The 40,404-nt window shown below is 64.1% G+C and carries 38 protein-coding genes (1 of these 38 running past the window's edge); 13 read left to right on the forward strand and 25 right to left on the reverse strand.

Translation table 11 applies throughout. The annotated features are described in order from the left end of the window. The 9 genes from ACIP1G_RS19800 to ACIP1G_RS19840 all read right to left on the reverse strand — a co-directional run. On the reverse strand, nucleotides 1-485 hold the 5' portion of the coding sequence (locus ACIP1G_RS19800) for a GntR family transcriptional regulator (protein WP_400740171.1). The gene continues 223 nt to the left of window position 1, outside the view; only the first 485 of its 708 coding nucleotides appear in the window; the start codon lies at nucleotides 483-485; its stop codon lies beyond the left edge, outside the window. A gap of 201 nt (nucleotides 486-686) precedes the next feature. Further along, a complete protein-coding gene (locus ACIP1G_RS19805; RefSeq protein ID WP_400740173.1) occupies nucleotides 687-1,712 on the reverse strand; it encodes a proline racemase family protein in 1,026 nt (341 codons plus the stop codon). Nucleotides 1,713-1,721: 9 nt separating this feature from the next. Further along, nucleotides 1,722-3,203, reverse strand: a complete 1,482-nt coding sequence (locus ACIP1G_RS19810) for an aldehyde dehydrogenase family protein (RefSeq protein ID WP_400740176.1) — start codon at nucleotides 3,201-3,203, stop codon at nucleotides 1,722-1,724. Beyond that, on the reverse strand, nucleotides 3,200-4,480 hold the full coding sequence (locus ACIP1G_RS19815; RefSeq protein ID WP_400740178.1) for an NAD(P)/FAD-dependent oxidoreductase: 1,281 nt from the start codon (nucleotides 4,478-4,480) through the stop codon (nucleotides 3,200-3,202). Before ACIP1G_RS19815 ends, ACIP1G_RS19810 begins: the two co-directional genes overlap by 4 nt. Nucleotides 4,481-4,618: 138 nt before the next feature. After that, nucleotides 4,619-5,494 (reverse strand): dihydrodipicolinate synthase family protein, encoded by an 876-nt coding sequence (locus ACIP1G_RS19820; protein ID WP_400740180.1) that lies wholly within the window; start codon nucleotides 5,492-5,494, stop codon nucleotides 4,619-4,621. Between the two features lie 25 nt (nucleotides 5,495-5,519). Continuing rightward, the gene (locus tag ACIP1G_RS19825; RefSeq protein ID WP_133971182.1) at nucleotides 5,520-6,185 is read right to left on the reverse strand and encodes an amino acid ABC transporter permease; all 666 of its coding nucleotides are present in this window, start codon (nucleotides 6,183-6,185) and stop codon (nucleotides 5,520-5,522) included. A 10-nt stretch (nucleotides 6,186-6,195) separates the two neighbouring features. Continuing rightward, entirely contained in the window at nucleotides 6,196-6,867 is a 672-nt protein-coding gene (locus ACIP1G_RS19830) for an amino acid ABC transporter permease (RefSeq protein ID WP_400740183.1), read from the reverse strand. Nucleotides 6,868-6,877: 10 nt separating this feature from the next. Further along, entirely contained in the window at nucleotides 6,878-7,699 is an 822-nt protein-coding gene (locus ACIP1G_RS19835; protein WP_400740186.1) for an amino acid ABC transporter ATP-binding protein, read from the reverse strand. Between the two features lie 56 nt (nucleotides 7,700-7,755). Then, entirely contained in the window at nucleotides 7,756-8,592 is an 837-nt protein-coding gene (locus ACIP1G_RS19840; RefSeq protein WP_400740188.1) for a transporter substrate-binding domain-containing protein, read from the reverse strand. A gap of 335 nt (nucleotides 8,593-8,927) precedes the next feature. On the opposite strand from ACIP1G_RS19840, the gene ACIP1G_RS19845 reads away from it, so the two are divergent. The 5 genes from ACIP1G_RS19845 to ACIP1G_RS19865 all read left to right on the forward strand — a co-directional run bounded on the left by ACIP1G_RS19845 (nucleotide 8,928) and on the right by ACIP1G_RS19865 (nucleotide 14,269). Continuing rightward, the gene (locus ACIP1G_RS19845) at nucleotides 8,928-9,761 is read left to right on the forward strand and encodes a transporter substrate-binding domain-containing protein (protein ID WP_400740190.1); all 834 of its coding nucleotides are present in this window, start codon (nucleotides 8,928-8,930) and stop codon (nucleotides 9,759-9,761) included. Continuing rightward, nucleotides 9,754-10,524, forward strand: a complete 771-nt coding sequence (locus ACIP1G_RS19850; protein ID WP_400740193.1) for an SDR family NAD(P)-dependent oxidoreductase — start codon at nucleotides 9,754-9,756, stop codon at nucleotides 10,522-10,524. Before ACIP1G_RS19845 ends, ACIP1G_RS19850 begins: the two co-directional genes overlap by 8 nt. Before the next feature lie 312 nt (nucleotides 10,525-10,836). Next, nucleotides 10,837-12,219 (forward strand): NAD(P)/FAD-dependent oxidoreductase, encoded by a 1,383-nt coding sequence (locus ACIP1G_RS19855; protein ID WP_400740195.1) that lies wholly within the window; start codon nucleotides 10,837-10,839, stop codon nucleotides 12,217-12,219. 15 nt (nucleotides 12,220-12,234) lie between these two features. Beyond that, nucleotides 12,235-12,585, forward strand: coding sequence for a cupin domain-containing protein (locus ACIP1G_RS19860; protein ID WP_400740198.1), 351 nt, complete (start codon nucleotides 12,235-12,237; stop codon nucleotides 12,583-12,585). A gap of 172 nt (nucleotides 12,586-12,757) precedes the next feature. Then, nucleotides 12,758-14,269 (forward strand): CoA-acylating methylmalonate-semialdehyde dehydrogenase, encoded by a 1,512-nt coding sequence (locus ACIP1G_RS19865; RefSeq protein WP_400740201.1) that lies wholly within the window; start codon nucleotides 12,758-12,760, stop codon nucleotides 14,267-14,269. Nucleotides 14,270-14,455: 186 nt separating this feature from the next. Here ACIP1G_RS19865 and ACIP1G_RS19870 read toward each other — a convergent pair whose 3' ends face one another. The 6 genes from ACIP1G_RS19870 to ACIP1G_RS19895 form a co-directional block, all read right to left on the reverse strand. Next, on the reverse strand, nucleotides 14,456-15,751 hold the full coding sequence (locus ACIP1G_RS19870; RefSeq protein ID WP_400740204.1) for an NAD(P)/FAD-dependent oxidoreductase: 1,296 nt from the start codon (nucleotides 15,749-15,751) through the stop codon (nucleotides 14,456-14,458). Nucleotides 15,752-15,805: 54 nt separating this feature from the next. Then, nucleotides 15,806-16,228 carry a RidA family protein gene (locus tag ACIP1G_RS19875; RefSeq protein ID WP_400740207.1) on the reverse strand — a complete coding sequence of 141 codons (423 nt, stop codon included), beginning with the start codon at nucleotides 16,226-16,228 and terminating at the stop codon, nucleotides 15,806-15,808. 31 nt (nucleotides 16,229-16,259) lie between these two features. Further along, a complete protein-coding gene (locus ACIP1G_RS19880) occupies nucleotides 16,260-17,399 on the reverse strand; it encodes a tyramine oxidase subunit B (RefSeq protein ID WP_400740210.1) in 1,140 nt (379 codons plus the stop codon). Nucleotides 17,400-17,524: 125 nt separating this feature from the next. Continuing rightward, the gene (locus tag ACIP1G_RS19885) at nucleotides 17,525-18,742 is read right to left on the reverse strand and encodes a multidrug effflux MFS transporter (RefSeq protein WP_400740211.1); all 1,218 of its coding nucleotides are present in this window, start codon (nucleotides 18,740-18,742) and stop codon (nucleotides 17,525-17,527) included. Between the two features lie 237 nt (nucleotides 18,743-18,979). Then, nucleotides 18,980-20,290 carry a hypothetical protein gene (locus ACIP1G_RS19890; protein WP_400740214.1) on the reverse strand — a complete coding sequence of 437 codons (1,311 nt, stop codon included), beginning with the start codon at nucleotides 20,288-20,290 and terminating at the stop codon, nucleotides 18,980-18,982. A 177-nt stretch (nucleotides 20,291-20,467) separates the two neighbouring features. Further along, entirely contained in the window at nucleotides 20,468-21,955 is a 1,488-nt protein-coding gene (locus tag ACIP1G_RS19895; RefSeq protein WP_400740216.1) for an aldehyde dehydrogenase family protein, read from the reverse strand. 372 nt (nucleotides 21,956-22,327) lie between these two features. On the opposite strand from ACIP1G_RS19895, the gene ACIP1G_RS19900 reads away from it, so the two are divergent. The 3 genes from ACIP1G_RS19900 (at nucleotide 22,328) to feaR (ending at nucleotide 25,432) form a co-directional block, all read left to right on the forward strand. Continuing rightward, nucleotides 22,328-23,824 (forward strand): APC family permease, encoded by a 1,497-nt coding sequence (locus ACIP1G_RS19900; RefSeq protein ID WP_400740218.1) that lies wholly within the window; start codon nucleotides 22,328-22,330, stop codon nucleotides 23,822-23,824. Next, nucleotides 23,805-24,377 (forward strand): DUF3156 family protein, encoded by a 573-nt coding sequence (locus ACIP1G_RS19905; RefSeq protein WP_400740220.1) that lies wholly within the window; start codon nucleotides 23,805-23,807, stop codon nucleotides 24,375-24,377. Before ACIP1G_RS19900 ends, ACIP1G_RS19905 begins: the two co-directional genes overlap by 20 nt. Nucleotides 24,378-24,490: 113 nt before the next feature. Continuing rightward, nucleotides 24,491-25,432 carry a transcriptional regulator FeaR gene (feaR, locus tag ACIP1G_RS19910; RefSeq protein WP_400740223.1) on the forward strand — a complete coding sequence of 314 codons (942 nt, stop codon included), beginning with the start codon at nucleotides 24,491-24,493 and terminating at the stop codon, nucleotides 25,430-25,432. A gap of 195 nt (nucleotides 25,433-25,627) precedes the next feature. On the opposite strand, the gene ACIP1G_RS19915 is transcribed toward feaR, so the two are convergent. Next, nucleotides 25,628-26,926, reverse strand: a complete 1,299-nt coding sequence (locus ACIP1G_RS19915) for an NAD(P)/FAD-dependent oxidoreductase (protein ID WP_400740226.1) — start codon at nucleotides 26,924-26,926, stop codon at nucleotides 25,628-25,630. Nucleotides 26,927-27,028: 102 nt separating this feature from the next. On the opposite strand from ACIP1G_RS19915, the gene hpaR (ACIP1G_RS19920) reads away from it, so the two are divergent. Continuing rightward, entirely contained in the window at nucleotides 27,029-27,451 is a 423-nt protein-coding gene (gene hpaR, locus ACIP1G_RS19920) for a homoprotocatechuate degradation operon regulator HpaR (protein ID WP_400740229.1), read from the forward strand. Between the two features lie 11 nt (nucleotides 27,452-27,462). Here the strand turns inward: hpaR (ACIP1G_RS19920) and ACIP1G_RS19925 are convergent, their stop codons facing one another. Continuing rightward, nucleotides 27,463-28,053, reverse strand: coding sequence for a TetR/AcrR family transcriptional regulator (locus ACIP1G_RS19925; protein ID WP_400740232.1), 591 nt, complete (start codon nucleotides 28,051-28,053; stop codon nucleotides 27,463-27,465). Nucleotides 28,054-28,255: 202 nt separating this feature from the next. Here ACIP1G_RS19925 and ACIP1G_RS19930 point away from each other — a divergent pair, with 202 nt between their 5' ends. Then, nucleotides 28,256-29,425, forward strand: a complete 1,170-nt coding sequence (locus ACIP1G_RS19930) for a p-hydroxyphenylacetate 3-hydroxylase oxygenase component (protein ID WP_400740234.1) — start codon at nucleotides 28,256-28,258, stop codon at nucleotides 29,423-29,425. Nucleotides 29,426-29,503: 78 nt separating this feature from the next. Continuing rightward, nucleotides 29,504-30,433: a p-hydroxyphenylacetate 3-hydroxylase reductase component gene (locus tag ACIP1G_RS19935; RefSeq protein ID WP_400740236.1), complete on the forward strand. Its 930-nt coding sequence runs from the start codon at nucleotides 29,504-29,506 to the stop codon at nucleotides 30,431-30,433. Nucleotides 30,434-30,978: 545 nt separating this feature from the next. Here the strand turns inward: ACIP1G_RS19935 and hpaI are convergent. From hpaI to ACIP1G_RS19975, 8 genes are all read right to left on the reverse strand, one after another. Then, nucleotides 30,979-31,782 carry a 4-hydroxy-2-oxoheptanedioate aldolase gene (gene hpaI, locus ACIP1G_RS19940; protein ID WP_400740239.1) on the reverse strand — a complete coding sequence of 268 codons (804 nt, stop codon included), beginning with the start codon at nucleotides 31,780-31,782 and terminating at the stop codon, nucleotides 30,979-30,981. Nucleotides 31,783-31,792: 10 nt separating this feature from the next. Then, the gene (gene hpaH, locus ACIP1G_RS19945; RefSeq protein ID WP_400740241.1) at nucleotides 31,793-32,596 is read right to left on the reverse strand and encodes a 2-oxo-hept-4-ene-1,7-dioate hydratase; all 804 of its coding nucleotides are present in this window, start codon (nucleotides 32,594-32,596) and stop codon (nucleotides 31,793-31,795) included. 17 nt (nucleotides 32,597-32,613) lie between these two features. Then, complete coding sequence (locus ACIP1G_RS19950) at nucleotides 32,614-33,921, reverse strand: MFS transporter (protein WP_400740248.1); 1,308 nt, start codon at nucleotides 33,919-33,921, stop codon at nucleotides 32,614-32,616. 42 nt (nucleotides 33,922-33,963) lie between these two features. Beyond that, nucleotides 33,964-34,368: a 5-carboxymethyl-2-hydroxymuconate isomerase gene (locus ACIP1G_RS19955; protein ID WP_400740250.1), complete on the reverse strand. Its 405-nt coding sequence runs from the start codon at nucleotides 34,366-34,368 to the stop codon at nucleotides 33,964-33,966. A gap of 63 nt (nucleotides 34,369-34,431) precedes the next feature. Next, nucleotides 34,432-35,355, reverse strand: coding sequence for a 3,4-dihydroxyphenylacetate 2,3-dioxygenase (gene hpaD / locus ACIP1G_RS19960; protein WP_346644035.1), 924 nt, complete (start codon nucleotides 35,353-35,355; stop codon nucleotides 34,432-34,434). Nucleotides 35,356-35,551: 196 nt separating this feature from the next. Next, nucleotides 35,552-37,012 (reverse strand): 5-carboxymethyl-2-hydroxymuconate semialdehyde dehydrogenase, encoded by a 1,461-nt coding sequence (hpaE, locus tag ACIP1G_RS19965; RefSeq protein WP_400740254.1) that lies wholly within the window; start codon nucleotides 37,010-37,012, stop codon nucleotides 35,552-35,554. A gap of 5 nt (nucleotides 37,013-37,017) precedes the next feature. Then, the gene (locus ACIP1G_RS19970; protein WP_400740256.1) at nucleotides 37,018-37,782 is read right to left on the reverse strand and encodes a fumarylacetoacetate hydrolase family protein; all 765 of its coding nucleotides are present in this window, start codon (nucleotides 37,780-37,782) and stop codon (nucleotides 37,018-37,020) included. 10 nt (nucleotides 37,783-37,792) lie between these two features. Next, nucleotides 37,793-38,452 carry a fumarylacetoacetate hydrolase family protein gene (locus tag ACIP1G_RS19975; protein ID WP_400740259.1) on the reverse strand — a complete coding sequence of 220 codons (660 nt, stop codon included), beginning with the start codon at nucleotides 38,450-38,452 and terminating at the stop codon, nucleotides 37,793-37,795. A gap of 171 nt (nucleotides 38,453-38,623) precedes the next feature. Between ACIP1G_RS19975 and hpaA the strand changes: the two genes are divergently transcribed. After that, on the forward strand, nucleotides 38,624-39,529 hold the full coding sequence (hpaA, locus tag ACIP1G_RS19980; protein WP_400740262.1) for a 4-hydroxyphenylacetate catabolism regulatory protein HpaA: 906 nt from the start codon (nucleotides 38,624-38,626) through the stop codon (nucleotides 39,527-39,529). Between the two features lie 155 nt (nucleotides 39,530-39,684). After that, nucleotides 39,685-40,107, forward strand: coding sequence for a homoprotocatechuate degradation operon regulator HpaR (gene hpaR / locus ACIP1G_RS19985; protein ID WP_400740265.1), 423 nt, complete (start codon nucleotides 39,685-39,687; stop codon nucleotides 40,105-40,107). The last annotated feature ends 297 nt before the right edge of the window (nucleotides 40,108-40,404 follow it).

Raw genomic sequence — 40,404 nt, forward strand, 5'->3', positions numbered from 1 at the left:
AGGCGTTCGTAGTAGTTGATGAAATAGGGGTTGCGCCCGGCGTGGGCAATGGCCATGTGGAAGGCCTTGTTCAGTTCGGACATGGCCTGGAAGTCACCGCTGGTCACGGCCTTGAGGTAGGCGGCGTCGGCCTTGCGGATGGCTGCCAGGTCTTCTTCGCGGTGCTGGGTGGCGGCCAGGCGGGTGACGGCGCGCTGGATCAGGTCCAGGGCGGAAATGTAGTTGGGGAATTCCTCGATCTCGAACGGCGTCACCAGTGTGGTGCGGTTCGGCAGGATCACCACCAGGCCTTCGGTGATCAGGCGGGCGAGGGCATCGCGTACCGGCGAGCGCGACAAGCCAAACTGCGCGGCCAGCGACACTTCGTCCAGCTGCACCCCGGGCTTGAGCTTGAGGGTGAGGATCTGTTTGCGCAGTTCTTCGTATATGTAGCGGCCGCTATGGCGTCGTGGTGCGCCTTCGGTGTCGGTATCTTTGGCCATCATCAGGTCTCGGTTGGGCTCGCCCGTATCATACAGGCGGGCCCTTGTAATTATCATCCCGGGTTGACTGGGCCCTGTGTAGGAGCGGGCTTGCCCGCGAAGAACCCCACGCGGTGCATGGCACCGGCTGCGCCGGTGTTCGCGGCTAAAGCCGCTCCTACAGGGATTTGCGCAAGCCCCAGGTTTTGCGCAAGCCTTTAGCGGTCAGGAAATACCGGCCCCCCAGGTGTCGCTCAGCATGAACCCGGCAGCCAGGGGGTCATCCGGGTCCACGCCCAGCTGTTGCAAGCCATACAGCCAGGCCCGCCCGGTCACCCGTGGCAGCACTGCCGGCCGCCCGCCGACTTCGCTGTGGCCGAGCAACTCGACCTGGAACTGCCCGCCAATGGTCGAGCGCGACACCAGCTGGTCACCGGCCTGAACCAACCCGCGTGCCGCCAAGGTGGCCAGGTTAGCCGAACTGCCGGTGCCACACGGCGAGCGGTCGACCCGCCCCGGCGGCAGGGTGGTGCAGGTCTGATAGGTGCGATAGTCCAGGCGGTTGCGGAACATCACGTAAGCCACTTCGTTGACTGACGGCAGCAGCGGGTGCTGGATGTTCAGCTGGCGGTTGATCACGTCTTTCAGGGCCACGCCGGCATCGGCCAGGACGCGGGCATGTTCCGGGGCGATCGACAGGCCGGTCTGTTCCACGTCGATCAGGGCGTAGTACACGCCGCCAAACGCCACATCAACCTTGAGGGTGCCGAACTGCTCGGTCTCGATGGCCAGGTCCAGGTGCTCGACGAAGGCGGGCACCATGTCCAGCGACACGCTCAGGCAGCGGCCGTCCGCGCACTGGGCACGGGCGGTGACCAGGCCGGCCGGGGTATCCAGCACCACGGTGGTTTGTGGTTCCTGCATCGGCAGCATGCCCAGCTCCAGCAGGGCGGTGACCACGCAGATGCAGTTGCTGCCAGACATGGGGTGGGCCTTGTCGGCCTGCAGTACGATAAAGCCCGCGTGGGCCTCCGGCCGGGTCGGCGGCAGCAGCAGGTTGACCGACATCTGCAGGCAGCCGCGCGGCTCCAGCGTCACCAGGCGGCGCAGGCTGTCGTCCACCTCGTTGATGTAGTTCATCTTGTCCAGCAGGGTGGCGCCGGGGATGCCCAGCACGCCGCCGGTGATGACCTTGCCGATTTCACCTTCGCAGTGCACTTCGGCCAACTGCAGAGTCTGTTTCCAACGCATGGTGTTACCTCACTTGATGTACCAGCCCCAAGGCTGCTCGCTGTCGTAGCGGGTGATCTGCTTGGTTTCCAGGTAGTTGTTCAGGCCCCATTCGCCCAGTTCGCGGCCAATGCCGCTCTGTTTGTAACCGCCCCACGGTGCTTCGGTGAAGGTTGGCTGCGAGCAGTTGATCCAGACGATGCCCGCCCGGAACTTGCGTGCCACGCGCTCGCAACGCTGCAGGTCCTTGGACATGACGGCGGCACCCAGGCCGAAGCGCGAGTTGTTGGCCGATCTTACCGCTTCGTCCTCGCTGTCGAACGGGCGGATGCACACCACCGGCCCGAAGATTTCCTCGTTCCACACCCAGCTGTCTTCCGGCACATCGGCGAACACCGTAGGTTGCAGGTAGAAGCCTTTGTCCAGGTGCGCCGGGCGTTCGCCGCCGCATACCAGCCGCGCGCCTTCCTCCAGGCCGCGGGCAATGGCTTGCAGGGTACCTTCGTACTGGCTGCGGTTGACCAGCGGGCCTAGCAGCACGCCTGCTTCCATGCCGTTGCCGATCTTGATCTTGCGCGTCTCTTGCGCCAGGCGTGCCAAAAGCGGTTCGTAGGCGGCGCGTTCGACCAGCACGCGGGAGGTGGCAGAGCAGACTTCGCCCTTGTTCCAGAAAATGCCGAACATGATCCACTCGACGGCCTGTTCGATATCGCTGTCGGCAAAGATCACGAACGGCGACTTGCCGCCCAGCTCCAGGGTGACGTTCTTGATGTCCTGGGCGGCCGCTTGCATGATGCGGCTGCCCACCGGCACGCTGCCGGTGAAGGCCAGCTTGTCGACGCCAGGGTGCGCGGTAATTGCCGCGCCGACCGTGGAGCCCGGGCCGGTGACAATGTTCAGCACGCCGGCCGGCAGGCCGGCTTCATCGGCAATGCGCGCCAGCTCCAGCGCTGTCAGCGAGGTTTGCTCGGCCGGTTTGAGGATGATGCTGCAACCGGCGGCCAGGGCCGGGGCGATCTTCCACGAAGCCATCAGCATCGGGAAGTTCCACGGCACGATGGCACCGGCAACGCCGATCGGCTCCTTGCGTGCCAGCGAGCTGAAGCGGTCGTCGGCCAAGGTCACCGGTTGTTCGCGTCGGGCATCCAGCTCTTCGGCCAGGTTGGCGTAGAAGTCGAAGCAGCCGGCGGTGTCGCCAATGTCCCACATGGCTTCGGGGAACGGCTTGCCGTTGTCGCGCACTTCCAGTTCGGCCAATGCTTCCTGGCGGGCGCGGATGCCGTCGGCGATCTTGCGCAGGTAAGCGCCACGCTCGGCGCCACTCAGGCGCGGCCACGGGCCATTGTCGAAGGCGTCGCGGGCGGCTTTCACCGCCACATCCACGTCCTCGGCAGTGCCGCAGGCAACGCTTGCGATCAGGCTTTCATCGCTTGGGTCATACGAATTGAAGCTGCCGCCCTTGATCGGGCTGACCCACTGGCCATTGATGTAGAACTGATCGTAGCGGTTCATGCGTTTCCTCCAAGGACGGCAAAGCGTCGGGCACTGAATGCAGAAAGATTTTGACTGGGGCTGCGTTGAGCGGCGAGGTCACTCACCAGGCGGCCAGTGGTGGCGCCAAGCGTGAGCCCGAGCTGACCATGACCAAACGCGAGGATGGCGTTTTTCAGGCGCGGCGAACGGTCGATCACGGGTTTGGTGTCGGGCAGGAATGGCCGATAGCCGACACCGAACTCCATGCCTTGGATGTTCAGTTGCGGCAGTACGCGGCGGGCCTTTTCCATGATGATTTCGGCACGCTTGAAATTGGGTTCGGCATTGGCGCCGGCGAACTCGATGGTGCCGCCGATCTGCAGGCCGCGGGTCATCGGGGCGAAGCAGAAACCGCCATCGGCGTAGATCACCGAGTGGCGGATTTCCACGCCTGGCTGCGGCAGCACTGCCTGGTAGCCGGCGATGCCTGCCAACGGGATGTGTACGCCGAGCGAGTCGAAGAAGGCGCGGGCACCGGTGCCGGCAGCGACTACCAGCAGGTCGGCAGGCACGCGTGTGCCGTCTTGCAGGGTGACGCCGGTGGCCTTGTCGTGCAGTTCATCGATCTTCACCACTCGCTGGCGCACGCGCACGCCACCCTGGGCAATGAAGCTTTCGGTGAGGGCGGCGATGAAGCCTTCGGTGTCGTTCACCGCGCGCCAGTCGGGGAACATCAGGCCATGCTGGAACTTGCCGGCCAGGGCCGGTTCCAGGTCGCTGATCTGCCCACCGTTCAGCTCTTCGGAGCGGAAGCCCAATTGCTTGCGCAATTCCAGGTGTGGGCGCTCGTGTTCCAGGCCGGCCGGGGAGTCGAACACTTCCAGGATGGGACGGTCGCCGAGCAGGGTCTTGTCGGGGCAGGCGTCCAGCAGCGGTGCATAGTCTTCGTACACATGCTGGGTCAGGCGCGCCATGTCCTGGGCGATTTCGTTGATTTTTGATGGCCGGGCGCAGGCGAGGAAGCGCATGAACCACGGCAGGATGCCGGGCAGGGCGCTGGGGCGCAGGGCCAGCGGGCCTTTCTGGTCGAGCAGCCAGCCGGGGATTTTCATCAGGATGCCAGGCTTGGACAGCGGGATGACTTCGCTGACCGCCATCTGCCCGCAGCTCCATTTGGCGGTGCTGTCGCCGGGGGCGGCGGGATCGATCAGGGTGACCCGGTGGCCGTCGCGCTGCAGGTACAGCGCGCAGCACACGCCGACAATGCCGCCGCCGATGACTACAGCCTGTTGCGGTAAGGGGTGCGGGTTGTTCATGGATCACATGCTCTAAAGGGTGTGTGAGGTCCTTGTAGGAGCAGCCTTGCGCTGCGAAGAGGCCGGTATGCCCAGTAGAGCTGTAGTGCCTGGACTGGCCTCTTCGCAGCGCAAGGCTGCTCCTACAAAGGGAAAGCATCAGGCCTGAGAGGTCTCGAACACCTTGCGGAACTCGGCCTTCTCGTCCTCGGTCAGCGGCAGCAGTGGCGCACGCGCCGGGCCGACCTTGAAGCCGGCCAGCTCGGTGCCGTACTTGACCTTCTGCACGAACTTGCCGCTTTCCAGGTTGGCCATGGCCGGGAACAGGCTGCGCATGATCTGCTGGGCACCACGGATATCGCCGCCGGTGAACGCGTTGTGGAAAGCCACGACCTTCTCCGGGAAGATGTTGGCCGGGCCGCAGATCCAGCTGTCGGCGCCCCACAGGTAGAAGTCCAGGGCCTGGTCGTCGGAACCGCACGACAGCTGGATGCCCTTGTATTTCTCACCAATCTCGATAGCGCGCAACAGGTTGCCGCTGCTTTCCTTGATACCGATCACCCGCGGGTGCTGGTGCAGCGCGGCGATCACGTCCAGGCCCACTTCGACGTTGGTGCGGATCGGGTAGTTGTAGAGCACCACGTTGATCTCGGGGAAGGTCGAGAGGATGGTGTTGTAGTGGGCCAGCAGCTCCTCCTGGGACGGCAGCGCGTAGTAGGGCGGGGCGATCAGCAGGTTGGTGTAGCCGGCGTCGACGGTCTGTTTGATCTGCTCCAGCACTTCGCGGGTGCAGGAACCGTTGGCGCCGGCAATCAGCGTGCCGCGGTCGCCGACCACTTCCTTGACGGTGGCCAGGATCTGCCGGCGTTCGTCGTTGGCCAGGGCGTAGTATTCACCGGTCGAGCCCAGCGGCACGAAGCCTTTCACACCGGCTGCCAGCTGGTGCTCGAGGATGGCGGCCAGGGTGTCGTGGTCGACTTTGCCAGCGGCGTCGAACGGGGTGACCAGGGCGGGCAGGATGCCGTTGAGTTTCATCGGGTAACTCTCCTTGGGGAAGGTATCAGTAGGCGTAGCGACGAAGCAGGCGCCCCTCGACCACACCGACCAGGCGGGTGAGCGGGAACGCCACCAGGAAATAGATGACGGCCACTGCCGAGAGGAACTCGACCGGGCGGGCGGTGCTGTTGGAAATGTTCTGGCCGACGAACATCAGGTCGGCGACCCCGACCGAGGAGATCAGCGCGCTCTCCTTGAACAGGCTGACCACGTTCGACAGCAGCGGCGGTACCGAGCGCAGCAGGGCCTGGGGGAACACCACGTACAGCACCTTCACCCGTGAAGTCAGGCCGAGTGCGATGCAGGCGTCGTGCTGTTCGCCGGCAATGGACTTGAGCGCCCCGCGGAAGGTCTCGCTGGTGATCGCACCCATGTACAGGGTCAGGGCGATCAGCACCGACACGTACGGCGGGATATCCAGGCCGAACACCACCGGGAAGCAGAAGAACACCCAGAACAGCTGGATCAGCAGTGGTGTGCCGCGAAAGAACTCCACGTACAGGGTCAGTGGCAGGCGCAGCAGCTTCAGCTTTACCTGGCGCAGCAGGCTGACCACGAAGCCCAGCAGGCTGCCCAACAGGGCACACACTGCGGTGAACGCCAGGGTCAGGGCCAGGCCCTTGAGCAGCACCGGCCAGTAGTGCAGGACAACTGAAAAATCGAGTGGCATGACATTCTCCTCAGCGCTGCGCGGCCAGTTCCTGGCGCCGTTCGAACCACTGCACCAGCTGCGCGATCGGCAACGACAGGGCGAAGTAGATCAGCGCGATCAGGGTGTAGGTTTCCAGCGGGCGGTAGGCTTCGGTGGCCAGGCTCTTGCCCACGTACATCAGGTCGGCGACGGCGACGATGGCCACCAGTGCGCTTTGCTGCAGGGTGCCGATGCCGTTGGTGATCAGTACCGGCAGGGCGCTGCGCAGCGCTTGTGGCAGTACCACGTACAGGGTGCGTTGCCAGCCCTTCAGGCCAAGTGCAACCGAGGCGTCCAGGTGTTCGCGCGGCACCGCCTGCACCCCTGCACGGTAGGCCTCGGCGTTGAACGCGGTCAGGTTCAGCCCCAGCGCCAGGAAGCCCATGGCGATCGGGTCGATGAACACGTCGAACAGCATCGGCACGCAGTAGAAGAACCAGACGATCTGCAGCAGCGCCGGGGTGCAGCGGAAAAACTCGATGAACAGCTGCGCCGGCCAGCGCATGAAGAACCAGCGGCTCAGGGTCAGCAGGCACAGCACGAAGCCGAGGACAAGGCCGATCAGGTTCGAGACCAGGGCCAGCTCCAGCGTCACCTTCAGCCCGTCGAGCAGGGCCGGCAGGCTGCCGTTGAGAAAATGGAAGTCGAATTGGTAGTTCATCGCGGCGCCCTCAATCGAACTGCACGACCTTCTCGAGGAACTCGCGTGTGCGTGTTTCCCGAGGCTGGGTAAAGATCTGTTCGGGGTGGCCTTGCTCGACCACCTTGCCGTTGGCGCAGAACACCACGCGGGTGGCGATGTGCCGGGCGAAGTGCATGTCGTGGGTGACGATGATCATCGCCATCTTCTGCTCGGCCAGTTGCATCATCACGTTCTGCACTTCGATGACCATTTCCGGGTCGAGCGCCGAGGTGACTTCGTCGAACAGCATCAGGCGTGGCTCCAGCATCAGGGCCCGGGCAATCGCCACGCGTTGTTTCTGCCCGCCGGACAACTGGCTGGGGTAGGCGTGCAGCTTGCTTTCCAGGCCCAGGCGGGCGAGGTAGGCACGGGCCTTTTCGGTGGCCTCGGCCTTGCCCATGCCGTGCACCTTGACCGGCGCCAGGATCAGGTTGCCGAGCACCGACAGGTGCGGGAACAGGGTGTAGTGCTGGAACACCATGCCAATCTGCTTGTGCAGGGTTTCGTCCAGTGGCTTGCCCTGTTTGCGGCTGCCGTCGATATACGGTTTGCCCTGGAACTGGATGCTGCCGCCCTGGATACCTTCAAGGCCCATCAGCACTCGCAGTAGCGAGCTCTTGCCGCTGCCGGACGGGCCGATGATCACCAGGCGATCGTCGGCGCGCATGTCCAGTTGCATCTGGTCCATCACCACCAGCTGTTCGCTGTAGGCCTTGCGCACGCCGCGCAGCTGGATGAAATCGCCGCCCAGGGCGGAATTTGGGGTGAGCGAAGCCTGTGGCTGGGCAGCCACCAAATGAGGAGTGGTCATTACAGTCGTCTCCGCGAGGGCGCCCTTGGCCGGCACCCTCGGCAAGTCAGCGGGAGTTACTGGGCTTTCTGGCCCGCAATGATCTCGGCCGAGGCCTTGTCCACCAGCTGGTCAATCTCACCGCTGGCGCGGCGCTGGCTGAGGTAGGCATCGAGCTGGGCGAGGTCGGCGGCCGGGGTGCTGCGCGCCAAGGCAAACGACACGCCTTGCCTGGCCAGCGCCGGTACTGGCAACACTTCTTTCACCCAGCTATGGGCCAGGGCGAACAAGTGGTTGGTGTCGTTGGCATCGGCCAGCACATCGGCGCGGCGCGACATCAGCGCCATGCGGGTTTCATCGGAGCCGGGCAGGCGCATCAGCGTGGCGCGCGTGATGGCGGCCGATACGGCCTTGTCGGCGGCGGTGCCGGAGATCACGGCGATGGTCACCCCGGGTTTGTCGTAGTCGGCCAGGTTGCTGCCGGCACTGCTGAACTTGGGGTTTTTCCCGTTGCTGAGGAAGGAGATCTGGTAGTCGGTGGCCGGCACCGAGAAGGCCACGGCCTGGGCGCGTTCCGGGGTCTGGTTCAGGGCCATGGCCATGTCCCACTTGCCGCTTTGCAGGCCGGCCACCTGGTTGTCCCAGCTGGTGTCGACGAACTGCGCTTTTACCTTCAGCACCTGCTCGGCGAAGTCGCGGCACAGGTCGACGAAGTAGCCGCTGTACTGCCCAGAGGCCGGGTCACGCATCACGTAAGGGGCTGCCACTGCCGCGCCGCAGCGCAGGACGCCGGCCTTTTGCACGTTTTGCCAGGTTTGCGTGTCGGCGTGTGCGGCGGGTTGCATCACAAGTGCCAGTGCTGCGGTGAGACAAGCGATGCCGCCACCGACTGTGCGGGAAAGGGACCATGCCATTTTGAATCTCTCCGGTGATTTGTTCTTGTAGGCAGAAGAGCTAGCAAAAAATAGATCGCAGTATGTTTTGTTGAATCCTGCAATGTGTGCAGTGCTGTATTCAGGCTATTCCTGTGTCGGCGAAGCTGTCAACACGTGGCAAGAAATTTTTTGCCAGCAGGCAGGAATGCCGTGGGAGGTGCTTTCTTGCTCATGGTTGAGTCTTCCCATGACCGAACGTTAGTAAATGCTGGTTTAATTTGTGCAGTTCTGGGCGCAGTCTAGGATTCAAGCTTGCATACAGATTTGCCGCCATACCTTCCTGCCAACAACAACGACTATCAGTGAGGTCCACCATGCATCTTCCAACTCCGTCTTCCCTCAAGGCGCTGGTCATCGCTGCCGGCCTGTGTGCGGCCACGCTGGCCCAGGCTGCAGAAACTTCGATCTGGCAGGACGTGCAAAAGGCCGGCGTATTGCGCTGCGGCGCTGCGGTGGCCGCGCCCTATGTGATGCGCGATGCCAAAAGTGGTGACTACAGTGGCTACTTCGTCGACCTGTGCCGCGACTTCGGCGAGAAGGTACTGAAGGTCAAGGTCGCCTTCGTCGATACCAACTGGGACAACCTGGTGGCCGGCTTGCAGAGCAGCAAGTGGGACCTGGCCATGGCCCTGAACCAGACGCCGGAGCGGGCGTTGGCCGTTGGCTTCACCGTGCCGGCCACCGATTACCAGGTGTCGCTGCTGGTGAACAAGGACAACCCCAAGCTGGCCGAGGTGAAGGACGACATCAGCGCGCTCGATAAGCCGGAGGTGACCTTTGCGGTGATGTCCGGTACCGCGCAGGACAAGGCCATTTCCTCGGTGATTCGCAACGGCAAGATCATGCGCCTGCCCGGCATGGACGAAGCGCGCCTGGCGGTGATGTCCAAGCGCGCCGATGTGCTGGTGGACGCCAGTGATACCAACCACCTGTTCGCCCTGGCCAACCCCGGCTGGGCCCGCGAGATCCTGCCCAAACCGGCATTGGCCAAGCAGGGCGTGTCGTTTGGCGTGCGCCGCGATATTTCCCCGGCCGACCTGCAGGTGTTGAACATCTACCTGTCGCAGCGCCGCGAGACCGGTGACATCCAGCGGTTGGTCGACAAGGCCTCGCTCGCCGCCAACGCCGAGGTGAACAAGCATGAGTGATTTCGCACGCCCGTTGGCCGGGCAGATCGTGCTGGTAACCGGAGGCTCTGGCGGCATTGGCGCTGCGATCGTCGAACGGCTGGTGGCCGAAGGCGCCAAGGCGTTGATCCACTTCAGCCGTGATGCCCAAGGTGCCGAGCAATTGCTGGCGCGCATTGGCGGCAACGGCTGGATCGTGCAGGGCGACCTGAGCGAAGACGACGGGCCGGACAAACTCTGGCAGGCCGCGCTGGAATTGGCGGGAGGGCGCATTCATGGGTTGGTCAACAATGCCGGTATCCGTACTGAAATCCCGCTGGACGCACCTTCGGCGCAGTGGCGTGCGGCCTGGCGCCGCGAGTTCCAGGTGAACTTCTTCGCCGCAGCCGATCTGTGCCGCGAGGCCGTGGCGCATTTTCGTGCGCATGGCGGCGGGCGCATCATCAACATGGCCAGCCGCGCCGCCCAGCGTGGTTATGCGGCGGATGCCCTGCCGTACGGCAGCAGCAAGGCAGCGTTGGTCAACCTGACCAAGTCACTGGCGCGCAGCGTGGCCGGGGAGGGCGTGGTGGCATTGGCGATTGCTCCAGGCTGGGTGCGCACCGACATGGCCGAACAGTTCATTGCCCAACATGGCGAGGCGGCGGCGGTGGCGGACATCCCGGTGGGGCGCATGGCCAGCCCGGGCGAGATTGCCGAATTGGTGGCGTTTGCCCTGCGGCCTTCGCAGGTGTCGCTCAACGGGGCGACCTTGGATGTAAATGGCGGCAGTTATATCCGCTGATGCCCCTGGGGGCGCTTTGCGCCCCTTTCGCGACGCAAGGCCGCTCCTACAGGAAATCGCGTTAGGCCCCAGGCGGTTGCGTACCCCTGTAGGAGCGGCCTTGCCGGGGCGCCGGACCGGTCGGATGGGCTGCGAAGCAGCCGCAAAATCTCAGATCTATTTCATACATTTGTACAGTTCACAAATCCAGGTCTTGGAAACTGTCGATATCGCCCCCGGCCAACCCCGCATAACCTCAGGCCAACACGCACTGGTCACAACAAACAAAAGCCCCCTTACACCAGTCGCAAACGCCAACGGGAAGCCACCAGCATGTCAGCGAAATCCGATTTGTCCCTGATACCCAACAAACCGCTCTGGTTTGCCGCGAGCGAGCTACGCGCCCGCCTCGACGGTGCAACCGACGCCGATGTGGTGATTGTCGGTGCCGGGTATACGGGGCTGTGGACCGCCTACTACCTGCTCAAGAGCGACCCGTCGCTGCGCGTGGTGCTCCTGGAAAAGAACGCGGTCGGTTTCGGTGCCTCGGGCCGCAACGGCGGCTGGGCGTCGGCGATCTTCCCGATCTCACTGCACCGGGTGGAGCAGCTGTATTCGCACCACGCGGCCTTGCAGTTGCAAGCGGCCATGAACGATACAGTCGACGAAATTGGCCGGGTGCTGGCGCTGGAAGGGGTTGATGCCGACTACGCCAAGCAGGGCTTCCTGTCCCTGGCCCGCAGCGCCCCGCAACTGGCTCGGGCACGGGCAGCGGTGGAGTCTTCGGCACGCTTCGGCCTGCCCGACCAGTGGCAGGTGCTGGATGCGGCCCAGGCCCATGCCAGGACCGGTGCCGAAGGCACGCTGGGTGGCCTGTACACCGAGCACTGCGCACTCATTCACCCGGGCAAGCTGGTGCGCGGCCTGGCCAGGTTGGTCGAGAGCCTGGGCGCAAAGATCTACGAGCAATCGGCGGTCACCCAGATGGCCCCAGGCGTGGTGCACACCGAGCGCGGCTCGGTACGCGCCGAGATGACCGTGCGCGCCACCGAGGCTTTTACCTCGCAGCAGCCGGGCAAGTCGCGGTTCGTCATACCACTGTACTCGCTGGTGCTCGCTACCGAGCCGTTGCCACGCGAGTTGCTGGCCAGGCTCAACCTCGACCACCGCATGGCCTTCAACGACATGCGCCACCTGCGTGTCTATGGCCAGGTCACCGCCGAAGGCCGGCTGGTGTTCGGCGGCCGTGGCGCCCCCTACAAATGGGGTTCGGTGATGCCCGAGCAGGCCGACCTGGTGGACAGCATCCACGGCAAGATCTACGACACCATGCTGGAGTTCTTCCCGGCCCTGCACGATACCCGCGTCACCCACCGCTGGGGCGGTGCGCTGGGCGTCTCGCGTGACTGGTGCCCGACCGTCAGTATCGACCGCAACAACCGCATGGCCTGGGCCGGGAACTACGTCGGTGACGGCGTGGCCACCAGCAACCTGGCAGGGCGCATCCTGCGCAACCTGATTCTGGGGCGTGTTGAAGGCATCAACACGCTGCCCCTGGTCAACCACCGCTCGCCGTCCTGGGAGCCAGAACCGCTGCGCTGGTTCGGTATCAACAGCGGCCTTGCCGCCGCGTCGCTCAGCGACATGGAAGAGCGCTACACCCACAAACCTTCACGTACCGCGATGCTGCTGGAAAAGCTCACCGGCGCCCATTGATAAGGAGAAACCCTCATGCCTTCGTTCACCATCATCAAGCACGCCGACATCAAGGCCCTGCCACTGACTGCCGCCGGCCAGCGCGCCGGCGCCGACCAAGGTGACCCGCAGGTCGCCATCAGCAAGCAGGCGCCAGAGGCGGTTGGCAACCTCGGTGTGTGGGAGTGCCAGCCAGGCGGCTGGCCGGTGGTCGACCGCCCTGACACCGAGTTCACCTACATCATCTCGGGCAAGGCGCTGCTCACCGACGACAGCACCCAGGATGTGGTGGAAGTGACGGGCGGCGACCTGATCATCCTGCCACCGGGCTGGACTGGCCGCTGGGATGTGCTGGAAACCGTGCGCAAAGTCTACGCCATCTATTGATATCACGCGGTCCCTGTAGGAGCGGCCTTGTGTCGCGATCGGGCCGCAAAGCGGCCCCGGCAACTTTTGCATCAAGGCTGAAATCCTGGGGCTGCTGCGCAGCCCGATCGCGACACAAGGCCGCTCCTACAGGGCCGTAGCCAAATCCATTGAACATGTTCGGAAAACTACAATGACCCAAACCATCATGAACTGGATCTCCGGCGCTCAGGCCGAGACCACCAGCGGCCAGCAACTGCCGGTCTACAACCCGGCCACTGGCGTGGTCACCGGCCAGGTACAGCTTTCTGCACAGAAAGACGTAGACGCCGCCGTCGCCTCGGCCAAGGCTGCCTTCCCGGCCTGGAGCAACCTGTCGCCGCTGCGCCGTTCGCGGGTGCTGAACAAGTTCCTGGCGCTGCTCAACGAGCACCGTGACGACCTGGCCCGCATGATCACCGCCGAGCACGGCAAGGTCTTCACCGACGCCCAGGGCGAGGTGATGCGTGGTATCGAAATCGTCGAGTTCGCGTGCGGCGCGCCGCAGCTGCTGAAAACCGACTTCACCGACCAGGTCAGCACCAACATCGACAACTGGACCCTGCGCCAGCCGCTGGGCGTGGTCACCGGCATCACCCCGTTCAACTTCCCGGTGATGGTACCAATGTGGATGTTCCCGGTCGCCCTGGCCACCGGCAACACCTTCGTGCTCAAGCCGAGCCCGCTGGACCCAAGCCCGAGCCTGTTCATCGCTGAGTTGCTGAAGCAGGCCGGCCTGCCAGATGGCGTATTCAACGTGGTGCAGGGCGACAAGGACGCGGTCAACGCGCTGATCGAACACCCGGATGTGCAAGCCATCTCCTTCGTCGGTTCCACTCCGATTGCCAACCACATCTACGAGACCGGCGCCCGTCACGGCAAGCGCGTGCAGGCCCTGGGTGGCGCGAAGAACCACCTGGTGGTGATGCCTGATGCCGACATCGACCAGGTCGTCGACGCGCTGATCGGCGCGGCCTACGGTTCGGCTGGCGAGCGCTGCATGGCGATCAGTGTGGCGGTGTTCGTTGGTGACGAAACGGCCGAGAAAGTCATGCCCAAGCTGATCGAGCGTACCCGCGAACTGAAAGTGCTGAACGGCACCAATCTTGAGGCCGAGATGGGCCCGATCGTTACCCGTGCGGCGCTGGAGCGCATCACCGGTTACATCGAACAAGGCGTGAAAGAAGGCGCAACCATGCTGGTCGATGGTCGCGGCTTCAATGGCCAGACCGCTGGCGAAGGCTGTGGCGACGGTTTCTGGCTGGGCGGCACGCTGTTCGACAACGTCACCCCGGACATGCGCATCTACAAGGAAGAGATTTTCGGCCCGGTGCTGGCTTGCCTGCGCGTGAAAGACTTTGCCGAAGCGGTCGACCTGATCAACGCCCACGAGTTCGGCAATGGTGTGAGCCTGTACACCCGCGACGGCCACATCGCCCGTGAGTTCGGCCGCCGTATTCAGGTGGGCATGGTCGGCATCAACGTGCCGATTCCGGTGCCGATGGCCTGGCATGGCTTTGGTGGCTGGAAAAAGAGCCTGTTCGGCGACATGCATGCCTACGGCGAGGAAGGGGTGCGCTTCTACACCAGGCAGAAGAGCATCATGCAGCGCTGGCCACAAGCGATTGCCAAAGGCGCGGAGTTTGCGATGCCGACCAGCCACTAAGGCACTCGGCTAGCTGACCACAAACAGCCCCGCCCACGCAGCGGGGCTGTTTGCGTCTTAGCAGGCGAGCGCGACCGCTGTAGGAGCGGCTTTAGCCGCGAACACCGGCGCAGCCGGTGCCATGCACCGCGTGGGATTCTTCGCGGCTAAAGCCGCTCCTACAGGGCCTGCGTGAACCCGAAAGGGTCAGGCGAAGCGTTCGAAGCGGTAGGGCGCCGGGTCGATCAGGGGGGCGGATTGGGACACCAGGTCCGCAGCCAGCTGCCCGGCAGCCGGCGAGGTGCCGAAGCCATGCCCGGAGAAACCGGTGGCCAGGGTCAGGCCCGGGACGCTGGCCACCGGGCCGATCATCGGGTTGGAGTCTGGGGTAACGTCAATCGTGCCGGCCCAGGCGCTGGCGATACGTGCCTGTTCGAACACCGGCCAGGCCGCCTTGAGGTTGCGCATGGCCTCGTCGTTGAGCGCCGGGTTGGCGAGCGGGTCTTGTACCCGCACGCGCTCGAAAGGGGTCACATCACTGGCCTTCCAGCGCCGGGCCAGGGCCAGGTCCTTGAAAAAGTACCTGCCAAAGCTGATGCGCAAAAAGTCCCGCTGGGCACGCAATTGCGGCAGGTAGCGCTTCCCCAGCAGCAGGTGGTCGAGGGTGAGGAAGGCATCCAGCGCGCCGCGCTGGGTGATGATGAAGCCGCCATCCTTGTGCTTGCGGAAGGAAAAGTCCGGGGCACCTACCGCGATGTCGGTCGGCCCGTCCATTGGCTCGGTGCGCAGCACAGAGCAGGTCAGTGGCAAGGTCGGCAGGTTGATGCCCAGGTTGCCGAGGAACTTGCGTGACCACAGGCCACCGGCCAGCAGCACCTGGTCGCAGCGGATCTCGCCTTGCTCGGTGACTACCCCGCTGACACGCCCGGCCGCAGTGACCAGCGTACGCACTGCGCAGTGCTCCACGATAACCGCGCCCTTGGCCATTGCCGCACGGGCGATGGCGCTGGCGGCCAAGGTCGGTTCGGCACGCGCGTCCGAAGGGGTGAAGATGCCACCTGCCCAGTCTGCCTGGCCGCCCGGCACCATCTGGGCGATTTCACGCGCACTCAGCAAGCGCGAATCCAGGCCCAGCGCCTCGACGCTTTTCAGCCAGCCTTCATGCATGCCCATCTGCGTGTCGTTGCGGCCGATGAACATGATGCCGGCCTGGCGATAGCCGACGTCGCTGCCCACCCGCGCCGGCATTTCGGCCCACAGCCGGTCGGCCGCCAGCGCCAGCGGGATATCGTGGGCGTGGCGGTTGGTCTTGCGCACCCAGCCGAGGTTGCGCGAGGACTGCTCGCCAGCGAGGCGCCCCTTTTCCAGCACCACCACCGGTATGTTGCGTTCGGCGAGGGTCAGTGCGGCGGTGAGGCCGATAATGCCGCCACCGATGATCACCACGGTGGTGGCGGCGGGGTGGCGGGCGCTGGTTTGCACTGGGGCGATCGTGGGAGACATGGCGTTACTCGTTGTGGTTCGGGCAGGGAAAGTGCTCAGCGACAGCCAGTGGCATCACTGGCCAAGGCGGATCATGGTCACTTGCGCTTGCGCCGCGCCGCGGTAGGCGGTGACTTCCAGCTCGACCTTGTACACGGTCGAGCCCAGCGGCGGGCAGGTGACCGTGGTGGCTGGGTCGATGCCACGGAACTTCTCGCCGATCACCTCCATGACCCGTGGCACATCGGCCGGGTCCTGGATGAACACCCGCGAGTTGATGACGTCGGCCAGGCTGGCATCGACCGCCGCCAGGGCGCTTTCGATGTTGGCGAACACCTGATGAGTCTGTTCGATGACGTCTTCCGGAATGAGCTGGGTCTGCGGGTTGCGCCCAGCGGTATTGGATACGTGAATCCAGTTGTCCACCGCCACCAGGCGGGAGTAGCTGGCCATGTCTTCGAACTTGGAGCCGGTTTTCAGTTTGGTGATCTGTGTCATGGGCTTTGCCTTGTTGTCTGGTTGTGGGGGATTAGCTGAGAGCGGGGGTTTCCCAGAGGTTGAGCTTCACGCCGATGCCTTGCTCAAGCGCCTTGCGGTACACCACAGTGCCCCAGGCCACGTCTTCGACGGGCATGCCGCCTACCGACATCAGGATGATTTCGTCGTCATGCAGGCGGCCAGGTGCGTCGCCGCTGATGATCTTGCCGATGTCTTCCAGGTGCTCTGCAGCCAGCGTGCCTTCGGCGATCATGTCCATGAAGCGCACGCCTACCAGCGGCACGTGGTTGTGCGCGGGCTTGGGCAGCTCTTCGAACCAGGCTTCGTACAGGCCGGTGTTGTCCACCACCTTGCGTACGTCGTGCTGCTCCATGCCGGCATCGATGCTGCACGGCGCCGGCATGGCCAGGAATGCGCCAGGCTTGACCCACTCGCGGCGCACCAGCGGGTACTGGCTGGGGTCGCCGACTTCGCCGGAGCTGCAGTAGCTGACCAGGTCGGAGCCGCGCACCACCTCTTCCAGTGTTTCCACCACCTGGATGTGGGTGATTTGCGGGAAGCTGGCTTTGACCCAGGCGACGAAGGCATCCAGGTTCTTCTGGCCGCGGCCTTTGATCTTGATGGTGTCGATCAGCGGGCAGACGGCCATGAACGCGGCGACCGTGGTCTTGCCCATCACCCCAGGCCCGGCCAGGCCGATGACCTTGGCGTCCTTGCGCGCCAGGTGGCGGGCGCCGACACCCGGGATGGCGCCGGTGCGGTAGGCCGACAGCAGGTTGGCCGACATGTGCGCCAGTGGTGCGCCGGTGTCGGCGTCGTTGAGGGTGAACATCAGGATCGAGCGGGGCAGGCCCTTCTCGCGGTTGGCGATGTTCGAGCCGTACCACTTGGCGCCTGCGGTCTGGAAGTTGCCACCGAGGTACGCCGGCATCGCCATCATGCGCCGGTCGGCGGTGGGCTTGGGCATATTGGGGAACGGCGAGTGCTCGGGGAAGGTGATCATCGCGCCGTGCGAGTCACTGTTCGGGCCGGCCATGCGGTAGTCGCCCTGGTACAGCAGGCCGAACATTTCTTCCATGGTGTCGACGCAGGCGGGCATGTCGGTGACGCCGGCGCGGATCATGTCCTGCTCGGACAGGTAGATGAAGTCAATTCTGGTATCGAGGGTCATAGCGGGTCTCGCAGGGCTGGCTGCCGTCGGATTTATTGTTGGTATCGAGGCAACCAGTTTCGCTAACGACTGGTAGGTCGTCTTGTGCCTGCCTGCCAGCCGAGTTGACCGTCAGTGCCAAGCCTTCAGTGGCCTGCGAGCGAGAAGCTGGCGGGGGTGTCGCGCAGGCTCAGGGTGCCCAGCAGGCACACCACCAGGGTGCACAGGGCCAGCAGTGCGGCCCACGCGGTCGGGCCGTGGTTGAGCACCACAGCGGCAAGGGGTGCTGCGCCCGCCGACACCGACAGCTGGATGGCACCCAGTAACGCGGCGGTGGAGCCCAGCGCCTTTTCCTGCGAGGCCATGACCAGCGACATCAGCGTCGACTCGGCTATCCCCAGGCCGAACAGTGCCACCACCATGCCGCCGGCCACACCCGGCAGCCCCAGGCCGGTCAGCGCACCCAGCAGGCTGATGCCGGCGCCGCCAGCCATGCACAGCACGCCCAGGCGGGTGAGGGTATTCAGGCCCAGGCGGCTGATCAGGCGGCTGGCGGCCATGGCACCGAACAGGATCGACACCCCGGTGGCGCCGAACAGCAGGCCGAAGGCCTGGGCGCTCAAACCGTAGTGGGCCTGGTACACCAGGGTGGCACCACCGATGTAGGCGAACAGGAAGAAGAACACCGCCGCCACGGCCAGGGTCGGGCGCAGGAAGCGGCGGTCGGCGAGGATGGCCAGGTAGGTGCAGCAGGCGTGGGCCAGGTGCAGGGGTTCGCGTTTGCTCGCTGGCAGGGTTTCCGGCAGGTTCAGCAGGCTGTTGGCCAGCACCGCCAAGCCCATGCCGGCGAGTACCAGCATCACCGCGCGCCAGCCGAAATGTGTGTCGATCATGCCGCCCAGGGCGGGGGCCAGGATCGGCGCCACGCCTTCGATGGTCATCAGCAGGGCGAACAGCTTGGTGGCGGCAACGCCCTGGCTGACATCACGGACCATGCTCATGATCACCACCAGGGTCAGCGCACTGCCCAGGCCCTGGAAGAAGCGCAGCACGATCAAGGTGTCGAGGCTGGGGGCTGCGGCTGCGCCGAGCGAGCACAGGATGAACAGCAGCAGGCCGGCCAGCAGCGGCTTGCACCGGCCATAGGCATCGACGACCGGGCCGAAGATCAACTGGCCGGCACCCATGGCCAGCAGGAAGAAGGTCAGCGTCAGCTGCACGCGGGTGAAGCTTGCCTGATAGTGGCTGGCGATTTCCGGCAGGCTCGACAGGTACATGTCGACGGCGGAAGGGCCCAGGGCGCCGACCAGGCCGAGGCCCAGGGCGAAGCGGAAAGGTACCGGGGGAGAGGGATCTGCTTGCATGGTTTTCTCTGGCTGATTTTTAACCTACCGGTCGGTAGGTTGGCGGATGTTATGCGCCAGGCCACGCAAGGTCAAATCCTTCAGGAAGTTGCGCGGTCCCTTGCAGGAGCGGCCTTGTGTCGCGAAAGGGCCGCAAGGCGGCCCCAGCCATTTATGCCGTGGTGCTGAAATCCTGGGGCCGCTTTGCGGCCCTTTCGCGACACAAGGCCGCTCCTACAAGGACCGCGTTGATGCGGATTAGAACGGCACAGCCACGGTCAGCTGGCTGTAGACGTTGGTGCCATTCCCCCCCACCTGGTTACCGCCATTGCTCTCATCCTTGCGCGGCTGGTACAGCCCCACCAGCGGGCTGATGATCAGATGCTCGTTGACCGCCCATTCCACATACAGGTCCAGCTCCCGCGCATCGAGGTTGAGGCTGTCGCGGGTACGCACGGTGTCGAAGTCGAAATACAGCGCACCGACCGTGAGGTTTTCCAATGGCGTCGCTTTCACACCCACATGGTGGATGCCGGTGTTGCTGTTGAACGGGCCGGCATAGTTGGCGGCGACTTCACCCTGGAACCAGGTGCCGTAACCGCTGGACAGCCCGCTGAACAGGGGGTCCCAGCCCGCCGAGTAGCGGGTATAGCGGTAGGTGACTTGCGGTGCCCATGGCAGTTCGGCAAAGGTGTAGCCAGCCTGCAGGTACCAGGCTTGCTCGGGGCCGTCGGTCTTGTCCTGCGAGGCGTACTCGAAGGCGAAGCTGGCATTGTCGATGCCGGCGTTGCCTTCGCCCCGCGCGCTGTACACGTCCATGCCTTCGCGGGCTTTCTGGAACTCGCTGGCCCACTGGTCGGTGACGTCAATGCCGTGAATCCAGGTCAGCCCCAGAGTGCCCAGGGCGTGGGTATAGTCCAGCGTGCCGGCCGCCAGTTCGGTTTCGGCCTGGGCGCGGTTGTCGGATTTCAGCCACAGCAGGCTGCCATGCAGGCCATCGCTGCCACCCAGGCGCAGCATGGCGGTGCGATCGAATGCATGGCGGGCGGCCAGGTAGTAGGCGCCGCCGCGGTTCAGGGCGCCATCGGCCACGCCATTGCCCAGGTTGGGGCCGTCGTCGTTGATCAGGAAGCCACTGCCCAGGCGAATGGTCTGGCGGCCAGCGGAAACGTCCACGCCATCCTTGCCCAGCACCGGGAACAGGTCGGCCGAGCGCCAACCAAGGTAGGCGTCCTCGATCTTGGTGGTGCGTTCGGAACCGTCGGTGTTGCCAGCCGCATCGCCATCGCCCCAGGTGGCCGAGCTTACCCAATTCAGGCTGCCATACAGCGTGCCGTTGCCCGCCAGGCCCTGGTCACCGCTGAGGCCATACTTGATGAAGCCTTCGCGCCAGGTCGAACCACCCGTGGTGCCGTCGTAGTACTTGCGGCTGTTGAACATGCCCCATACCGCCAGCATGTCGGCGTTCAGGTGGCTGTCATCGTCGGCGTACAGCTCGTAGGCCGGCGCGGCCTGGCTGGCCAGCAATGCAGCCAGGGCCAGGCTGGACAGCGTCTGCGGTTTGACCATTTGCACATCCCTCGTTTGTTCTCGGCCGCCTGAACGGTGGCCTTGTTGTTCGGGGGCACCCTCGGTCTGGCGAGGGGCCATCGCGGTTGGCGGCGATGGCCTATTAGGGCGTGTGCGGCGGGGCGGGGTCTTGTTTGTGGCTGCCAAGGCGTTTGCACGCCTTGGCCAGGGGGCGGGTCAGTAGCGGATCATCACCGACTTGAGCTCGGTGAAGTCATCGATGAAGGCCGAGCCGAACTCGCGGCCAATGCCGGACGCCTTGATGCCGCCAAACGGCACGGCCGGGTCGAGCAAGGTGTGCATGTTCACCCACAGGGTGCCGGCCTGGACCTGCGGAATCATGCGCATGGCCTTGCCCAGGTCGTTGGTCCACAGGCTGGCGCTGAGGCCGTAGGGCGAGGCGTTCACCAGCTGCAGCAGCTCGTCTTCATCGTCGTACGGCAGGAAGGTTGCCACCGGGCCGAAGGTTTCCTGGTTCAGCAGCGTGTCGTTGGCCGACCGGGCGAGAATCACGGTGGGTTCGACGAAGCAGCCCGGGCCATCGCCCAGCTTGCCGCCGTGGATGATCTGGCTGCCTTCGGCGCGGGCGGTGGCGAACAGTTCGGCCAGTTTCTGCTGGTGCGGCTTGTTCGCCACCGGGCCGAACTGGGTGGCCTCGTCCAGCGGCGAGCCGATTTTCAGCTGGCCCAGGCGCTGGGACAAGGCGTCCAGCAGCGGGTCGATGCGCGAGCGGTGCACATAGAAGCGCTCGCCGGCTGCGCAGATTTGCCCCGAGTGCAGGAAGCCGGCCTCGATGATGCCGTCCACTGCCTTGTCGGTTGCCACGTCGGGCAGGAAGGCCACTGCGTTCTTGCCGCCCAGTTCCAGCGTCGCGCGGGTCAGCTTGGCGCCCATGGCGGCCTGGCCGACGGCGATGCCGGTGGGGACGGAGCCGGTGAACGATACTTTGTCGGTGCCTGGGTGCTCGATCAGCGCTTTGCCCACCAGGCCGCCACCGGTCAGCACGTTCAGGGCCCCGGCCGGCAGGCCCGCTTCGGTGGCCAGTTCGGCTATGCGCAGCAGCGTCAGCGGGGTGAACTCGCTGGGTTTGAGGATAATGCTGCAGCCGGTGGTCAGGGCCGAGGCCAGCTTCCAGATGGCGATCATGGTGGCGAAGTTCCACGGCACGATGCCTACCACCACACCGATCGGTTCGCGCAGGGTGAAGGCGCTGTAGCGCTCACCGGCAAACGAGGGCAGTGACGGGGTGATGGTCTGGCCGGTGATCTTGGTTGCCCAGCCGGCGTAGTAGCGCAAAAAATGCGCGGCCTGCTCTACTTCGAAGGCACGGGAAATGCCGATCAGCTTGCCGGACTGCAAGGTCTCCAGCTGCGCCAGTTCCTCGCGGTTGGCTTCCAGCAGGTCGGCCAGCTTGAACAGCACTGCGGCGCGGGCGGCGGGGCTTGTGTGCGACCAGGTGCTGAAGCCTTGGCGCGACGAGCTGACGGCGTGGTCGACATCGGCCTGGTTGGCGTCGGCGATGTGGGCGATGGTCTGCCCGTTGGCCGGGTTGACCACGGCGATTTTTGCCGAGGATTGGCTGGCCAGGGTCTGGCCGTGAATGAACACGCCATGCTCGCGGGCCAGGAAGGCGGTGACGGCGGGGAGGAGGGTGATGTCGCTCATGCGAACTCCGGGGGCAGGTGGAGCATGGAGCATAGAGAGCGGGCAAGGCGGGTTCTTGCGTCTGCGTGACAGCGGCATGACTGTGGCTGCCATGCCTTGGGTCAGCCTTGCGCGGTCCCTTGTAGGAGCGGCCTTGTGTCGCGATCGGGCTGCGCAGCAGCCCCTCGAATTCAGCTTCGCCGCAGATATTGCTGGGGCTGCTGCGCAGCCCTATCGCGACACAAGGCCGCTCCTACAAGGACGGTGTTGTGTTCAGGGCGATGTCTGGCAGCCAGCAACAAACCCGGCGGCAGCCATTGGCAAGACGCCATGCCCCCTGCGGCGCACAGTAATCACTCGTTCAACGCCACAAAAACAAGCCGGGGCATAACGATGTCACTCAATAACAAGCTCACCGAGCACCTCAACCGCGGCACGGTCGGTTTCCCCACCGCACTGGCCAGCACTGTCGGGCTGATCATGGCCAGCCCGGTGATCCTCACCGCAACCATGGGTTTTGGCATTGGCGGTAGCGCCTTTGCCGTGGCCATGGTCATCGCCGCCCTGATGATGCTGGCGCAGTCCACCACCTTTGCCGAGGCGGCGTCGATCCTGCCAACCACAGGCTCGGTATACGACTACATCAACTGCGGCCTGGGCCGCTTCTTCGCCATCACCGGCACGCTGTCGGCCTACCTGATCGTGCATGTGTTCGCCGGTACTGCCGAGACCATCCTGTCAGGGGTGATGGCGCTGGTGAACTTTGAACACCTCAACACCCTGGCCGAATCCGCCGGTGGTTCGTGGCTGTTGGGCGTGTGCTTCGTGCTGGCGTTCGCAGTGCTCAATGCCTTTGGTGTCAGCGCCTTCAGCCGCGCCGAAGTCATCCTCACCTTCGGCATGTGGACCACATTGATGGTGTTCGGTGTGCTTGGCCTGATCGCCGCGCCAGCGGTGGAACTGGACGGCCCGTTTGGCGTATCGCTGGTGGGCACCGACCTGATGACCATCTTGTCGCTGATCGGCATGGCCATGTTCATGTTCGTCGGCTGCGAGTTCGTCACGCCGCTGGCACCCGAACTGCGCCGCTCGGCCTGGGTGTTGCCGCGGGCTATGGCACTGGGCCTGTTCGGCGTGGCCAGTTGCATGTTCATCTACGGCGCGGCAATGAAGCGCCAGGTGGAAAACGTGGTGCTCGATGCCGCCAGCGGCGTGCACCTGCTGGATACGCCCATGGCCATCCCGCGCTTCGCCGAACAGGTGATGGGTGATATCGGCCCGGTGTGGCTGGGCATCGGCTTCCTGTTCGCCGGCGCGGCGACCATCAACACGCTGATGGCCGGTGTGCCGCGCATTCTCTATGGCATGGCGGTCGATGGCGCGCTGCCCAAGGCGTTCACCTATCTGCACCCGCGCTTCAAGACACCGCTGCTGTGCATTGTGGTGGTGGCGCTGATCCCGTGCCTGCATGCCTGGTACCTGGGCGGCAACCCGGACAACATCCTGCACCTGGTGCTGGCTGCCGTGTGCGCCTGGAGCACCGCCTACCTGCTGGTGACGCTGTCGGTGGTAATACTGCGCATCCGCCGCCCAGACCTGCCGCGAGCCTATCGCTCGCCGCTGTTCCCGCTGCCGCAGATCGTCTCCAGCAGCGGTATCCTGATTGGCATGGCGTTCATCACGCCACCGGGCATGAACCCGGCCGATGTCTACGTGCCATTCGCCATCATGCTCGGTGCCACGGCGGCTTATGCGTTGTTCTGGACGCTGTGCGTGCAGAAGGTCAACCCGTTCAAGCCCGCCCGGGTCGAGGATGTGCTGAAGAAGGAATTCGCCGCCGAGCCGGGCCATGTAGTGGAGCCTATGCAGCATGATCAGAAGTTTGCGTGAGCGGCTGCTGGCGCCGCGGGCGCCTGCCGGCTACCGCCCCGGGGCCACGCTGGCGTGCCTGGCGCGCAACCTGGGGCAGCAGAACATTGCAGTTGGCGGGGTGATGCACGACCCGGCGCAGGGCTGGCGGGCCGAGGTGCACGAGCGCGTCGAGGCGCACCTGCTGATGCACATCGTCAGCTGTGAATTCCACCTGCAGCTTCCTGCCCTGCAAGAGGGCGAGGTCAGCCTCGAAATGCGTCATACCGGTGCGCTGCGCCGTACCGGCCTGGCCTGCGTGCATCGCAAGGGCGACCAGGTGCGCTTCGCCCATCTGCGCGACCGCTTGCTGCGGCACGACGCGCTAGTGGCAGCGTTGATGCCGCTGGATTTCAAGCGGCTGAACCTGGCTTGCCGCGACGGCCAATGGCAACTGGTGCTGGAACACATGGGCGGCAGCGAAGTGGTCAACCGCATGCCGGCGTTTCGCCGTTACATCCCGATCAGCCCGCAGCAGCGGGCGTACCTGATGGCCAGCCTGGCCCAGTTCAGCGATTTGCTGCCCGGCCTTTGACGCGGCTTGGCACATGCCTTGCTCTGTCTAACGACAAATGATGACAGTTGTGCGCACATAGATAACATGTTAACAATGTGCGCATAACAACAAATCCTGCGTCGAGGGCAGCCATGCATACTCAACAATCCAACCGTCAGGGGCTGGAACGCTGGACCACGGCCATGCAGCAGGTCTGCGGCCGCTTCGAGACGGAGCTTGCGTCCAATCACTCGCTGTTCATCGGTGAGATCTCCACCTTTTCCCGCGCGGGCTTGCCGCTGGCCAACCTGCGCACCAACGCCGGCAACATCCGCCGGCTGGGTGAAAACCCCTGCCTCGATGACGATCAGCATTGCTTCCTGGTCAGCCAGCGTACGGGGCATTCGACCGTAGCCCAGGGCGGCATGCAGGTGAGCCTGGCGCCGGGTGAGTTGCTGTTGATGGATTCGGTCGGGCGTTGCGAGATCACCCCTAGCGGGTTGATCGAGCATGTCTCGCTGGCCCTGTCGCGCGAGCAGGTGCGCAAGTACGTGCAGGGCAGTGGCCCGATGTTTGGCAAGATCTCCTCCAGCAACGCCTGCGGGCGCATGCTCCATGTGCTGATGGACCAGCTGTGCAAGGACGGTAACGTCAGCGGTGATGGCGCCCAGGGCGACGCGCTGCAGACTGCCTTTATCGCGCTGCTGGAGCCGGGTTTCGAGCGAAATGGTGAGGTGCCAGGCAACCTTGGGGCGTTGGGCGGTGCCAACCTGCGTGGCTATGTGCAGCAGGTGATTGACGAGTCGCTGTCACAGCCTGGGCTTACCCCGGCCAACCTGGCTGGGCGCCTGAACATTTCGGTGCGCCACCTGTACCGATTGTTCGAGGAGCAGGGCGATAGCGTTTGCCGTTACATTCAGCGGGCGCGGTTGAAGCGCAGCGCGGATGACCTGGCCAACCCGTTCTTCAGGGGCGAGTCGATCACCTCGATTGCCTACAAGTGGGGGTTTACCGATTCGGCGCATTTCAGCCGTTCGTTCAAGAAGCAGTTCGAGCGTTCGCCGAAGGATTATCGGGCACAGGCGATGGCTTGAGGGAAAAGCGCGTCCTTGTAGGAGGTCGCCCAGCCCTTTGGGCTGCGCTGCCGCACAGAGAACTGAGTTCGCAAGCAGTCCGCATACCCTGTGGAAGCGGCTTTAGCCGCGAATAATCCAGCGCGGTGCATGGCACCGGCTGCGCCGGTGTTCGCGGCTGAAGCCGCTCCTACAAGGACCGCGCAGGGCTTGGATTCAGCGGCGGCCGTTGAAGTAGCCCGACAGCTGGTGCACGGTCTTGCCGGCGGTGAGCAGCAGCGGGCGGAAGTGGTCCTTGCCGAAGATGCGCGCATGCTTGACCGAACTGACCAGGTCATAGCGCCTGGAGCCTTCGAGCATGCCCTCGGCGAGGATCTTGCAAATGATGTGGCTGGGCGTGACGCCAAAGCCGGAGTAACCCTGCACGTAGAAGGCGTTGGGCCGCTTGCCTAGCGTGCCGAGCTGCGGGAACAGGTTGGCGCTGGTGGCCATCGGGCCGCCCCAGGCCAGGTCGATGCGCACGTCCTTCAGGTAGGGGAAGATCTTCAGCATCAGGGCGCGGTTCCAGGCCTTGAGGTCCAGCGGGATGTGCTCGACGAAGGGCGTGGCGGCGCCGAACAGCAGGCGGTTCTCACGGGTGACGCGGTAGTAGTCGATTACCGGGCGAATGTCGCTGTAGGCGCCACGGATCGGGCTTATCCGCTCGATCAACTGGTCCGAAAGCGGCTCGGTCATCATCTGGAAGGCGTAGGTATTGATGGTGCGCGCGTGCAGCTCTGGCTCCAGCTTGTTGAGGAAGCTGTCGCAGGCCCACAGCAGTTTGCTGGCGCGCACCGAACCACGGCCGGTGCGCACCTTGATGCGCTCGCCGTAGGTTACCTCCAGTGCCGGGCTGTGTTCGAAGATGCGTGCGCCATGGCCGACCAGCGCTTGTGCTTCACCAAGTAGCAGGTTCAGCGAGTGCACGTGACCACCGCCCATGTGCAGCAGGGCGCTGCTGTAGGCATTGCTGCCGATGATCTGGCGCACTTCGCTGCCGCCAAGAAATCGAATCTCGTCGCGGGTGTTGATCGCCTTGAACGCCTTCTCCCACTGGCGCAGGGTCTGTGCCTGGCGGCTGTTGAAGCCCATGTAGCCGTAGCCGTGGCAGAAGTCGGCGTCGATGGCATAGCGGGCGATGCGTTGCCTGATGATGCCGGCGCCCAGCTCGCTGATCTCGAAAATGTCCCTCACGCCCTGGTCGCCGACGCTGCTGCGAATCTTCTCCAGGTCGTGACCGATGCCTGCCATGATTTGACCGCCGTTGCGCCCGGTGCCGCCATAACCCAGGTAGCGGGCTTCCAGCACGACGATGTTGGTCACACCCTGTTCCGCCAGCTCAAGCGCAGTATTGATACCAGAGAAGCCGCCGCCGATAACCACCACATCGGCCTCGATGTCGCTTTCCAGGGTAGGGAAGCTCAGGTTGTACTTCCTGGTCGCCGAGTAATAGGTGGGGCTCTCGAGGGTGATCATGACGCCGCCTGCGGAAATGGGTAGAAATCATTCTATTAATGTATTAATGATTATGCACTGGCATACTCGCCGGTTTGCAATTTTCAGCCCACCCGAGCCCGCATGAGCACACCAAGACCCTCCCTGACCCTGACCCTGCTGCAGGCACGCGAAGCCACCATGGCGTTTTTCCGCCCAGCCTTGAATGCCCATGACCTGACCGAGCAGCAATGGCGGGTAATCCGCATCCTGCGCCAACAGGGCGAACTGGAAAGCCATCAACTGGCCGAGCTGGCCTGCATTCTCAAACCAAGCATGAGCGGGGTGCTCAAGCGCCTGGAGCGCGATGGCATTGTGGCGCGGCGAAAGTCGCCGGAAGACCAGCGCCGGGTGTTCATCAGCCTGACCGAAGCAGGGCAGCAGGCGTTCATTGCCATGAGTGAGGAAATGGCGCGCAACTACGAGAAGATCCTCGCCCAGTTCGGCGAGGACAAGCTGCAGCAACTGATGCAGTTGCTGGATGAAATGAAAAAGATCAAACCCTGACGCGCAAGGCGTCAGCGTTGCAGTGACAGCGAGTCGTCGAGCAGTTTCAGCAAGGCTGTTGCGCGCCGTGCATAGGCGGCCGGGGTGGCGTACATCAGCTCTACATGCAGGCTGTCGATGATGCCCAGGTAGGCATCGGCGTACACCGCCAACTGCTCATCGGCCCAACTGTGGCGAAGCTGCAGGGCCTGGCAGAAACCCTCACGCACGCCGTCCAGGTACTTTTCAAAGCCCGAGGTCACAATTGGCTTGATCTCGGCTGGCGGCAGAAACGCCGTGCGCAGCACGAAGCGCAGTTCGGCCGAGGCGCTGTAACGTTCGGCAAGGTGCAGTGCCAGCCAGTGCCCGGGCGCCAGGCCATTGCCGCTTTCTTCAGCGAAACCCTGTTCGACGAACGCGGTTTCCTGCGCCAGTGCGCGCTGGTACACCTCCACGAACAGGGCATCCTTGCTGGCGAAATGCGCATACAGCGAGGCCTTGCGCATGCCGGCCAGCTGGGCGATTTCGTTCAGCGAAGAGGCGTCGTAGCCGTACTCGGCGAAGTGGCCGACGGCGGCTTCGCACACGCGCAGCGCAGAGGGGGAAAGGTCTTTCAACAGCATCGCTCCGTCAGGGGCGCGGTGGGCCGCGCGCGTCTTGAGGGTGGGATTGTGGTGATCGAAAATGCACGGGTCAATGCTTGTTGCAGGGCAATTTCCGCGTGCCATGGAAAGTGCAATGTTCCCCTCGTAACGTGCATTTCGCCGCTAAAACAGCGATCACATACTGGACGCGTCTTCGAATTCAATAACAATGAGACCGTTCATGAACAAGCCAAATCCCCTGCTGGAAGACCTCAAGTCGATCTTGCCAACCATCGCTGCCAATGCCATGCAGGCCGAGCAGGACCGCAGTGTGCCGGCAGAGAACATTGCCTTGCTGAAAAGCATCGGCATGCACCGCGCTTTCCTGCCTAAACACTACGGCGGCATGGAAATCAGCCTGCCGGAATTTGCCCAATGCATCGCCGTGCTGGCAGGCGCTTGCGCCAGCACCGCCTGGGCCATGAGCCTGCTGTGCACCCACAGCCACCAGATGGCGATGTTCCCGCCCAAGCTGCAGCAAGAGGTGTGGGGCAGCGACCCGGACGCCACCGCCAGCAGCAGCATCGCGCCGTTTGGCCGTACCGAAGAGGTCGAGGGCGGTGTGTCGTTCAGCGGTGAAATGGGCTGGAGCTCTGGTTGCGACCATGCCGAGTGGGCGATTGTCGGTTTCCGCCGCAAGAATGCCGAAGGCACCCAGGATTACTGCTTTGCCATCCTGCCGCGCAGCGACTATGAAATCCGCGATGACTGGTATGCCGTGGGCATGCGCGGCAGTGGCAGCAAGACCCTGATCGTGCGTGACGCCTTTGTGCCCGAGCACCGTATCCAGAAGGCCAAGGACATGATGGAGGGCAAGTCGGCGGGCTTTGGTTTGTACCCGGACAGCAAGATCTTCTTCGCCCCATACCGCCCGTACTTCGCCAGCGGCTTTTCCACCGTCAGCCTCGGCGTTGCCGAACGCATGCTGGAGGTATTCCGCGAGAAAACCCGCAACCGCGTGCGCGCCTACACCGGTGCTGCCGTGGGCGCCGCTACCCCGGCGCTGATGCGCCTGGCCGAGTCGACCCACCAGGTGGCGGCCGCCCGGGCGCTGCTGGAAAAAAGCTGGGACGAAATTGCCGAGCACAGCGCCCGCCATGAATACCCGTCGCGCGGCACGCTGGCGTTCTGGCGCACCAACCAGGGCTATGCGGTGAAGCTGTGCATCCAGGCCGTGGACCGCCTGATGGAGGCGGCCGGCGGCGGCGCCTGGTTCGAGAGCAACGAACTGCAGCGGTTGTTCCGCGATTCGCACATGACCGGCGCCCATGCCTACACCGACTACGACGTTTGCGCACAAATTCTGGGTCGTGAGCTGATGGGCCTGGAGCCTGACCCGGCCATGGTCTGAGCCCGCGTCTGGCTGAACCTTCCCCTACAAGCACAACAACAAACAAGGCGGGCCGGTTGGCCTGCCCGGGAGTCTTGCATGTCCAATGAAACCTTCGATTCGCGCGCCTTCCGCCGCGCCCTGGGCAACTTCGCCACTGGCGTGACCGTGGTCACCGCAGCCGGCCCCAGTGGCCGCAAGGTCGGCGTCACTGCCAACAGCTTCAATTCGGTATCGCTGGACCCGGCGCTGATCCTGTGGAGCATCGACAAGCGCTCGACCAGCCACGAAGTATTCGAAGAGGCGTCGCACTTTGCCGTGAATATCCTGGCCGCCGACCAGATCGACTTGTCCAACAATTTCGCCCGGCCCAAGGACGACCGTTTTGCCGGGATCGAATACCAGGCAGGTGCCGGCGGTGCACCACTGCTTGCCGACTGCGCGGCACGCTTCGAGTGTGAAAAGTACCAGCAGCTGGACGGTGGTGATCACTGGATCCTGGTGGGCAAGGTGGTGGCATTCGATGATCTCGGTCGTTCGCCGTTGCTGTACCACCAGGGTGCGTATTCCATGGTGCTGCCGCACACCCGCATGACCCAGCGTGCCGAAGGGCAGGCACCGAGCAGCCACTTCCAGGGCCGCCTGCAGCACAATTTGTACTACCTGATGACCCAGGCGTTGCGCGCCTACCAGGCCGACTACCAGCCACGCCAGCTGTGCACCGGCTTGCGTACCAGCGAAGCACGTATGCTGATGGTGTTGGAGAACGATGCCGGGCTGAGCCTGAACGACCTGCAGCGCGAAGTGGCGATGCCGGCGCGGGAGATTGAAGAGGCGGTGGCCAACCTCAAGCGCAAGGGGCTGATTGCCGATGACGAGGGCAGGGTGCGGTTGTCGGTGAAGGGTGTGGATGAGACCGAGGCGTTGTGGACCATTGCCAGGGAGCAACAGGACAAGGTGTTTGGGCAGTTCAGTGAAGAGCAGCTGGATAGCTTCAAGACTGTGCTGAAGGCGCTGATCAACATTTGAATACCGCGGTGGCTGGCACCGGCTTTGCCGGTGTTCGCGGCTAAAGCCGCTCCTACAGGGATTGCGTTGTAGCTGAAAATAGGTTCTTCACGGGAAACTGGGGAAGAGTGGCTGCGATTTGCCCGTCGGGGAGGTGGTGAGGGCTTCCAGGTGCATGGCTTGGGATTTAGGTTGATGCACAGATCGAGCGCCGCCCGCGCGGCGCTTCGCGGCACAAGGCCGCTCCCACATCTGTTTCGGGCAAGTTATTCCTGTGCCAGGTGGGTGGCAGCCTTGTATTCAGTCCCTACAGATATCAAATGGAACGAACAAGGCGGACAGCGGTGACTTCACAGAAGTGACTGGCCCGAAACAGACAGTGGGAGCGGCCTTGTGCCGCGAAGCGCCGCGCGGGCGGCGCTCGATCTCAAAGGCGCTGAAAATGTTGTGACAAGCACCTGGCAGCCGAGATGCTTCATCAGTGCAGGCATAAAAAAGCGCAGTACCTGTAGGAGCGGCTTTAGCCGCGAACACCGGCGTAAGCCGGTGCCATCCACGCAGGTCCCTCAGTACACACCACCCCCGACATTGCCAACCACCGGGGTATCCTTGAACTTGCCTGCCAGCTCGCGCAGCCCACGCATCAGCACCGTGGTATCCACCCCCACCGCCACAAACGCCGCACCCAGCTCAATGTAGCGCCGCGCCAGCTTCTCGTCCGCACTGAGAATGCCGGCAGCCTTGCTTGCCTTGCCAATCCGCACGATCGCCTCTTCGATCGCCGCCTGCACCTCGGGGTGCCCAGGGTTACCCCGGTGGCCCATCGCAGCACTCAAGTCAGCGGGCCCGATGAACACCCCATCCACACCGTCCACCGCAACGATCTCGTCCAGATTGGCCAGGCCTTGCTTGTTCTCGATCTGCACCAGCAAGCACATCTGCTCGTCAGCATGGTCCAGGTAGCCGGCAATGCTGTTCCAGCGCGAAGCCCGCGCCAAAGCGCTGCCCACGCCACGAATCCCCTTGGGTGGGTAATGCATGGCGCTGACCAGCTGACGCGCCTGCTCGGCACTTTCTACCATCGGCACCAGCAAGGTCTGCACGCCGATATCCAGCACCTGCTTGATCAGCGCGGTATCGCCGATCACCGGGCGGATCACCGCCTGGCTTGGGTAGGCCGCCACCGCCTGCAACTGCGCGAGCATGCCGCGCAAGTCGTTGGGTGCATGTTCGCCGTCGATCAGCAGCCAGTCGAAGCCGGCATTGGCAGCAAGCTCGGCGCAATAGGCGTCGGCCAGGCCGAGCCACAGGCCGATCTGCGGCTCGCCACTGCGCAGGCGTTGCTTGAAGTGGTTGATGGGCATGTCCATGGTCAGGTCCTCAAACGAAGCGGCAGGCAATCGAGCCGAGCATGTCGTAGTCGACGTGGAAGGTGTCGCCCGGGCGCGCAGCCACCGGGCGGGTGAACGAGCCACCGAGGATGATCTGCCCTGGCTGCAGGGTGACGTCGTACGGCGCCAGTTTGTTGGCCAGCCAGGCGACGCCCTTGGCCGGGTGGTTGAGCACGGCCGCGCTGACGCCAGACTCCTCGATCACACCATTGCGATAGAGCACTGCCGGCACCTTGCGCAGGTCGATCTCGGTAGGGCGCACGGCGCGGCCGCCCATGACAACGCCGGCATTGGCGGCGTTGTCGGAAATGGTGTCGAACACCTTGCGCGTAGCCTGGGTTTGCGGGTCGACCTGCTGAATGCGCGCGTCGATGATTTCCAGTGCGGGGATGACCCACTCAGTGGCGTCCAGCACGTCGAACACGGTGACGTTGGGGCCTTTTAGCGGTTTGCCGAGGATGAATGCCAGCTCCACCTCGACGCGCGGCACGATGAAGCGCTCGAAGGGGATGTCGCTGCCTTCATCGAACAGCATGTCATCCAGCAGGGCGCCGTAGTCGGGCTCGGTGATGTTCGACGACACCTGCATGGCACGCGAAGTCAGGCCGATCTTGTGGCCCACCAGCTTGCGCCCGGCAGCGATCTTTCTCGCTACCCAGGCGCGCTGGATGGCATAGGCGTCTTCGATGGTGATGGCAGGTTGGTCCAGCGAGAACTGGCGTATCTGCTCGCGGGAGCGTTCGGCCTGGTCGAGGCGTTCGGCGGCTTGCTGGATGAAAGCGTTGTCTAGCATGGTGAAAGTCTCTTGATTCAGGGATTGACGATGGCAGCCCGGGTGCGCAGCACCAGCAGGCCGCCCAGGGCGATGAACACGGCGAGTACGTACAGGGCCAGGCTGGCGCTGTGGGTGGTGTCGCGTACCCAGCCGATGAAGTAGGGCGTGAAGAACGAGGCGATGCTGCCCAGTGAGCTGATCAGGGCGATGCCAGCGGCCTGGGTGCGGGCGTTGAGGAACGCCGGTGGCAACTGCCAGAACATCGGCAGCGCAGCGCTGGCACCCATGCCGGCCAATACCAGGCCAGCCAGTACCGGCAGCGCTTGCTCGGGGGCAATGGCGGCAATGGCGATGCCAGCAGCGGCCATCAGCAACGGCACGCACAGGTGCCAGCGGCGTTCGCGCAAGCGGTCGCTGGAGCGGCCGCAGGCCAGCATGAACACACAGCCGGCCAGGTATGGCACAGCGCTGAGCAGGCCCACGCTGGCATCGCTGGCGACCCCGGCGCCGTGAATCAGGCTGGGCATCCAGAAGGCCAAGGTGTTGACCGCCAGCATCACCGCGCAATACACCGCCACCAGCAGCCACAGCGCACGGCTGGCGAAGATGGCGCCGAACGAGGTAACCGGCTTGCGCTGTTCCTCTTCGCCGAACTGGGCGCGCAGCGAGGCTTTTTGCTGATCGCTTAGCCAGCGCACCTTCTCGAAATGTTCCGGCAGCACCGCCAGCACCACCAGGCCCAGCAGCACCACCGGCGCGCCTTCGAGCAGGAACATCCACTGCCAGCCGCGCAGCCCGCCAGTGTCGTGCATGAAGGCCAGGATCGCCCCCGACAGCGGCCCGCCGACCACCCCGGCCAACGGCACGGCAATGGCGAACAGTGCGGTTACCTGAGCGCGGCGCCCGGCCGGGTACCAGCGGTTGAGGTACACCAGGATGCCCGGGAAGAACCCGGCTTCGGCCGCGCCCAGGGCAAAGCGCAGCAGGTAGAACGCGCTGCTGCTTTCGATCAGCAGCATGCCGGTCGACAACAGCCCCCACACCACCATCAGGCAGGCGATCCAGCGGCGCGGGCCGACCCGGTCGAGCATCAGGTTGCTGGGTACGCCGAACAACGCATAGGCGATGAAGAACAGCCCGGCACCCAGGCCATAGACCGTGTCGGACAGGTGCAGGTCCTGGCTCATCTGCATCTTGGCGAAGCCGATGTTGATACGGTCCAGATGGGCGAACAGGTAGCACACCAGCAACAGCGGCATCAGCCGCCAGGTGACTGCCCGGTGGGTACTGTCGGCCCGGTCAATGCGGGCCGCGCGCGGTGAGGCTTGTTCGAGTGTGCTCATGTTCTTGTACTTGTTTTGTAATGAGTCGGGAAGTGCCAGGCGCTAGCGGTTGAACAGCGGGTGCAAGGTGCTGTGCTTGGCGTCGTAGACCTGGGCGGTGCTGTGGTCGATCTGCACGGTGATGCCGATCGGGCGCTGTTGCAGCAGCGGGTCGAGGCGGGCTTTGAGCACCGCCAGCAGGCTGTCGCCGACCGCCTTGTGCACCTCGGCGCTGCGGCCGGTGGCCATGCGCAGGTTGGCGTACAGGAAGCCATATTCGCCCTTGCCGTCGGCCACTGCGCAGTGCGCGGCGGGGTAGGCCAGCACGCGGGTGCCGCCGGTGGGGAATACGGCTTTGCCGTCGCCGTCGCGCTGTTCCAGCATGGTGTCGGCCAGGGCGCGGCACAGGCCGGGGATGTCGGCGTCTTGTTCAAGGTCGGGGGTGTAGAGCAGAACCAGGTGCGGCATGCGGGGCCTCCTAGGTGAGGAAGGGCTGGCCACCCGCTTGGGCGGCCAGCAGCGAAACGAGGGTCACAGGCGGCTGGTGGACACCACCGCAGCCGGGTTGGCGGCCTGGGCTGCCGGGATGGCGCTGCCGTCTTGCGGGGTGACCGGGAAGATCGCGTTGATCTGGCCCGTGCCGGAAGAGCCGAAGTAGGGCGTGACCACCTCGGCCTTGCCGTCGTAGTCGGACCAGCCCAGCGCACCGAGCAGCATCGCCGTGTCGTGCATGAAGCCTTCGCCGTGGCCCTTGGCGGCGTACTCCGGGAGCATGCCGCAGAAGGCCTCCCACTCGCCGTCCTGCCACATTTGCACCACGCGGTGATCGAGGGTTTCCAGGAACGGGCTCCACACCTTGGTGGCGAAGTCTGGTGCCTGGCCATTCTGCGCAAAACGGTGCGACAGCGAGCCGCTGGCCAAGAACGCCACGGTGCCGTCGTAGTGGTCTTCCACCGCCTTGCGCATGGCCCAGCCCAGGCGGGCGCTGTCGGCCAGGTAGTGAGAGGTGCACAGCGCCGACACCGAGACCACCTTGAAGTGCTGGTCCTGGTTCATGTAGCGCATCGGCACCAGGGTGCCGTATTCCGGGGCAAGGGTGGTGGCGTGGTGGGCCATGGTCTCGACGTTGAAGCGGTTGCACTCTGCGGCCAGCAACTGGCCCAGCTCGGGGTTGCCGGGGAACGCGTAGGGCATGTTGCTGATGAAGTGCGGCAGTTCGTTGCTGGTGTACACGCCTTCGAAGTGCGGCCCGCACAGCACGTGGTAGTTGGCATTGACCAGCCAGTGGGTGTCGAACACGACGATGGTGTCCACGCCCAGCTCACGGCAGCGGCGGCTGATCTCGTGATGGCCGTCGATGGCCGCTTGGCGAAAGCCCTGGCGCGGCCCCGGCAGTTCGGACATGTACATGGACGGTACATGGGTAATCTTGGCAGTGAGAGCGAGTTTGCCCATGGGGGTCTCCGATAAGACGCTGTTGTTGTTTTCGGGGCTGACGCGGTCCCCTGTAGGAGCGGCCTTGTGTCGCGATGGGCCGCAAAGCGGCCCCAGGATTTCAGCTTCGCAGCAGATATTGCCGGGGGCCGCTGTGCGGCCCATCGCGACACAAGGCCGCTCCTACAGGGGCCGCGTCAACCGTAGCCGGGTTAGGTCACACGCCCCAACGCGGAATGTGGTGGCTACCCATGGAAATACACACGTTCTTGATTTCAGCAAAGACCTCGAAGCTGTATTGCCCACCCTCGCGCCCGGTACCGGAGCCTTTCACACCGCCGAATGGCTGGCGCAGGTCGCGCACGTTCTGGCTGTTGATGAACACCATGCCGGCCTCGATGCCACGCGCCAGGCGGTGGGCCTTGCCGATGTCCTGGGTCCAGATGTACGAGGCCAGGCCGTACTCGGTGTCGTTTGCCAGTTGCAGCGCTTCTGCCTCGTCTTTGAACGGGATCAGGCACACCACCGGGCCGAAGATTTCTTCCTGGGCGATGCGCATCTTGTTGTTCACATCGGCGAACACGGTGGGCTGGATGAACTGCCCTTTGGCCAGGTGCGCCGGCAGGTTGGCCGGGCGCTCCAGGCCGCCCGCGACCAGGCGTGCGCCTTCTTCGATGCCGATACGGATGTAGCCGGTGACCTTGTCGTAATGCTGCTGGGTGATCATCGAGCCGACCTGGGTTTTCGGGTCGGTCGGGTCACCGACGATCAGGCGCTTGGCGCGTGCAGCGAACTCGGCAACGAATTGCGGGTACACGCTTTCCTGGATGAAGATGCGGCTGCCGGCGGTGCAGCGCTCGCCGTTCAGCGAGAAGATGGTGAACAGCGCGGCGTCCAGCGCGCGTTCCAGGTCGGCGTCTTCGAAGATCAGCACCGGCGACTTGCCGCCCAGTTCCATCGAGTACTTTTTCAGGCCGGCAGTCTGCATGATCTTGCGCCCGGTTGCGGTGCCGCCGGTGAACGAGATGGCGCGTACATCCGGGTGGCGCACCAACGCGTCACCGGCAGTGGCGCCGTACCCCTGGATCACGTTCAGCACGCCGTTGGGGATGCCGGCTTCGACGGCCAGGCGGCCCAGTTCGTTAGCGGTCAGCGGCGACAGTTCGCTCATCTTCAATACTGCGGTGTTGCCCAGCGCCAGGCACGGCGCGGTTTTCCAGGTGGCGGTCATGAACGGCACGTTCCACGGGCTGACCAGGCCGCATACACCCACTGGCTGGTACAGGGTGTAGTTGAGCATCTGGTCGTCGACCGGGTAGGTGTGGCCGTCCATGCGGGTGCACACTTCGGCGAAGAAGTCGAAGTTGTGCGAGGCACGCGGGATCAGCACGTTCCTGGTCTGGTGGATCGGCAGGCCGGTGTCCAGGGTTTCCAGCTCGGCCAGCTTCGGCACGTTCTGGTCGATCAGCTCACCCAGCTTGCGCATCAGCCGTGCACGTTCCTTGGCCGGGGTATTGGCCCATTTCGGGAAGGCTTCTTTCGCCGCCGCCACGGCCTGGGCCACTTCTTCGGCACCGCCACTGGCGACTTCGCAGATGGCATCGCCGGTGGCCGGGTTGTAGTTGACGAAGGTGTCTTTGCTCTCGACCTCACGGCCGTTGATCCAGTGCTTGATCATGCTGCTCACGCCTTGTTGTTCTTGAAGAAGTCAGCTTCGCTGACGATACGGTTGACCAGGCGACCGACGCCTTCCACTTCCACCACCACTTCATCGCCCGGCACCACATCGGCCAGGCCTTCCGGCGTGCCGGTGGCGATCATGTCGCCCGGTTGCAGGGTCATGAAGCTGGAGAAGTATTCGATCAGGTGCGGGATGTCGAAGATCATGTCCGCGGTGGTGCCCTCCTGCTTCAGTTCACCGTTGATCCAGGTGCGCAGCTTGAGGTTGCTGACGTCTGGCACATCGGCGGCATCGACGATCCATGGGCCGACCGGGGTGGTGGCGTCGCGGTTTTTCACCCGCAGGTTGGGGCGGTAGTAGTTTTCCAGGTAGTCGCGGATGGCGTAGTCGTTGCACACGGTGTAGCCGGCAACGTAGGCCAGGGCGTCCTCGCGCTTGACGTTCTTCGCCGCTTTGCCAATGACCGCGACCAGCTCGCACTCGTAGTGCATGTAGTCGACCTTGTCCGGGCGCCAGGTGACCTGGTTGTGGCCGGTGTAGGTGCCCGGCGATTTGATGAAGGCCAGCGGTTCGGTGGGCGGCGCGAAGGCCAGCTCCTTGGCGTGGTCGGCGTAGTTCAGGCCCAGGGCGAACATGCTGCCGGTGGCGGGTGGCAGCCAGGTGACCTGATCTTCGTGGACCAGGCGGCCATCGGCCAGGCGCAGGTTGTCGTCTTCGACGGTGACGTCATGGACCTGGCCGTCGAACTGGATACGGGCGTGTTTCACAGGTAATTCCTCACTCGGCGACGATGTGGTTGGTCAGTTTGCCCAGGCCGTCGATTTCGATATCGACACGGTCGCCTGGCTGTACATCGACGCGGCCCTCGGGGGTGCCGGTGATCAGGATGTCGCCGGCGTGCAGGGTCATGAACTCGCTGATCTCGGCAATCAGCTGGGCCACCGAGCGCACGCAATTGGCGGTGTTGTTGTGCTGGCGCAGTTCGCCGTTCACATACAGGCGCAGGCCCAGGGCATCGGGGTTGGTCACCTGGCTAGCCGGTACCAGCGCAGGGCCCACCGGGCAGAAGCCGTCACGGCACTTGGCCTTGACCGCCGGGCGGTAGTAGCTGTCTTCGGGCAGGCTGACTTCGTTGACGATGGTGTAGCCCGCTACATGTTCCAGGGCATTGGCCACGCTGACGCGGCTGGCGTCCTTGCCAATCACCACACCCAGCGCCGGGCCAGGTTGCAGGCGCTGCACGCCGGCCGGGAATACCACTTGGCCTTCATGCTGGTTACGGGTGTTCGGGGTTTTGACGAACAGCACCGGCTTGACCGGCAGTTGCTTGTACGGTGCTTCGACGAACGCCGCTTGGTGCTGCTGCAGCAAACCCTGGTAGTTCAGCGCGACGCCGAACAGGGTGCCGCTGGCAACGTCATGCAGGGCATGGCTCATGCTCTTCTCCTGGCAGTGCAGGGCGGTGGCCGTCCTGCGGATTTTGTTAATGTGTTAATGTTATAGTTAATATGTTAACGATGGTCAAGGGGTGGCCAGTGGCGCCCGCCGCCAAGGCGGTGCACCATGGGCCATCGTCAACAGGGTCAAGCGATTTGCGAGCAAGCAGCCATGAGTGACCGGCATCCGATTCCGAACATCAACATCGGCCAGGTCTACGACCAGCGCTACAGCGACAGCGAGGTGCATTACGACCGGCTGGGCAACCTGGCAGGTTTCTTCGGGCGCAACATGCCCGTGCACCGGCATGACCGGTTCTTTCAGGTGCATTACGTGAAGTCGGGCACGGTGCGGGTGTATCTGGACGACCAGCAATTCATCGAGTCTGGGCCGATGTTCTTCCTCACACCGCCGACCGTGGCCCACGCCTTCGTCACCGAGGCGGACAGCGACGGGCATGTGCTGACCGTGCGCCAGCAACTGGTCTGGCAACTGATCGAGGCCGATGCCAGCCTGCTGCCGGCGGGCATGCAGGTGCAGCCGGCCTGTGTGGCGCTGGGCAACCTGCCGGCCGCGTACAAGGCCGAGGCGCAGCGCCTGCAGGGCTGGCTGGAAGCGCTGAGCGACGAATTTTCCACACAGCAGCCGGGGCGCGAGGCGGCGCTGCAGTCGCTGACCCGGTTGATCATGATCAGCCTGCTGCGGCTGTGCCCGCATTCGCTGCAATCGACCCCGGCGCGGCATGAAGACCTGAAGATCTTCCACCGTTTCAATGCACTGATCGAAGCGCACTACCTTGAGCACTGGCCGCTGGCCCGCTACGCCCAACAAATCGGCGTGACCGAGGCGCGGCTCAACGATGTGTGCCGGCGCATCGCCGACTTGCCGTCCAAGCGCCTGGTGCTGGAACGGCTGATGCAGGAGGCCAAGCGTTTGCTGTTGTTTTCCGGCAGCACGGCCAACGAAATCTGCTACCAGCTCGGCTTCAAGGACCCGGCTTATTTCAGCCGCTTCTTCAACCGCTACGCCAAGCTCACACCCGGGGAGTACCGCCAGCGGCAGGCGGAGTTGCAGTGAAATGGCCATGGCGGCGCACCCGGTAAGTGTTGTTGTTTGTACCGGATGGTCGCAGCTCGGGCGCGCGGCCTGAATGGGTTTTCCGTGGAACAGATTGCACTTTCCATCGCGCATGCCCTTAAATTCGTGAACTGAGATAATCGACAGGCTTGACCATGACCAAGACGCAACCTTCGCTCACGCTAAGCCTTTTGCAGGCCCGAGAGGCCGCGATGGCATTTTTCAGGCCGCTGTTGAACGAGCATGACCTGACCGAGCAGCAATGGCGGGTGATCCGCATCCTCAAGCAGCATGGTGAGCTGGAGAATTACCAGTTGGCGGAGCTGGCCTGCATCCTCAAGCCGAGCATGACCGGGGTGTTGGGGCGGCTGGAGCGTGACGGCCTGGTGCGGCGGCAGAAGGCCGCGCAGGACCAGCGGCGGGTGTTTGTGACGCTGACCGAAGGTGGCGAGGCGTGCTTTGCCTCGATGAAGGAGGGGATGGAGGCCAACTACCAGAAGATCCAGGCGCAGTTCGGGGAAGAGAAACTGCAGCAGTTGATGGGGTTGTTGAATGACCTGAAGCGTATCGAGCCCTGATCCCCAATCGCGACGCAAGACCGCTCCTACCTCGACTGCATGGGCTTCAAGCCATGTGCAATACCTGTGGGAGCCTGGCTTGCCGGCGAACACCGGCGCAGCCGATGCCATGCACCGCGTTGGATTCTTCGCGGCTAAAGCCGCTCCCACAGGGACCGCGCAGGCCTTGAACCTTGCGCTGTACCTGTGGGAGCGGGCTTGCCCTAATGCCAGTCAGTTAAGAAATTGACTTGCTCGCCAAGCCACAATAGAAACGAGCTCTGTTTTTACGAGCTCGGTTCATGTCCCTTCAAAACG

The organism is Pseudomonas sp. NPDC089392 (assembly GCF_044749595.1).
Classification (GTDB): Bacteria; Pseudomonadota; Gammaproteobacteria; order Pseudomonadales; family Pseudomonadaceae; genus Aquipseudomonas.

Coding starts and splice junctions, on each gene's coding strand:
- ACIP1G_RS19880 (WP_400740210.1), bottom strand. CDS start 17,399: ATGACCCTCGATACCAGAATTGACTTCATCTACCTGTCCGAGCAGGAC.
- ACIP1G_RS19885 (WP_400740211.1), bottom strand. CDS start 18,742: ATGCAAGCAGATCCCTCTCCCCCGGTACCTTTCCGCTTCGCCCTGGGC.
- feaR (WP_400740223.1), top strand. CDS start 24,491: ATGCATACTCAACAATCCAACCGTCAGGGGCTGGAACGCTGGACCACG.
- ACIP1G_RS19850 (WP_400740193.1), top strand. CDS start 9,754: ATGAGTGATTTCGCACGCCCGTTGGCCGGGCAGATCGTGCTGGTAACC.
- ACIP1G_RS19975 (WP_400740259.1), bottom strand. CDS start 38,452: ATGAGCCATGCCCTGCATGACGTTGCCAGCGGCACCCTGTTCGGCGTC.
- ACIP1G_RS19900 (WP_400740218.1), top strand. CDS start 22,328: ATGTCACTCAATAACAAGCTCACCGAGCACCTCAACCGCGGCACGGTC.
- ACIP1G_RS19950 (WP_400740248.1), bottom strand. CDS start 33,921: ATGAGCACACTCGAACAAGCCTCACCGCGCGCGGCCCGCATTGACCGG.
- ACIP1G_RS19915 (WP_400740226.1), bottom strand. CDS start 26,926: ATGATCACCCTCGAGAGCCCCACCTATTACTCGGCGACCAGGAAGTAC.
- ACIP1G_RS19845 (WP_400740190.1), top strand. CDS start 8,928: ATGCATCTTCCAACTCCGTCTTCCCTCAAGGCGCTGGTCATCGCTGCC.
- ACIP1G_RS19870 (WP_400740204.1), bottom strand. CDS start 15,751: ATGTCTCCCACGATCGCCCCAGTGCAAACCAGCGCCCGCCACCCCGCC.
- ACIP1G_RS19840 (WP_400740188.1), bottom strand. CDS start 8,592: ATGGCATGGTCCCTTTCCCGCACAGTCGGTGGCGGCATCGCTTGTCTC.
- ACIP1G_RS19825 (WP_133971182.1), bottom strand. CDS start 6,185: ATGCCACTCGATTTTTCAGTTGTCCTGCACTACTGGCCGGTGCTGCTC.
- hpaH (WP_400740241.1), bottom strand. CDS start 32,596: ATGCTAGACAACGCTTTCATCCAGCAAGCCGCCGAACGCCTCGACCAG.
- ACIP1G_RS19860 (WP_400740198.1), top strand. CDS start 12,235: ATGCCTTCGTTCACCATCATCAAGCACGCCGACATCAAGGCCCTGCCA.
- ACIP1G_RS19820 (WP_400740180.1), bottom strand. CDS start 5,494: ATGAAACTCAACGGCATCCTGCCCGCCCTGGTCACCCCGTTCGACGCC.
- hpaR (WP_400740229.1), top strand. CDS start 27,029: ATGAGCACACCAAGACCCTCCCTGACCCTGACCCTGCTGCAGGCACGC.
- ACIP1G_RS19855 (WP_400740195.1), top strand. CDS start 10,837: ATGTCAGCGAAATCCGATTTGTCCCTGATACCCAACAAACCGCTCTGG.
- ACIP1G_RS19925 (WP_400740232.1), bottom strand. CDS start 28,053: ATGCTGTTGAAAGACCTTTCCCCCTCTGCGCTGCGCGTGTGCGAAGCC.
- ACIP1G_RS19890 (WP_400740214.1), bottom strand. CDS start 20,290: ATGGTCAAACCGCAGACGCTGTCCAGCCTGGCCCTGGCTGCATTGCTG.
- ACIP1G_RS19895 (WP_400740216.1), bottom strand. CDS start 21,955: ATGAGCGACATCACCCTCCTCCCCGCCGTCACCGCCTTCCTGGCCCGC.
- hpaA (WP_400740262.1), top strand. CDS start 38,624: ATGAGTGACCGGCATCCGATTCCGAACATCAACATCGGCCAGGTCTAC.
- ACIP1G_RS19905 (WP_400740220.1), top strand. CDS start 23,805: ATGATCAGAAGTTTGCGTGAGCGGCTGCTGGCGCCGCGGGCGCCTGCC.
- ACIP1G_RS19930 (WP_400740234.1), top strand. CDS start 28,256: ATGAACAAGCCAAATCCCCTGCTGGAAGACCTCAAGTCGATCTTGCCA.
- ACIP1G_RS19875 (WP_400740207.1), bottom strand. CDS start 16,228: ATGACACAGATCACCAAACTGAAAACCGGCTCCAAGTTCGAAGACATG.
- ACIP1G_RS19835 (WP_400740186.1), bottom strand. CDS start 7,699: ATGACCACTCCTCATTTGGTGGCTGCCCAGCCACAGGCTTCGCTCACC.
- ACIP1G_RS19955 (WP_400740250.1), bottom strand. CDS start 34,368: ATGCCGCACCTGGTTCTGCTCTACACCCCCGACCTTGAACAAGACGCC.
- ACIP1G_RS19805 (WP_400740173.1), bottom strand. CDS start 1,712: ATGCGTTGGAAACAGACTCTGCAGTTGGCCGAAGTGCACTGCGAAGGT.
- hpaE (WP_400740254.1), bottom strand. CDS start 37,012: ATGATCAAGCACTGGATCAACGGCCGTGAGGTCGAGAGCAAAGACACC.
- ACIP1G_RS19935 (WP_400740236.1), top strand. CDS start 29,504: ATGTCCAATGAAACCTTCGATTCGCGCGCCTTCCGCCGCGCCCTGGGC.
- ACIP1G_RS19830 (WP_400740183.1), bottom strand. CDS start 6,867: ATGAACTACCAATTCGACTTCCATTTTCTCAACGGCAGCCTGCCGGCC.
- hpaI (WP_400740239.1), bottom strand. CDS start 31,782: ATGGACATGCCCATCAACCACTTCAAGCAACGCCTGCGCAGTGGCGAG.
- hpaR (WP_400740265.1), top strand. CDS start 39,685: ATGACCAAGACGCAACCTTCGCTCACGCTAAGCCTTTTGCAGGCCCGA.
- ACIP1G_RS19865 (WP_400740201.1), top strand. CDS start 12,758: ATGACCCAAACCATCATGAACTGGATCTCCGGCGCTCAGGCCGAGACC.
- hpaD (WP_346644035.1), bottom strand. CDS start 35,355: ATGGGCAAACTCGCTCTCACTGCCAAGATTACCCATGTACCGTCCATG.
- ACIP1G_RS19815 (WP_400740178.1), bottom strand. CDS start 4,480: ATGAACAACCCGCACCCCTTACCGCAACAGGCTGTAGTCATCGGCGGC.
- ACIP1G_RS19810 (WP_400740176.1), bottom strand. CDS start 3,203: ATGAACCGCTACGATCAGTTCTACATCAATGGCCAGTGGGTCAGCCCG.